This window comes from Bacteroides sp. 1001302B_160321_D4, from assembly GCF_015667765.1.
GTDB lineage: Bacteria > Bacteroidota > Bacteroidia > Bacteroidales > Bacteroidaceae > Bacteroides > Bacteroides xylanisolvens.
On sequence record NZ_JADPLO010000047.1, the window covers coordinates 1 to 55,173 of the forward strand.

At 44.3% G+C, this 55,173-nt stretch carries 34 protein-coding genes; 7 read left to right on the forward strand and 27 right to left on the reverse strand.

Annotated elements, in window-relative coordinates; translation table 11 throughout:
* Window positions 1-350 precede the first annotated feature (350 nt).
* The 5 genes from KFO40_RS17330 (at window position 351) to KFO40_RS17350 (ending at window position 9,753) form a co-directional block, all read left to right on the forward strand.
* Complete coding sequence (locus KFO40_RS17330) at window positions 351-1,166, forward strand: family 16 glycosylhydrolase (RefSeq protein WP_004298557.1); 816 nt, start codon at window positions 351-353, stop codon at window positions 1,164-1,166.
* A 20-nt stretch (window positions 1,167-1,186) separates the two neighbouring features.
* On the forward strand, window positions 1,187-4,375 hold the full coding sequence (locus KFO40_RS17335) for a SusC/RagA family TonB-linked outer membrane protein (RefSeq protein WP_004298558.1): 3,189 nt from the start codon (window positions 1,187-1,189) through the stop codon (window positions 4,373-4,375).
* Window positions 4,376-4,386: 11 nt separating this feature from the next.
* Window positions 4,387-6,063 carry a SusD/RagB family nutrient-binding outer membrane lipoprotein gene (locus KFO40_RS17340; protein WP_211146633.1) on the forward strand — a complete coding sequence of 559 codons (1,677 nt, stop codon included), beginning with the start codon at window positions 4,387-4,389 and terminating at the stop codon, window positions 6,061-6,063.
* A 20-nt stretch (window positions 6,064-6,083) separates the two neighbouring features.
* A complete protein-coding gene (locus KFO40_RS17345; protein WP_055234504.1) occupies window positions 6,084-7,346 on the forward strand; it encodes a hypothetical protein in 1,263 nt (420 codons plus the stop codon).
* Between the two features lie 112 nt (window positions 7,347-7,458).
* On the forward strand, window positions 7,459-9,753 hold the full coding sequence (locus KFO40_RS17350) for a glycoside hydrolase family 3 N-terminal domain-containing protein (protein WP_211146634.1): 2,295 nt from the start codon (window positions 7,459-7,461) through the stop codon (window positions 9,751-9,753).
* 254 nt (window positions 9,754-10,007) lie between these two features.
* Here KFO40_RS17350 and cysK read toward each other — a convergent pair whose 3' ends face one another.
* The 16 genes from cysK to KFO40_RS17430 all read right to left on the reverse strand — a co-directional run bounded on the left by cysK (window position 10,008) and on the right by KFO40_RS17430 (window position 31,975).
* Window positions 10,008-10,955 (reverse strand): cysteine synthase A, encoded by a 948-nt coding sequence (gene cysK / locus KFO40_RS17355; RefSeq protein ID WP_074635788.1) that lies wholly within the window; start codon window positions 10,953-10,955, stop codon window positions 10,008-10,010.
* A gap of 127 nt (window positions 10,956-11,082) precedes the next feature.
* Window positions 11,083-11,883: an alpha/beta hydrolase gene (locus KFO40_RS17360; RefSeq protein ID WP_211146635.1), complete on the reverse strand. Its 801-nt coding sequence runs from the start codon at window positions 11,881-11,883 to the stop codon at window positions 11,083-11,085.
* Window positions 11,884-11,902: 19 nt separating this feature from the next.
* Window positions 11,903-12,409 (reverse strand): hypothetical protein, encoded by a 507-nt coding sequence (locus KFO40_RS17365; RefSeq protein ID WP_008641340.1) that lies wholly within the window; start codon window positions 12,407-12,409, stop codon window positions 11,903-11,905.
* 27 nt (window positions 12,410-12,436) lie between these two features.
* The gene (locus tag KFO40_RS17370) at window positions 12,437-13,909 is read right to left on the reverse strand and encodes a class I SAM-dependent DNA methyltransferase (protein WP_008641342.1); all 1,473 of its coding nucleotides are present in this window, start codon (window positions 13,907-13,909) and stop codon (window positions 12,437-12,439) included.
* 7 nt (window positions 13,910-13,916) lie between these two features.
* The gene (locus KFO40_RS17375; RefSeq protein ID WP_032841890.1) at window positions 13,917-14,480 is read right to left on the reverse strand and encodes a restriction endonuclease subunit S; all 564 of its coding nucleotides are present in this window, start codon (window positions 14,478-14,480) and stop codon (window positions 13,917-13,919) included.
* A 464-nt stretch (window positions 14,481-14,944) separates the two neighbouring features.
* The gene (locus tag KFO40_RS17380; RefSeq protein WP_008641345.1) at window positions 14,945-15,838 is read right to left on the reverse strand and encodes a heparin lyase I family protein; all 894 of its coding nucleotides are present in this window, start codon (window positions 15,836-15,838) and stop codon (window positions 14,945-14,947) included.
* Window positions 15,839-15,844: 6 nt separating this feature from the next.
* Window positions 15,845-16,834 (reverse strand): alpha/beta hydrolase, encoded by a 990-nt coding sequence (locus tag KFO40_RS17385; RefSeq protein ID WP_008641346.1) that lies wholly within the window; start codon window positions 16,832-16,834, stop codon window positions 15,845-15,847.
* Between the two features lie 48 nt (window positions 16,835-16,882).
* Window positions 16,883-18,085, reverse strand: coding sequence for an alginate lyase family protein (locus KFO40_RS17390; protein WP_008641348.1), 1,203 nt, complete (start codon window positions 18,083-18,085; stop codon window positions 16,883-16,885).
* A 120-nt stretch (window positions 18,086-18,205) separates the two neighbouring features.
* Window positions 18,206-18,958: an SDR family NAD(P)-dependent oxidoreductase gene (locus KFO40_RS17395; RefSeq protein ID WP_008641349.1), complete on the reverse strand. Its 753-nt coding sequence runs from the start codon at window positions 18,956-18,958 to the stop codon at window positions 18,206-18,208.
* 24 nt (window positions 18,959-18,982) lie between these two features.
* Complete coding sequence (locus tag KFO40_RS17400) at window positions 18,983-20,449, reverse strand: MFS transporter (RefSeq protein WP_008641350.1); 1,467 nt, start codon at window positions 20,447-20,449, stop codon at window positions 18,983-18,985.
* A 4-nt stretch (window positions 20,450-20,453) separates the two neighbouring features.
* Window positions 20,454-20,798 carry a cupin domain-containing protein gene (locus KFO40_RS17405; protein ID WP_008641351.1) on the reverse strand — a complete coding sequence of 115 codons (345 nt, stop codon included), beginning with the start codon at window positions 20,796-20,798 and terminating at the stop codon, window positions 20,454-20,456.
* Window positions 20,799-21,034: 236 nt separating this feature from the next.
* Window positions 21,035-23,242, reverse strand: coding sequence for a heparinase II/III family protein (locus tag KFO40_RS17410; RefSeq protein WP_008641352.1), 2,208 nt, complete (start codon window positions 23,240-23,242; stop codon window positions 21,035-21,037).
* Window positions 23,243-23,288: 46 nt separating this feature from the next.
* Complete coding sequence (locus KFO40_RS17415) at window positions 23,289-25,553, reverse strand: chondroitinase-B domain-containing protein (RefSeq protein ID WP_008641353.1); 2,265 nt, start codon at window positions 25,551-25,553, stop codon at window positions 23,289-23,291.
* A 3-nt stretch (window positions 25,554-25,556) separates the two neighbouring features.
* Window positions 25,557-27,239, reverse strand: coding sequence for an IPT/TIG domain-containing protein (locus KFO40_RS17420; RefSeq protein WP_008641354.1), 1,683 nt, complete (start codon window positions 27,237-27,239; stop codon window positions 25,557-25,559).
* Between the two features lie 20 nt (window positions 27,240-27,259).
* Window positions 27,260-28,780, reverse strand: coding sequence for a RagB/SusD family nutrient uptake outer membrane protein (locus KFO40_RS17425; RefSeq protein WP_008641355.1), 1,521 nt, complete (start codon window positions 28,778-28,780; stop codon window positions 27,260-27,262).
* A 12-nt stretch (window positions 28,781-28,792) separates the two neighbouring features.
* Window positions 28,793-31,975, reverse strand: coding sequence for a SusC/RagA family TonB-linked outer membrane protein (locus tag KFO40_RS17430; RefSeq protein ID WP_008641356.1), 3,183 nt, complete (start codon window positions 31,973-31,975; stop codon window positions 28,793-28,795).
* Window positions 31,976-32,216: 241 nt separating this feature from the next.
* On the opposite strand from KFO40_RS17430, the gene KFO40_RS17435 reads away from it, so the two are divergent.
* Window positions 32,217-32,936, forward strand: a complete 720-nt coding sequence (locus KFO40_RS17435; protein ID WP_008641360.1) for a FadR/GntR family transcriptional regulator — start codon at window positions 32,217-32,219, stop codon at window positions 32,934-32,936.
* 896 nt (window positions 32,937-33,832) lie between these two features.
* Here KFO40_RS17435 and KFO40_RS17440 read toward each other — a convergent pair.
* The 7 genes from KFO40_RS17440 to KFO40_RS17470 form a co-directional block, all read right to left on the reverse strand.
* Entirely contained in the window at window positions 33,833-36,337 is a 2,505-nt protein-coding gene (locus KFO40_RS17440) for a glycoside hydrolase family 31 protein (RefSeq protein ID WP_211146642.1), read from the reverse strand.
* 76 nt (window positions 36,338-36,413) lie between these two features.
* Window positions 36,414-38,195, reverse strand: a complete 1,782-nt coding sequence (locus KFO40_RS17445; RefSeq protein ID WP_211146636.1) for a glycoside hydrolase family 66 protein — start codon at window positions 38,193-38,195, stop codon at window positions 36,414-36,416.
* A 14-nt stretch (window positions 38,196-38,209) separates the two neighbouring features.
* Window positions 38,210-39,724, reverse strand: coding sequence for a SusF/SusE family outer membrane protein (locus KFO40_RS17450; protein WP_211146643.1), 1,515 nt, complete (start codon window positions 39,722-39,724; stop codon window positions 38,210-38,212).
* 36 nt (window positions 39,725-39,760) lie between these two features.
* Complete coding sequence (locus KFO40_RS17455; protein ID WP_410489906.1) at window positions 39,761-41,224, reverse strand: RagB/SusD family nutrient uptake outer membrane protein; 1,464 nt, start codon at window positions 41,222-41,224, stop codon at window positions 39,761-39,763.
* A 42-nt stretch (window positions 41,225-41,266) separates the two neighbouring features.
* Window positions 41,267-44,266 carry a SusC/RagA family TonB-linked outer membrane protein gene (locus KFO40_RS17460; protein WP_149942620.1) on the reverse strand — a complete coding sequence of 1,000 codons (3,000 nt, stop codon included), beginning with the start codon at window positions 44,264-44,266 and terminating at the stop codon, window positions 41,267-41,269.
* A gap of 212 nt (window positions 44,267-44,478) precedes the next feature.
* Complete coding sequence (locus KFO40_RS17465) at window positions 44,479-46,128, reverse strand: DUF6377 domain-containing protein (protein ID WP_211146638.1); 1,650 nt, start codon at window positions 46,126-46,128, stop codon at window positions 44,479-44,481.
* Window positions 46,129-46,316: 188 nt separating this feature from the next.
* The gene (locus KFO40_RS17470) at window positions 46,317-47,345 is read right to left on the reverse strand and encodes a Fic family protein (protein WP_004302765.1); all 1,029 of its coding nucleotides are present in this window, start codon (window positions 47,343-47,345) and stop codon (window positions 46,317-46,319) included.
* A gap of 391 nt (window positions 47,346-47,736) precedes the next feature.
* Between KFO40_RS17470 and KFO40_RS17475 the strand changes: the two genes are divergently transcribed.
* Entirely contained in the window at window positions 47,737-48,180 is a 444-nt protein-coding gene (locus KFO40_RS17475; protein ID WP_008775310.1) for a VOC family protein, read from the forward strand.
* 169 nt (window positions 48,181-48,349) lie between these two features.
* Here the strand turns inward: KFO40_RS17475 and KFO40_RS17480 are convergent, their stop codons facing one another.
* From KFO40_RS17480 to KFO40_RS17495, 4 genes are read right to left on the reverse strand one after another with little or no spacing between them, the layout of a single operon-like run.
* Window positions 48,350-50,554, reverse strand: a complete 2,205-nt coding sequence (locus tag KFO40_RS17480) for a glycoside hydrolase family 2 protein (protein ID WP_211146639.1) — start codon at window positions 50,552-50,554, stop codon at window positions 48,350-48,352.
* Window positions 50,555-50,559: 5 nt separating this feature from the next.
* Window positions 50,560-52,227, reverse strand: coding sequence for an arylsulfatase (locus KFO40_RS17485; protein WP_211146640.1), 1,668 nt, complete (start codon window positions 52,225-52,227; stop codon window positions 50,560-50,562).
* Window positions 52,224-53,411: a family 43 glycosylhydrolase gene (locus tag KFO40_RS17490; protein ID WP_004307753.1), complete on the reverse strand. Its 1,188-nt coding sequence runs from the start codon at window positions 53,409-53,411 to the stop codon at window positions 52,224-52,226. The genes KFO40_RS17485 and KFO40_RS17490 overlap by 4 nt, the downstream gene beginning before the upstream one ends.
* 47 nt (window positions 53,412-53,458) lie before the next feature.
* Window positions 53,459-55,012 (reverse strand): sulfatase, encoded by a 1,554-nt coding sequence (locus KFO40_RS17495; RefSeq protein ID WP_211146641.1) that lies wholly within the window; start codon window positions 55,010-55,012, stop codon window positions 53,459-53,461.
* Window positions 55,013-55,173 lie beyond the last annotated feature (161 nt).

Below are 55,173 nucleotides of genomic sequence, written 5' to 3' on the forward strand. Positions count from 1 at the left end.
AAAAACACACCAGCCACAAGCCCTGAAAGGGCGGAACCGTATACAATTATGCCCTTTCAGGGCGCAAATTCAGATTGTCGTTTTTACGTAGGGCGTTGCCCTACGCTATATAATTAAGCCCTTTCAGGGCACTCCGCAAAATTATCATTTACCTCATTCTTGTACAGCAACAATCTTCGAAAAAGAATGGGTAAGATAACATCCGTTCGATAAAAATCAGCAGATTTGTCAGCAATCAAACCTAATATGTCAGCAATCTGACCATCGTTTTAGCCGGATATTAGCATCTTTGCACCAAGCTCTACAAGTATAAAGCACATATTACGTTTAACCTTTAAAATGCTAAAACGATGAAAAAAGTAGCACTATTCCTATTTTTATCCGTTTGCTTCGCGCAACAATCCTGCTCGTCGGATTCTGTTGGAACGGAACCGGAAGAAAATCCACAAGACATTCTTTTTAAAGACGATTTCAACTTTTTCGACGAAAAAGTATGGACGAAAGAAACTCATGAACCCGGTTGGACCAATCAAGAGCTACAGGCATACGATGCCGCTCATGTATCGGTAGGAAAAGACGGGGATAAATCGGTTCTGATTCTTACCGCCGAACGCAAAGGGAATAAAATCTATTCAGGCAGGATCAATTCAAAAGGGAAAAAGAGTTTCAAGTATCGCAAGATAGAAGCAAGCATCAAGCTTCCCAAGACTAACGGCGGACTATGGCCTGCTTTCTGGATGATGGGAGACAACGACAAACAGTGGCCGGCATGCGGGGAGATTGATATTATGGAAATGGGAGAACAGAGCGGAATGGCTGCGGGCGATTCGGAAAAACAAGTGAACACCGCCATTCACTATGGCCCCAGCGCAGCGGCTCACGAACAGCAATACTACAAAGCCAATGTTGCCAACAGCCTACAAGACGGCAATTATCACACCTACTCCCTGGATTGGGATGAAAACAACCTGACAATATCCATTGACAACGTCAAGTTTCATACGTTCGACATTAGCTCGAACACATACTTTCATGACAACTTCTACATCCTGTTCAACCTCGCCGTGGGAGGTGCGTTTACAGGAATTACCGATATTAATAAACTGACGGGCCTGAAAGACGGTCAGAAAGTGAATATGTACATCGACTGGGTGAAAATATTATAGGAATCTTAAATATACATGCTATGAATATGGAAAAATGTAAGTATCTACTGTTTTGCGGAACACTCGCCCTTTGGATGGCGGGAAGTTTCCAGCAAGTGTATGCAGCAACGGAACCAAGTTCCCAAGCTATTCAACAACAAAGCAACAAGGTAACCGGAAAAGTGAGCGATGCCACAGGTCCCATCATTGGGGCTTCCGTAGTGGAGAAAGGAACTGCCAACGGAACGATTACCGATCTGGATGGAAATTTCAGTTTGAATGTAAAAGCGGGAGCTACGCTCGTTGTCAGCTACGTGGGTTATAAATCCGAAGAAGTAAAAGCGGGAAGAGGTCCTTTGAACATCACCTTGAAAGAGGATGCCAAAGCATTGGATGAAGTGGTAGTTACCGCCCTTGGCATCAAGAGAGAGCGCAAAGCGTTGGGCTACGGCATTGATGAAGTGAAAGGTGAAGCCTTGACCAAAGCGAAAGAGACGAATCTCATCAACTCCATGGCAGGACGTGTGCCAGGCTTGGTAGTCAGCCAGACCGCCGGTGGTCCTTCCGGTTCTACGCGCGTTATTCTGCGAGGCAGTACCGAAATGACCGGCAATAACCAGCCTCTTTATGTAGTGGACGGTGTACCTTTGGACAACACTAATTTCGGCAGTGCCGGCACAAACGGAGGCTTCGACTTGGGCGACGGTATTTCGAGCATCAATGCCGATGACGTAGAAAACATGTCGGTATTGAAAGGCCCTGCGGCATCTGCACTTTATGGTAGCCGTGCCAGCCACGGTGTTATCTTGATTACAACCAAGCGAGCCAACAAGGATAAAATCAGCGTGGAATATAACGGAACGCTGACTTTCGACACCCAACTTGCCAAATGGGATGAAGTGCAACAGATATATGGTATGGGAAGCAACGGTACTTATAGCTATGATGCCATATCCAACACAAACAAAAGTTGGGGCCCCAAAGCGGACGGTTCAAACATGTTGAAGTATTTCGACGGCGTAGAACGCCCTTTCCTCATTGTCCCCGACAATACGTCCAACTTCTTCCGCACAGGTATCACCGCCACCAACTCCGCCATCATAGGTGTGAACAGCGGAAAAACCGGAATTCGCTTTACCTATACGGATATGCGCAATAAAGACATTGTTCCCCAGACGCACATGAGCCGTGACATTTTCAACCTGCGCGCCAATACGTCTGCAGGAAAGGTAGACTTGGATTTCAGTGTCAACTATACACGGGAAGACGTGAAGAACCGTCCGGCTCTGGGCGACAGCAAGTCCAATATCGGTAAAAACCTGATGACCCTTGCCACCACCTACGACCAGGAATGGTTGCAAACCTATCAGACTGCCGACGGCGAATATTCCAACTGGAACGGCATGGATCCCTACAACGTGAATCCGTACTGGGATATCTATAAGAACTTCAACAAATCCAAGAAAGACTTGTTCCGCATGAACGGCAAGGCCGTATGGAACATCGACCCACATCTGAAACTTCAGGCAACGCTGGGTGCCGAACTCAACTGGTTCACGTTCGATGATTACAAAGCACCTACCACTCCCGGATTCGAAGCCGGAAGACTTCAAAACAGTGCTTTCCGCAACCGCATGTACAACTTTGAAGCGTTGGCTCTCTACAACAACCATTGGGGTGATTTCGATTTCAATGCTACATTAGGCGGCAATGTATATAAGGTGAACAACCAGACCACCGTTACCACCGCTCAAGACATGAAGATACGCGATGTCCCTTCATTGACGAGCTTCAACGAGATCAGTGTAGTGCCCGGCAGTTACCGCAAGCAGATTAATTCGGTTTACGGAGCAGTGAACGTGGGATGGAAACACATGCTTTACCTCGATGCTACGTTGCGTGGCGACCAATCGTCTACCCTACCCACTGGCAACAACATGTATGTGTATCCTTCTTTCTCCGGTAGCTTTGTATTCTCCGAGCTGACAAAACTGGGCGACCTCCTGCCTTACGGAAAGGTGCGTATGTCATGGGCCCAAGTAGGTAGCGATACCGATCCTTATCAATTGGGACTCGTCTATACGAAATCCAAATATGCTTATCCCGGATATACCATCGGATATATCGATAACGGAACCATCCCCAACAAAGACTTGAAACCAACCAAAACAAACTCCGTGGAAATGGGATTGGAATTGAAATTCCTGAAGAACCGTATCGGACTGGATTTCACCTACTATTCTCAAATCAGTAAAAACCAGATTATGGGAATGGCAAGTTCCTGGACAACCGGTTATAACTATCGCTTGATTAATGCCGGCAAGATAGAAAACAAAGGTATTGAGATTGCCCTTAGCACACGACCGATTCAAACACGCGATTTTTCCTGGGACATTAATCTGAACTTCTCCAAAAACAGCAACAAGGTAAAAGAACTGGATGGCGAATCGGATATGTTTGAACTGGAAAAAGCATCTTGGCTCGACGTTCAGGTAGCCGCTAAGGTAGGCGAGAACTTTGGTTCTATTGTAGGCCCGGACTTCCAACGGAACGAAAAGGGAGATATTCTGATTGACCCGCAAACCGGTCTGCCGCAATATGATAAGAGCAACCACGTATTGGGTAATGCCTCTTGGGACTGGACAGGTGGATTGCTCACCAACTTTACCTACAAAAATCTTTCGCTGGTAGCGGTATTTGATGTGAAAGTAGGCGCCGACCTCTATTCTATGTCTGCCCGTGCTGCTTACGAATCGGGTAAAAGTCCGGAAACACTGGCAGGACGTGACGCCTGGTATCGCTCGGAAGAAGAAAGATTGGCAGCCGGCATTGCGAAAGGAGCCGATAACTGGAAGCCGACAGGCGGATTCGTTGCTCCGGGTGTCATCGACAACGGTGATGGAACATATCGTCCCAACGACATCTACATCAATCCGGAAGACTACTGGATGAGCGTTTGCCGTAATGCACCTTCTATGTTTATTTACGACAACTCATACGTGAAATGCCGTGAGCTGACGTTGAGTTATAATGTACCCAAATCCTGGCTGAAGAATGTAGTAAGCGGACTGACCGTTTCGTTCGTTGCCCGCAATCCGTTCATCGTATGGAAGAATATCCCGAATATCGACCCGGATTCCAACTACAACAATACCACCGGTATGGGACTTGAATACGGTTCGTTGCCTTCACGCAGAAGCTATGGTTTTAATGTAAATGTGAAATTCTAAAAAGATATATCATGAGACAATCTAAATACATCACAATCATCACGATGGCATGTGCCCTGTTTTTCGCTTCTTGCAGCGATGAATACATGGAAAACATGAATACCGACCCTTCCAAGGCCGCTACCATCGACCCGAATGCGCAGCTCACCACTGCCCAACTGCAAACGTACGGAGACCTTAGTATGATGGAAATCTACCGTAACTACCATTATGCATTCACCCAACAACTGATGGGATGTTGGAACACCACCAACTACGGCGGACGCCATACGCTAGACAATAATGAAATGAGCCGTATCTGGACATCGTTCTACACTCAATCCTTGAAGAATATCATTGATGCTCAATATCGCACAGCCGAAGATGCAGAGAAAGTGAACATCAACTCTGTACTCCGCATTTATCGGGTTTATCTTATGTCTATCATCACCGACACTTACGGAGACGCTCCTTTCAGTGAAGCCGGACTGGGATTCCTCGAAGGAAAGTTCAATCCGAAGTATGACAAACAGGAAGATATTTACAACGCTTTCTTTCTGGAGCTGGAAGATGCCGTCAATAAAATCGATCCGACCAAAGATAAAGTGACAGGTGACCTCATCTATGCCGGTGATGTAACTAAATGGCAACAACTGGCAAACTCGCTTCGCCTACGTTTTGCCATGCGAATCTCCAATGTCAATCCTACAAAGGCACAAACGGAATTTGAAAATGCTTTGGTTGCCAATGGGGGTGTGATAACGGACGCCTCAAGCGATGCGCTCATCAAATACATGACAATCGCATTTAGTTTCGGACAAGAAGCTTACTCTGATTATCGCGGAAATTCATTGTCACAGTTATTGTTCGGCAACGACCCCGCTAATAATCCAAGCTACCTCTGCTCCACTTTCTTTAATCAGCTACGCCAATCCGGTGACCCTCGTACATTCAAAATTTCCCGTTGTTATTATGACGGGCTGATGAGTGCCACCAGTCCCGACAATCGTGTCGACATCACCCAGGAGATGATTGAAAAAGGGATTGATTTCAGTCCGCGCGACCCGGGTGCCTACTCGTGGGAGCCATGGCCTACAGGATACGACAGCGATATTTGTAAGGAATTAGCCGTTAACAACCCTTCTGTTACAGCAACCATGGCTCGTGAAGTGGAACCCAAACTTGCCAATAATTTCCTAAAAAGCGACAATCCGGGCGTAGTGATGACCTCTGCAGAAGTGAAGTTCCTGATGGCAGAAGCTACCGTGAAAAAATGGAATGTCGGCAGTGTGTCGGCAGAAGATCTTTACAAGCAAGGAGTGCGTGCAGCTATGGATTTCCTGACAGACAACTACGGTTGCACGGCTACTACTGATGCAGAGTTTGATGCATTCATTCAAGGTAGAGGGACGTTCGGACATACGGACAATCAGAAACTTGAAGCTATCAATACACAGGCCTGGATTCTTCACTTCACCAATCCTGCCGAATGTTGGGCAAACGTGCGTCGTTCCGGTTATCCGAAGTTGAAATCACCGGCAGAATATGGGTTCGGACAATACCTCACCGGTGGAACGGAAATTCCGGTACGTCTCTGCTATCCTGTATTGGAATCTTCCTATAATAAGAAAAGCTACAATGAAGCCATCGAGCGCATGGGAGGAACAGACAATTGGCACAGCCTTCTGTGGTGGGATACTGAAAACTAACTATTAAACAATCATCCATTATGAAAAAGATATATATTGCACTATTTGCCCTACTCGCTGTAGGCTCCACATTTACTGCATGCACCGAGGAAGAACCGTTCGCTACGGTGACGGAAAATGATGATCCGCATATCCTTGACCCGGTATTTCCTGACAGGACGAACGGCCAATTGGCTACATTCGCCAACATCAGCCGGGATGCGAACTTATCCATCGCGCTGACCGTGACTCCGAAAGATTACACCACAGTAACCTGGTTCATTGATGGGCAGGAAGTGGAATCGGGTACCGACTCCGACAAAGAAATCAACCGTAGTCTGAAAGCCGGTACGTATAATTTGAAAATAGAAGTGGAAACTGTGAAAGGGAAGAAGACTTCCCGTGAAGGATTGGTGGTGGTCAATCCGTTGGCTGATGACCCTCAATCTAAAGAAGTAGCCTTTGAGAGAATTGTATCTCCCGGTAAGACTGCCCGTTTATATGGCAGTAATTTACAGAACGTAACAGCCATCCTCTTGGGAGGAAACACAATCACCGATCCTACTTATGTTGAATCGGAAGACGAGAACTATCTGGAATACATCGTTCCGACAGGCGTAAGCGAAGGCGATTACCGCATCGTTCTGCAAGATGCCGACGGCAATCAATATGGAGCCGACATGGTGAAAGTAACCAATGCTTCCCTTGTCATTTCGGGTGCCAACCGGGCTACTGCCAACGTGGACTGGACCATTTCCGGTATCAATCTTGAAAACATCGCTTCTCTAACTATCGGCGGACAGACGGTGTCTCAATTCAGCAATCAATCTTCTACGGAAGTTACGCTGACTTGTCCGGATTTGTCTGATGGAAGCTATACGCTGACAGGCAAAACCCGTAGCGGAGAGGCTGTGCAGTTCTTAAACGACAATGTTACAACTACCGAACAGACTGTGACCGTATCTACCGAAATAACACTTTGGTCGGGACACCATTACGTTTCGTGGGATAAGCCGGACGGTGATCCCAACAAAACTTTTGGTTTGATTCCAATGGATGTATTTGCCGGTATCACAGCCGGATCAACACTAAAAGTTGTCTACTCCATAGAACCTACTGCCGAATATCATCAGATGCGACTTGCTACCGGCAATTGGTCGTACTTCACAGACCCGATAAACTTCTCGGAAAACGGTGAATACGCACTGACACTGACCCAAGACATGCTGAATATGATTCAAGCCGAAAACGGATTCATCTGTGTAGGTCATGGCTATTATGTAGATTTGGTAACCGTGAAATAATGTTCCTAAGTAAGTTTAAAAATCATTCACACCATAAGTATCTGTCATTCTTCGGGTTAAAGTCCTCTGAATGACAGATTACATAAACGATGCTACTTAAAAACAAATCATAATGAAACTAAGAAATATTATATTAATGACCGCATCTATCGCAATGACTGCCTGTTCCAAACAGGCAGTTCCCACTGCCATTCCTGAAGACGCAAAAATAGAACAACAAGTAGAAGAGCTTCTATCAGAGATGGACCTTGACGCCAAGATAGGGCAAATGACCGAGCTTGCTATTGATGTATTAGGAGAGACAATAAATGGAGAATTCCAATTGGACGAGGCAAAACTCCACAAAGCGATTGCTGAATACAAGGTAGGTTCGTTTCTCAATGCTCCCGGCCCGGTAGCACAAAGCCCTGAAAAGTGGAACGAGATTATCGGTCGAATACAAGAACTGTCGATGACGGAGATTGGTATTCCATGTATCTACGGCCTGGATCAAAATCATGGTACTACCTATACATTGGGCGGCACGCTCTTCCCTCAAAATATCAATATGGGTGCTGCCTTCAATCCAGATTTGACCTACGAAGCGGCACGTGTAACGGCTTATGAAACAAGGGCTAGCAATTGTCCCTGGACATACTCCCCCACTGTCGATATGGCACGTGATCCCCGTTGGCCGCGTGTATGGGAAAATTATGGAGAAGACTGTTTAGTCAATGCCATTATGGGCAGCACTGCTGTCCGAGGCTTCCAAGGAGATGATCCTAACCATATTCCCGCCGACCGAATCGCCACCTCCGTGAAGCATTACATGGGATACAGCATGCCACGTACCGGTAAAGACCGCACACCGGCTTATATATCGGTTTCCGAACTGCGTGAAAAATGTTTTGCACCGTTCAAGGCTTGTGTGGAAGCAGGTGCACTGACTATAATGGTCAACAGTGGTTCCATCAACGGAAAGCCTGTGCACGCCGACCGCGAACTCCTCACACAATGGCTGAAAGAAGACTTGGGATGGGACGGAATGTTAATCACCGACTGGGCGGACATCAACAATCTTTATACCCGCGAACATGTGGCGGCAAACAAGAAAGAAGCCATCGAAATGGCAATCAATGCAGGTATAGACATGGCTATGGAACCGTATGATCTCAATTATTGTACACTACTAAAAGAGTTAGTGCAAGAGAAGAAAATACCCATGAGCCGCATCGACGATGCCGTCCGCAGGGTGCTTAGACTTAAATTCCGTCTGGGTCTGTTCGATCATCCGAACACTTTATTGAAAGATTATCCTCTCTTCGGCAGCAAGGAGCATGCACTTATCGCACTTCATGCAGCCGAAGAATCGGAAGTATTGCTAAAAAATAAAGATAATATTCTTCCGCTTCCTCAAGGGAAAAAGCTACTGGTAACCGGTCCGAACGCCAACTCTATGCGTTGCTTGAACGGCGGTTGGAGCTATTCGTGGCAAGGACATCTGACCGACAGATTTGCCGACAAATATAACACCATTTACGAAGCAATCTGCAACAAATTCGGAGCCGATCATGTCCGTCTGGAACAGGGCGTGACCTACAAACCCGAAGGTGCTTACATGGAAGAAAATGAACCGGAAATTGAGAAAGCTGTGGCCGCCGCCCGCAACGTGGATATTATTATCGCCTGCATCGGTGAAAATTCATATTGCGAAACACCCGGTAATCTTTCCGAACTTGCCATCTCCGCCAACCAAAGCAAACTGGTAAAGGCACTTGCCGCTACGAGAAAACCGATCATCCTGATACTCAATGAGGGTCGTCCCCGCATTATCAACGAGTTGGAGCCATTGGCTGATGCTGTTATTGACATTCTATTACCCGGAAACTATGGTGGCGATGCATTAGCGAACATTCTGGCAGGAGACGTGAACCCCAGTGCCAAGATGCCTTACACATATCCGCGACACGAAGCAGCACTGACTACCTACGATTATCGGGTGAGTGAAGAGATGGACAAAATGGAAGGAGCTTATGACTACAATGCAGTAGTCTCCGTTCAATGGCCTTTCGGATACGGATTGAGCTACACCACTTTCGAATACAGCAACTTCCAAACGGACAAATCTTCGTTTACCACAGGAGATGATTTGCACTTTTCCATAGATGTAACTAATACCGGTAAATATGCCGGAAAAGAAGTTGTCATGCTATTCAGCAGTGATCTTGTGGCTTCGCTTACTCCCGAAAACCGCCGGTTACGAGCCTTCAAAAAGGTGGAACTGCAACCAGGCGAAACCCGAACTGTCACTCTATCCATCAAAGGCAGCGACTTGGCTTTTGTCAATTCCGATGGGCAATGGATACTGGAACAAGGGGATTTCCGTATGCAATGCGGAAATCAAGTATTGACTATTACTTATAAGTAGGCATTTATAAGTAGGTATTTATAAATAAATGCGCATTATTAATGTATACACTCCCGACAATAACTCTATGAGACACTGCGTTACTTTGTGGTGAACTCAAATTATCATCTAACCGGTTGAACAGCCGTTTGAGACTGTTCAACCAAATTTAAACAACCGCTCCTCTTGGTCCAAACGACCGTATGTCTACAACAAAAAGACAATCGTTTGAGCCCAAAGGAGCGGTTGTTTTTATCTGAAGGAAAGCGGCATTATTACAAAGGATATTCCTCAAAAGCATACAAAATGGTAGATAAATAACGTTCACCTGTATCGGGTAATAATGCAACAATCATTTTCCCTGCATTTTCCGGTCGCTTCGCCAGTTCCGTAGCAGCATATACGGCTGCGCCTGAAGATATGCCTACCAACAAACCTTCCTGTTTGGCTAATTCACGACTCGTACGAATGGCATCGTCATTCTGCACCTGAATAATCTCATCTACGATAGAAGCCTTGTACGTTTTAGGAACAAACCCTGCACCGATTCCCTGAATCTTATGCGGACCTGGTTTTCCTCCCGAGAGTACCGGAGAATCAAAAGGTTCTACTGCCACGATCTTTATACTCGGATCACGCATCTTCAGCGCTTCCCCTACACCGCTAACTGTCCCGCCAGTACCTACTCCGGCCACGAAGATATCGACTTTCCCCTCGGTATCTCTCCATATTTCCAGACCAGTAGTTCGTAAATGCATGGCGGGGTTAGCAGGATTCTCAAATTGTTGTAAAATGACAGCTCCCGGAGTGACAGCCTTCAGTTCTTCAGCTTTGGCAATGGCTCCTTTCATACCATCTGCACCAGGAGTCAATACTAATTCCGCCCCTAAAGCTTTCAGAAGATTACGTCGTTCGATGCTCATGGTATCGGGCATCGTCAAAATTAACTTATAGCCTTTAGCAGCTGAAACAAAAGCCAATCCCACGCCGGTATTCCCGCTGGTCGGTTCAATGATAGTCGCTCCGGGATGCAAAATTCCTTTCGTTTCTGCATCCTCAATCATAGCCAATGCTATGCGGTCCTTCACGCTTCCTGCCGGATTGAAAGATTCAATCTTTACAATCAGACGAGCTTTCAGGTCGTTACTTGTATTATAGTTACTAAGTTCCAATAACGGAGTATTACCTATCAAATCCGTCAATTTTCTTGCTATCTTTTCCATATATATCTGTTTTAAATTTCTCTTATTTTAATATATGACAAAAATAGTGCGGATTCTGTTTAGGGTAAATACCATATATGTGGTAAATTCATACCACATATATCTGACTTCTTGCCAGAACAATATATCATTTGAATCTCTTCACATAATCTGCAATCAGACAACATGCCGGACCGAGTACCTGACCATGATCGAATCCTTGCATTTCATACAAAGTCACCTTCTTGTTACCTATACTTTTCAAGACAGCTTCCAGCAACGCATTTTCTTCATATCTTGCCGCCATCTCCAGATGCTTGTCCCCCGTAATCAACACGAGAGGAGCAGTTTCCTTGCGGGCCTTATTTACCGGAGCATACTCATCAACCACCGGAATACCGTCAGGCAAACCTCGTTCCTTGCGAATAGTGAAATGTGTCACCGTCTGACCACTCACCGGAAGATAAGCAGCTACACTATCGGCATTTGCTCCGTATGCTGCCATGTACTTTTTATCCATTGCCAGAATCAATGAAAGATAACCTCCCGCAGAATGACCGGAAACAAAAATATGATCCCTACGACCACCATACTTTTCAATATTCTTGAAAACCCATGCCACAGCTTCAGCCGCATCTTCGATGTAAGCCGGATTCTTTGCTTTCGGACTCAAACGGTAATTCACCGTCACTACTGCAAACCCTTGTTCTCTCAATTCTTTTGGGACAAATTTATTTCCGCCTTCCATACCACCACCGTGAAACCAGACAATAGTTGAGAAATCCTTCTTGTTTTCAGGGTAATAAATATCCAGTTTACAACGCTCCTGACGATAGGTGTCCGTTTCGGAACCAGAGACATAAGATATATCTTTATCGGTGCGATAAACATTTTGTGCTTGAGCAATGCAAGTAACAAGCAAAAAGAGAAGAGAAAAAATCTTTTTCATGGTTTTATTTATTTTATATTCATCTATTAGTACTATTCTTAAAAATTACTTTAGAGTTAATGATGTCATGTTCATCAATATATAATTCAGGATTCTCACCCGAGCTTTCCACCAAAGCTTCAATTGTGATACACTCATCCGGCAACCACTGTTTAAAATGTAACATATTATCTCTCAACTCTACCATATTATTGTCCGTAGCTGATAATTGAATCATCTTTTTTACATTTTTCGTATATAATGGAAGTCCGCCCCCTTTAGCCACTAAAGAAGATTGGGCACCTTCACCAATAATATTTCTATTTCCCGTATTCTCTAACGTATAACATATTCTCCAAAGATTTTCAACCGGTATCGTATCTTCATACTGTACAAAGACAGTAATTCCAGGTATTTTAGGTTTTTGCGTCAGCAATGTACTCTCTGTACAGCAGATTGTCACTCTGACTTTTTCCTTCGAGAAATATGAAAGCAAAGTAACTACTCCTCCTAAAATTGTGACTATTGTAACTATAACTTCTATCATACACCTGTGTCTTTTTTTTCATAATTACTATTCTTTAGTCAGCTCCCTCAATCGCCATGCACAATCTTTAAATTGCTTATCAATACACTTTAACCGCTCTTCCAATTCATCTATTCTTTGTAAAGCAACTTTTACATCAATCTCCTTTCTCTCAATCTTATCCTCTACATACTTAATTACTTTCAAATCGTACTTGTTATGCCGTATCTCATCCTGCGTAGCGATATAGAACGAACAACCTTTTTTTTCTCTCCCCATCTCTTCTCCGGCAAGAAACTTTTTATATGTATTCGAAAGCTGTTCCAGCATTTTATCAGAAAGTTTACAAAGTCCTTTATTCGAAATATACCCCTTCCGTGCGTCAACAAATAAAGTTTGCGTCCTCATTCTTTCCTTTCTGAATACAAGAATTGCCGTAGAGATAGCCGCTCCATAAAATAGATTCGGCGGCAATTCAATAACTGCCTCAAGTAAATTATGTTCAATAATCTGCTCTCGTATCTTACTTTCAGTATTTCGGAACAAAACGCCTACCGGTACTACTACAACAGCTTGTCCGTCATTCCGCAAACTTGCCAAAATATGACTTATATACGCCCATGTAACCTGACTTTTAGGAGGAATGCCATATTTAAAGCGTTTGTAAAAATCACTATAAGCCTCTTCGGCTGCCCACTTATCCGCAAATGGAGGCACAGAGACAACAATATCAAACTTTCTTAGCCCTCCATGATCCAACAATTTAGGATTACTAAGACTATCTCCCCAAAGAAAAGTCGCACCCTTGAAGCCATTCAGCATCAGATTCATTTTTGTCAATGCATACAAATTCCAATTCACTTCTTGCCCATAGAGCTCAGTACCTCTGATCCCCATTTTTTTACCGACCTCAACCAACAGAGTACCACTACCGGATGCCGGATCGCACAAACAAGCATTTTTTCTATCGCCATCTATTAGTTTCGTGATCAAACTAACTACCTCTGTAGGAGTAAGCACATTATTTATCTTTTTACCTGCTTCTTCAGCAAATATATATAACAACTGATTATATAAATCACCAACGTCTATCAACTGCCCGGTAGCATTAGTCAGCCTGATTTCTTGAAAAAGCAAAAGAAGCTCACGCAACTTGATCGATCTCGCGTTCATATCTCCTAATATATTACTTTCGAAATCAATAGCTTTATTGATTTCATAACCTTCAGTAACCAAAGCGTTCACCTGCTCCAGTTCATAAAGAGCCATATTTATCAATCTGCCAAGTTCCGGTGAATCAAGTTCTTTACATAGATAATCGAAAGAACTGCGCTCGGACACTAACAAACGTAAAGCAGGGCTATTATCATCTTGTTGAAAAGAATTATTTGATTTATAGTACTCACTTGCAGATTTCAAAAATAGCAGAGCCAATACATAATCCCTGCACTGATCGGCAGAAATCGTTCCACCCAAAATTTGCCGTGCTTTACTTACGATATAATATGCTTTCTCTTTCATAATACAATCATTTTAAAGAATCCATCAATAACTGATCTTGCAAACTCTGTTTAAGTATATCAATTTCACTACGAATACATTCACCTTCTTTTCTCAACCGATCCATTTCTACAACAAGCCTTTGTACTTCTATAGATGGTATATCAAGCTGTATTTCCCCCATTACCGATTGAGGAATCACCTGAATACCTGTACCTACTGCTGCATTCTTCAACATACCAAGAATGGACGATGTATTTAAAAAACAACAAAGGAATTCCGGTAATATGTTACTAATGACGGGACGTATGATAATAAAAGATGAAGATGCTATAGTACTTCGTTCTGTCCCTTCATACTGTATGCAATAATTGGAGCCTCCTTTAGCCGCAAACAACAAATCTCCGTTTTTCAACCAATGCTTATCATTTATTCCTGTATTTATTACCGTAGCTATTTGAGTATAATCAAGTTTATTCTCCGAATTAACATCCTTTACCTGCAAATACCTGACCTCACCTTGTGAATCAGTTTTCATGTATATGCCGGATTGCATTATAGCTATATCCTTTAATGTTACTTTCTTATTCATTACCTTACCATTTCAAATAAAGACTCTACTTAAACAATCTGCCATGAATATCAGTAATACTATTTCTTGGCTATTACCTCAATTTTATAGATTGACCGCACAAATATATAGCTTTTTCTGATATTACCAAGCAATAGAAAGAAAATAAATCATAATCGACAAAACATATCTTACCTCCTCCATCTTTTCAGGTTTCGTCAAGTAGAAATCCTACTAAATACAAATCACGCAACTTGATATAAAATCAGAAGAACATAAATTACCTGCTTTTGACAAAACATACATCAATACCCCATTCAAATATCCCACCGTCTTCCCCTAGCATATTTAGTTTTAATATGCCTATAATAAACGACAATCTCCCACCCGAAAATATACCTCAAAGTATATTCCGGACAGGAGACCACCATAATAGACAAAACGAACTGTTTGTCCTTTTCTAAGGTTTTCTTTAAAATCCCTCTCTAAAGTTTCTTGATAGAGAAATCGGCAAAACGAATTTCTTCGTCACGCAACTGGTCTTGCCAGGTCCTATCTTCACCCAAATAGCGGTAGATACCCCATTTGGGACGAAGTCCCGTACAATCCGTACGCCACATATCCATCTTTTCAGAACTAAATTCCAAGAGAACTTTTCCGTCTTTTATGCGTGTGATGACTACTTCATACGAACCGTTCTCACCGAAACAGGCTTTTTCTTCTACTTCCACCCAGTTGCCGAGGAAGCCAGCAAGGTCTGTACTGGCAAGGGTAGTAGTGCTTCCGCCACGTTTGTCATAACGTACGCGCAGTTGTTGACCGCCTTTACTGCCGCTGTTGGAATAAGCAGTCAGGGTAATGAGTGGAGAACCGACGTCTGCCGTGCCCGATGAATTATCAATACCCTTCAACTGGTGGAGATGGGAGAATTTGGCTGTCGTCTGGAATCCTGTCGGCAAACAGAATTTCCAGCGAAACACCATAGTCTCTCCCTTTTGTCCGACAAGGCTTTTCGGAGACTTATTATCCGTCTTTATCTCATTACGCTGGCGGTCGGTGATGTTTGTCAGTCCGCGGTCATCATCTATCTCGGCATGAATAAAGAAAGCAAATACGTACTTATTTAGCTGGTTGTCATGCACCTGCTGAATATGTTGGAAGTGCTCTGTCTTATGTTCGCGCGAGGAGTCGGGAGCTTCGTGGTTATAGCCCGAACGTTTAATCAAGTCATACGTTTTTGCGCTATTACCGTCAGCGGTTAATGTGCCATCCACCGGTTGTTCCGGTTTCAGTTGTTCTTTCTCATCTATCACTTCCGACGAACTGTTGGAGCAGGCGATAAAGGCGAAAAGAGCTAAGAATAAAATTCCTTTTCTCATTTGGATTTATTTAATATGGTTAGTCAGGAAATCTACCGACTTGAAGAAAATCTCTTCCATCTTGTCCGAAGTCTTCGAACTTACGTTATGGTCATAGTATTCATACTTCAACAAGTCGCAGACTCCCCCTCTTTTCTTTAAAGCCGATGCGAACATTTCGCTCTGTTCACACTCTACCGTAACATCACACGTGCCACATACCAGCATGGAAGCAGGAACGTCCTTCTTTGGAATCAGATTTATGGGAGAGGCTTCACGAAGCACTTTCGGCTCTCTGTCACAGAAGTATGCAATACGCTGAGGGTCTTTTGTTTTCATGGTGATGGCAGCCTTTTCCAAGTTATATATTCCGGAATAGCCTACGAAAGCCTTTGTACCGGGAACAGTCATCGCAGCTACTGCTGCCAAGTGCGCACCGGCAGAAGTACCCAGGAAACCGAAGCAATCAGGGTTAATGTTCAGTTCTGCGGCATGCTCCTGTACATACTTCACTGCGTCCAGAATATCCTGGATAGAGACTTTCACCGTTGCATCGGATTGAGGTGCCAATGTATAAGAGACACGTACGCCTGTTATGCCTTTCTGTTTCGCCAAGTATTGGGATAAAGACCGGGACGAGCCGTTATTACCGCGCGCCCATCCACCACCGTGGATATAAACGACAAACGGGGCAGGCTTCTCTGTCTCAGCAAAGTCTACCGTGAGTATCAATTCGTAATCCTTATGTTTCTTGTAGACGATGTCCTTTGTAGTCACTCCTTTATAATCCTTGCTTTTCAAGCGGTCTGCCTGATAGGTATAGGGAACCATCACATCGGGAATGGTGTTCACATCAATAAACTTCGCATATTTCTTTGCATACAACAAGGCATAAGAACCGTCGTCGTTCCGCGTCATCTTCATGCCATAGCGGTTGGAGAACTGCTGTGGTTGAGATTCCTGCGCAAGGCAGAGAAGCGGCAGCATACACAAACAAAAAATCAGTTTCAGTTTCATGTTATCACTTTATATTAGGTACAGATAATCTTATTTCTTCTTCAAATTTTATTTCTTCTTTAAAACCAGATAAGGTATTGTTTCCACATCGGACGTACTGTATTTCAAACCGATGCGCTTTGCCGTATCGACATACTTCTGATTACCCAATGCCGTTCCCGCTTCATAAAGAAGAATGGCGGCACGGGACTGGTCGAAAGGTTTAATCTGTTTAAATTTCCAGTCTTCGGGATTCAGATAAAACGGATACAGATAATCTACCGCCTGCGAAGCCACTTTTCCGTTGGAAGCAGGGGTACTCCATAGATTGATGCCTATCTGGCTGGTAATTTGGTTGGCTTCCATTAAGGCTTCCAGAGCGAAAGTGGAATAATGCAGGGAGAGAGTCCGTTTCAGTTCCTGGGGTAACGAGCCGTCGTCGGCAATCTGTGCACCCATCTTGGGGAGAATACTTTGTTCCGCCACTTCACGGATACGGTCGGTACGGTCCAAGTAAGCCAGTACCATCAAGTGGATGGCTTCGTACCACAAGCCATGATTGTTGGCGGCATGAGATTCCCTTTGCCCTTGCGTGCTGTTCTCCATCCAGTAACAGAAGGCGGTAGCCCAATCATCGAGTTTTTTCTTATCCGAGGGAGTCCAGCTTTTCGAGCCTTCTATCAGTTTGGCAACACCCAACGCACGGCTGAAACGGCGCGAGTCTATGAAGCCCGAACCTCTCATTTTCTTCATACCCGGCACGGCTTGGGCATAAGTCATATTCGGGTTCATACCCAGTTTCGGGTCTGTGAACCATGTCCGCAAGTGGTTGGCGCATGCTTTGGCGTAGACTTCTTTTCCTGTGATATAATAGAGTACTCCCAGGCAGTAAGCGGCATCACCGAAACGGTTGGCATTCTCACGTTCGGGGTATTCGTAGACTTCGGGATTTCGTTCACCGTCTTTCCGGATATAGGGAAGTCCGTCTATTTTTGTAGAATCAGGCCACCAATAGGGAGATAAGGTCATATAATCCCTGGGATCTTTACTGGGGGGAAGTTTTTTCTTGGCAGTCACCGATAGAGGAGTCATCTTTATATATTTCTCTGCCACCTTTTCCTGAAGTTCAATGTATCGGGTGACTTCCTTCTCACCTTTCTGATAGTCGTTTTTTAGCTGTTCAAGCAAAGTCGCATTAAACGGGCCTAAGGGGGCGGCATTCAGTATCCCCCAACAGAGGCATACAGCCCATATAGCAAAGATTCGTCTCATAAATATTTTCTTTAAAGTAGGTAAGTATGTCATTCGGAGCGAAGCGGAGAACCTGCTTCTGGTATCTGCCAAGGGGCAGGTTCTTCACTACGTTCGGAATGACGGTATCAGCTTTCTTCTTTAAGAGAAGAAACAGCCACCGTTAATGTCAATGTTCGTACCTGTCAGGTAAGAAGATTCGGAGCAAGCGAGGAAGCAAACCAGGTCGGCAACTTCATCGGCAGTTCCTTCACGACGCAATGCGTAGGAAGCCTTCATACGTTCGCGGTTTTCCGGCGTATTGAAACGGTCGTGGAAAGAAGTGGCAATCGTGCCTGGACAGATAGCGTTGCAACGGATTCCCTGAGGGCCGAGTTCCTTCGCCATGGAACGGGTAAATGTCATTACCGCACCTTTCGCGGTTGCATACATGGAAGCTCCATTGCCACCGCCGTCGCGGGCAGCCAATGAAGAGAAGTTGACGATAGAACCGCCTGCCGGCATCATCGGAACCACTTCACGGGTACAGAGGAATACGGAACGCATATTGACATCCATCAGGAAGTCATACCAGTCTTCGTCCTGTTCGGTGATTTTCTTACGGCCTACAATGCCGCCTACTACATTCACCAATACATCTACCTTGTCGCCGAATGCCTTGTTACACTCTGCAAAAAGATTCTTTACCGCAGCAGCCTTTGTCATATCACCCTGAACTGCGATTGCTTCGCCACCGACATTTTTAATCAGTGCCAATGTTTCCTGTGCATCGGCTTCATTGTCGAAATAGTTCAGGCAAACTTTTGCACCTTCTGCTGCCAATTTCACTGATATTGCACGACCAAGGTCGCGTGCGCCACCTGTTACGATAGCTACTTTTCCTTCTAATTTCATAATTGTCTTGTTTTTAAAATACGTTTATTTTTTTATTTGTTTAATCTCTCCTACTGTCAGGAAGATGGAACACAGCGATAGCGGCACCAAAGCTCCCAACAGACTGAATAATAATATCCAATTCGTAATATAACTGGCAAAAAGGATTGCCAGGATAGTACCTAATACGGCCGAAGCACCGCCCAGTCCTGCCAGCGAGCCGACAGATTTGCCGCTGTGCAGGTCGCTCGGGATAGTCTGCAAGTTCGTCATAAAGAACTGGAATCCACCCAGTACCAATGCCATGAAAACGATAGCGACCGGAGCCGTAGTAGACATGATAGCTGCCAAGATAGACGGGATGATGATAATCCCACCAAGCAGCATTGCCGCCTTACGGGCATAGTTCACCGTATGTCCCCGGTTTATCAGCCAACCGGAATACCAGCCGCCGGCAATACTTCCCAATGCCGCACCTACATACGGAACCCAAGCGGAGAATGCCACCTCTTTGATATTCAAGTGGAACACATCTGCCAGATATAACGGCAGGAATGTCACGAACATCCACCAGATAGGGTCGAGGAAGAACCGTCCCAAAATGACAGACCAGTTCTTTTTCACCCGGAGCAGTTCGCCCCAGCTTTTTCCTTTATCCTCGGTTTTCAGCTCCTGTTCGGGCTGACCGCTCAAGATATAGGTACGTTCTTCTTCTGTAATCCAGGGATGCTTCTTCGGCCCTTCCTTATTGATAATCAACCAGGGAATCAACCAAATCAGTCCTAATCCGCCGACTACAATAAAAGTCAGTTTCCAGCCGAAAGCAATGAAGAGCATCAGGATAATAATCGGTGCAAGGATTGAACCGATGGATGCTGCCGCCCCGAACAAACCCTGTGCGAAAGCGCGTTCCTTCTGCGGGAACCATTCGGCGTTGCTTTTCGTCGTACCGGGCCACGGACCGGCTTCCCCCAATCCGAGCATCATCCGGAAGAAGGTCAGCGAGAAGATTCCCCGTGAAAGGGATGCTAATGCATCTGCCGCCCCCCAGACGAGCACGCTCCAGAAGAAACCTTTCCGGCATCCAATCTTGTCGTACAGTTTCCCGGAGACAAGCTGGCTGATACCGTATGCTATCATAAAGAAGATAGTTATCAGACCAAGAATATCTTTCGCTTTCTGCGAAGCATCCGGGTCGTTGCGGTCTATCAAGCCGAGGTCGATAGCGATACCTTCGCGATTGGTTACGAACGTAACGCCGTTCTTCTCCTTCATCTGTACGTTGGCTACGCTGACAGAATCCCGGTTGCCATTAGCGGCTGTCAGGATATACTGCTCTCCTGCCAGGACGGCATGATTACCTTTATCTGCCGACGCATCCGCTTCGGAAACCAAGTGATAGTCGATATTAGCCACCCACATATAGTTGAGCGTACCTCTATCCAAATAGTTGATGATGGTTATCAGCATAATTAACCCGATAACCATCCATCGGAGTCCTTTTACCTTCATACGTTTACAGGTTTAAGAAGTCTGCACGCACAGGGCTGAACGTATCAATCAGGATACCGGCTTCGAGGCAAACACAACCATGCAGCTCGTCGGGCGCTACATAGTAGCCGTCTCCGGCAGAAAGGATTTCTTTCTTATCGCCAATGGTTAGTTCAAACTTGCCACTTACTACGTAAGTCGCCTGGCTGTGGTAGTGCTCATGCATACTCCCTACTGCACCTTTGTCAAATTTCACTTTGACCATCATCAACTGACCGTCATACGCCATAATCTGGCGATTTACACCCGGAGCAGGATTTTCCCACTTCAAATCTTTCTCAAACTGATAAGTTTCACTACATGTTTTCATATTTCTGTCTATTAATGGTTTATTATATTCTCGATTCATTTATAACTCATCTTTCATTAGTTATCTCATCCCATATTAACATCCTGTAATCAAGTTGTTAATTCACTGTATTTCAGAAGTTAATTCACCGTTCGTCAAGTGTTAACTGTTAAGTTGTCAAGTGTTAACAGTTGAGCCGATAAGTATTAATACTTGAGAAGACAGGTATTAATACCTGAGAAACGGAAAACTAATCATCATTTCATAAATACTCCGCAACGACCGTTCCAAGCATACATAGTGCCTTCGACCGTCAGGCGGTGCCCTTTCTCTTTGTCGGCATCGGTATTGCTCAAGCAAAGCATTACGGAATGCCCGCCTTTATAGGTTGCTTTCACCACTGTATAGGAAGCCGTATCCATCACGACTTTCACCTCTTCGCAAGATGAGGTCAGGTTACTGGAAGTTTCCATTACCACATCATATTCTCCATGCGTTTCGATGGAAGTGGCGAATGTATGGTTCTTCCGTGCTTTTTCCCTTATCAGGAAAGCGGTTTCGTTTCTCAAGTTGAAATCAGGGTCATTGGCACCCAGACGAAGCATCTTCATCTCTGTTTGCGCAGTAGTAGCTATACTAATAGTATAGAAACGATCCTTATTAACAAAGGTGAAGCTTGATGTATTTCGGCTCTTGTTCTGTCCCCAGGCTTCCAGCCAAAGATGCTGATAGCCGTCTTTCGTGCCAAGAGTTTTCAGTTCGTTAGTTGCTTTGGCGTAAGGGAAGTTCAGGGAAACGAAGTGCCCGTTATACCAGATAGGGTAATCGTATTGGTGCTCTTTGTCCGCATTTGCTTGCAGCACATCCAAGATTAACGGGAATTGCAGGAAAGGGGTAGTCACGTAAGCCAGTGTACGTTTCATCTCTATTCCGGGATAGGCATTGGTGTCTTTCGCCACCATTACCTGAAAATGTCCGCCGTTGAAATCATGGTAAATAATATCTGAATGATAACGGGAAGAGACTTTTATATCTCCGGCAAAGTGGGATGTTTCGTCCACGACCAATGTATTGTGCGCAATAGTCTGTTTGGCAAACGATTGGTTTTCACGGGTATAATGACCTTTGTACTTGGCTTCGATATTCAAGAAGCGGGAAGCACCGTAGTCGGGCAGAATCTCGTTCCCATTGTCGTAATAAGCCATTGTCAGTTTATCAAAATGTCCATGGCTCAAGCCGTGTGAGGTAGCTTTCAGTGTCAAGGCGCTGTTCAGATTAGAATCTGTGGAGCGGATTACGGCTACACCGCCTTCATCCCCCTTGCGCCCGTCACGAAATACACTGCTACGATAGATAATCGGAGCAGCTTCTCCGCGGGCAATATCACGGGCTACTTTAAAACCGCCGCTAGTAGGGAGATAAGTATGCTGGTACTTATTTGCAACGGACAGCAGTGATTTGTCCGAAGGATTAACATTATACAATATGTCTACCGCATATACCAGTTCCTGTGCGGAAAGCCCTTTCAGCAAGGCATCATTAATATGGAAGAATTCGCCTTCATAAGAAAGTTGTATCAATGTGGAGAGGGCTTTTGAAAGAATGCTATCCCGGTAATTGAAGATTTTCAAGTCCGGCAGTTTATTCTCGATGCATTGGGCGAAGATGACGAAAGGCCAGATGGCATAACGTTGATAGTAGGCTCCTTCCGTGAAGTAACCGTCGGGAGAGAACAGGTAATCCATCTGGCGGATAAAGCCGCCCCGTTTGCCTGTTCCGTCAGAACCGTAAAGTGCCTTCTTTACGTAATCTTCACGATTCATCGCAAAGCCAATCATACCGACGGCGGCCGTAGCCCATGTAGCATGGTTGTGCATTTTATTGAATGTCTTGTTATTTGCATGGTTGTCTCCCATACCGTCCATGATGAAGTCCGCCATCGGAACGAAAAGATTCTTCTCGATAGTGGCACGCTGTTTGGATGAGAGTGTGTTATAGATACAGTCATAAGCAACCGCTGTATGCACCAGCCATACACTTTCATTCAGTGTCTGCCAAAACAGACGTCCCGGGACGGGGGAAAGTTGCAGGGGGTGGAACCCTAAAGTAGGGTATAGTTTTGCATAGGCTTCCAACATATCGCCCACGTAGGCGGCATATTTCTTATCCCCTGTCAACTGATAGGCAACTCCACAATGGAACATGGCATAGTAATTGGATTTATGCTGTTCGTGTACCACACCGCCACCGCCATCTACGGGAACCGGTACGGAAACAGGAGAGTTTACTGCTGCATCGGCTGCGGCCAACACTTCCGAAAGAGATTTGTCGAATGCGGGTACTGTCCCCTTTCCTGCCCTCATCTCGTTCACTTCTTCCTGTGTGAAAAGAAGGGACGGATGTTGGGCAAATGAAAAGAGGTATCCACCTAAAACCATGAATATGCAAATAATAAGTTTTCTCATCTTACATCATTTTCTATTTCAATAATAGTATCGTATGACAACTGTTCTACTTCTTTTTCAAGCCGATAGAGAGTTTTTCCAGTTCGCTACCCTCAACCGGAGTATAATCGTATGCTTCGGCATTGATATATGCGGGACGGAAATTGTACATCTTTCCCTGTATTGCCTGGGAAGTGGTAGTCATCATTCTACCGGAATTCCACAGATTACAGTTTGCAATGCGTACTTTCTCCCAGGTCGCCTCATCCAGGCGGATAGTTGCCCCGCCGCGTCCGCTATTATCAAAATTGCAGTTCTCTACTGTCAGTACTTGCGGGCCAATCAGGCGCATGACACTTCCACGTTCTTTGTTGCAACAGTCTACAAAGGTACAATGTCTGATAGTAATATAAGGGCCTGCCGTACTTTCATCGCTTCCGCCACGATAAATATTAATAGGTAAACCCAACAGACGGTAGAAGGAACAGTTTTCAATCAACATGTCGTCGGCATTATAGCGACCTATATCATCTTTCTCTGCCGCATAGTTGATAGCATCTCCTGATAAATCGCGGAAAAGACAGTTGCGGATGGTAACGCTTTCGGCAAAAGTAGCTTTTGTTCCTTTAATGGCAAAGAATCCGCCTTCTCCGAAGTTCTGGAATTCGCAGCCGTCTACTATCAGTGTATAAGGTTGTATCATATCAAAGGCAGTAGAAATTCCTGCTTTAGCCAAAGCCTTTCCGGGCTCTAATACGCCATCGAATGTTATATTCTCAATGACCATTTTGCCGCCATCGGCAATAGTTACCATATTATCCGGCTTATCTCCGTTGAAACGGACAAGCGGCTTGTTGGCTGCATCGGCTGCACGGATAGTCAACGGTTTGTCAATGAACATAGCACGTTGGATAGGATATGTGCCTTTCGCCAAAATAATGACGCCACCCGGTTCTGCCGAATGAATGACTTCGGACAAGTTCGTTCCCGGAGACACATTGTATTCCTTATGAACATTCGCTGCTGGGTGTGCCACTTGGTTCTTAAACCAGGAAGCGCCTTTATCCTTACGTATCGCAGCATCGTCGGGCAACTGGGGAGCTTTTACTTTTTCCGTAGTAAATCCCGGAGCCGAGTAGTTCTTTGCCAATTGCACTTTGTTATCTTTGAACTGGATACCCGCTACGTCGTCAACGGCTATATAAGGCTGGTCGAGTCCTTTATTGATGATGATATTATCCGTGAATGAGACTTTTTCCGGTGCAAGAGTACGTTCCATATCCTTGCCTGTACCAAATTCTATATTCGTGCAATCTACGAATGTGTTACGGTACATCTTGACATCAACAACTTGACAATATCTATTAGGTAACGAATTGGGTACGGCATCCATAACTCCCAAAGCTGAGAAGAAACGGGTACCTGCCAAGCCGACCAATACATTATCGTAAATCTGATGTCCGGCATTGACGACACGGATACCGCCGGTATTGCGACGTCCGTTACCGATAAACAAATTATCATTCACAGTATTACGGTCACCATGACGCAGTGCTACCACTCCTTCACATTCCAACAGCGTATTGTTGCGGATGATGTTATCACTGGATTTAATAGAAATTACTTCCACTTCACCGGAGCAACGTTCGAACAAGTTATTCTCAATCACCGTATTTGAAGAACTGTAAGCTTGCTGGGAAGTTCCTACACGCATTGTTTCGGCACCGTTCGAGCCATACACGGGTCTTTCTCCAAAGTAGTTATGGTCAATCCGGTGATGATTTTCCAGACAACGTTCGTCGTTGAGGATGACAATCAATGTCACCCCCAAGTTAAGTTTTCCTGTCAACGAACAATGGTCTACTCTGTTGTGACGACCATAAAGCAATATATAGCTGTAAGCCTGGTCCCGGCGAGACGGATTGAATTTGTCTATCACACAATTCGTCAGACGACAGTGATTAGCCAGTTCTTGTCCGTTACGGAATTCTATTACGGAACCTTTGGGAGCGTATCCGTCAGTGAAATGCAATCCGCTGACAGATAGCCACTCGCCCGCTATCCGCAAGGTGGAACCACCTTCTACCTTTACCTTTCCGGGGTTCAGGGCTTCTATGGTAATAGGAGATTTCTCCGTTCCTTTGCCTATCCATTTCAACTGCATGTCCTTGTATTGACCGTCCTTGATGTAAATCCGGTCACCCGGTTGTGCAGTCTTCAAGCAGGAAGCTACTTCGGGGAGCGTTACGTCGTATCTTTTTGCAAAAGAGACTGACGGTAGCCCGATAAGCAGGAGAGCTATAATTGCCTTATGTATATTTCGTATCATCATTAATTATTGAACTTTTGAGTAATCGTAATCTTGTTTCTGCCAGTACATATCAAAGGTAATAGAACTTGCGGAAGGGTCTTTTTCCGTACCTTCTTTCATCTTGAAATCAGCACTCTTGATATACATCAGCCCTATGCGCTTCACATCCCTAACCGGATTCTTATCAGCTGCTTTATTGTCATATCCTTTCACATTGTAATAGAATACCAGGAACACAGCATCAATTGTCACATTAGTTTTCTCCACACCTGCTTCAAATTTATCTTTTGCCCAAGCATCAGTAGTAGGTGCAGCACTCACTGACGGCTTAATGCCGGCGCATGTTTTCTTTTCCACATCAAGCGGGAAAGTTATTTCATCAATCTTTTTGATATTGCCAGCTTTCACATTATTGACCAGCTCCGCACAATCCGGGTTAGTCTCCGGATCCAAATATGCAAATGATAATGCAGGGGTGCCATAATAGCTGCTCCCCCCCGTAATGGAAGCCTTACCGGAAGTTTTAAAATTCTTCAACTGCCCGTTAGAGTTCGCCGGACTATTGATAGCTAAATTGAATTTAGAAGATGAGCCGGAAATGAAAAAATAAGGATTTACAGAATTATAGTCTGTTTCGGACACAACCGGAATATTCGCTGTCTTACAAGTATTCTTTCCTGCAGCAGCAATAATATCCACTTCCTGGCTCCATACATCATTAGAATAAACCCGTCCTGTTTCCGGTGAGAAGAATGCAGAAGTCTCTCCAGCCTGTGCATGAATAGTCCTGTTCTCCCAATAATATACAAAAGCCACCCTTACAATAAATTCATCCGTTAATGTCGGTGTCTCACGACCGTCAAAATAAGAAATCTTTAACGGTACCATATTATCACCGTTCTTAAAGCTATCAGATGTAGGTACAACAAACTTTAATTCAGTTTCAGTCTGCAACGTAATAGTACACTCAATATCACCTAACAGCACTTTATCAATCTTATTTAGATATGCTCCCTCCAGCACTACCATATCTCCCACGTTGGCTGGTTCAAATACAGTAGTTGTAACCTCAGGCTGATAACGTTTCACCGTTAACTTGGGTGCGGACGAACTTGACGTCTCCACTTCTTTTGTTCCATCAAAATATTTAAATGTTACAATAGCCTTGTCACTTTCCACATAAGGAACCTTTACTACTATCTCATTCTCACTTTGTGAGATGATCTCTGCCTCATTTCCTTCTGTCCCGCCTTCGGCAGTGAAAAGAACAGCACTCACCACATTCATGGAACTACCGGAGAGCAACAAATTATTGCCCATTTCAACTTCCGAGGGCATTCCGGCCTGTGAAACGACAGGAGCCGGATATTCAAGGGTAAAATCTCCTTCGGACACACCCTCACCTATCGAATTTACCAATACAATTTTACCACTGCGTGCCTGATTTGTCACTTTCAAAGACAAACGCCGGTTGGACACTTTCTGTAGGATAACGGCTTTTCCACCACCGATAGTAGCACTTACCACATCATCCAAATATTCTCCGGTAACAACAATCTCACTACCTATGCTTCCACTCTCGGGCGAGAAAGAAAGGATTTCCGGTGAACTAACCGCCACATCCTTCATCGACGTAGAATCACAACCACACAAAAAGAATAAACAAACAAACAATGATGCCAGACTCCATTCTCTATATTGTTTCATATTCGTAAGCATTTAAAAGATTAATAACCCGTATTCTGTGCTATCTCTGGATTAATGTCAATCACACTCACCGGAATAGGCAGAAATGTTTGCCAATCTTCTATATCATTCACCGTATAAGAATATTCCGTATAAAGAAGCTCGCTGTTCAAGTAGTTGTTTACTGTCTGAGTAGCGATCCCCCAACGAAGAAGATCAAACCAACGCTGGTTCTCAAAAGCCAGTTCAAGCCTGCGCTCATTACGTACAGCCTTTCTAAAATCATAAAGACTTGGCAGGTCGGTCAGTGTATATGTAGAAACACCGGCACGTTCACAAACCATATTCAAATACTTCAGATTGTCTGCAGAAGGCCCCGAGATTTCATTTGTCAATTCAGCATAAAGCAAAGCAATATCAGCCACACGAATCACAGGCCAGTCACTCTCGCCATCATACTGTGTAGTTACAGGATTTACATACTTCTTACAGTAACGGCAATTACCTTCCGTCACCCACGTCTGAGTAGTTGTATTGAAATATTTCTGGGCGATATTCACATCCAGACGTTTATCAGCCCCCGCACCTCTTTGCTCGTAAGCTGCAATAATATTGTCAGTAGGAGTATTATAACCGGAAGAAGTACCGATAATCACATTTGCACCATTATTGACCGGAGCAAACATATTGCCGAACGGCGAACCGATACCGGCATTTCCCGAAAGGTAACGAACCGCAAAGATTATCTCCTTATTCATCTCATTGCCAATATCAAAAACCTTATCATAAGCCACAAGATCACTACCCGATTGCGGATTTCCCACAGATTCACTTTCGAGTACTTCCTTACACAGTCGGGCGGCACGGGCATATTTCTCGTCACCCGCCTGGTAGTGCGTAGCATATACTTTGGCAAGCAACGCTTTTGCCGAATTCAGGTCAGCACGTCCCAAGTCACCGTCCGCCATCTTGCCGGGCAACAGTTCATTATTGACAATATTCTCCAAGTCTCCCTCAATAAGCGCATATACTTCATCCACCGTAGAGCGTTGCATATCACGGGCCACTTCAGAAGGAACCTTGGAAGTAACAATAAATACCGGCCCCCATAAACGGACCAGATTGAAATACTCCAATGAACGAAGAAAAAGTACTTCTCCCTCATATTGGTTCCGCAATGTCTCGTCCGTCACTACATCAAGGTAAGAAATAACATTGTTTACCCGTGCAATTGTGGCATAACAGGCATTCCAATACGTTTTCACCCATTCGTTTTCCGGTACGATAGTACCCTGGTCGAGCTGTTCCACCAGTCGTGTAGTATTCGAAGAAGAACCTGCAGCATACATACGTCCGTTATCCGAGCGCAATTCTGTCATGGCCCACTCGTAATACATCACATCATGCAGGGAATTATAACAACCCAGCACCAGATTATTTACCGACGAAGCATCCTTCACATACTTATCCGCCGCCACTTCCGAATAAGGATATTGATCCAAATCACAAGCGGAAAATACCATGACGATTAACAATAATCCTATATAATTTATTTTTTTCATCGTTTTCCTCCATTAAAAATTAATATCAAAACCGGCAGAAATGGTAGAAGTCAACGGGAACCCACCACGCTGATACCCCGAAATCATTGCACTGGAATAATTACCGGATGTCATACGCGACTCCGGATTAATGCCTTTGTAGCCACTTCCCCAAATATAGAGCAAGTTACTGCCCGACACATAAAAACGTACACCTGATAACTTAATCTTACGGGCAGCAGTTGCCGGCAAGGTATATCCCACTGTAAAGTTACGCAGACAAGCATAAGAAGCATTTTGCAAAGGATAATCAGTAAGCATGAGGTCATGTCCCGTTTTCACATTCTGATAAGGCGTTTTTCCGTCACCCGGATGTTCTGCGCTTACCCAACGGTTCTTTGTGTACTTCTTGTTCCACTTCTTTGTTTCATTATAATATACATCACCATTAAGCACTGTGATGCCCTGTACACCCTGAATAAGGAATGAGATGTCGAAATCTTTAATTTGGAAAGTATTGGTGATGCCCCATGTGAAATCCGGGTAAGGAGTGCCCAACGCAACCCGGTCTTCAGGAGTCAAAGAGCCGTCATTATTGGTATCGACAATGCGTATTCCCCCCGGTGCATCGTCTGAAAAATGAGGATTAGCTGCAATCTCTTCCGCACTATTCCATACACCACACGTCTTGTATCCATAGAATTGAATCAACGGCTCACCCACTTTAGCAAGATAACCCTCATTTCTTTCACCTAAAGAAATCATTTGTTGTTCACCGCCTAACTCCAATAATTTATTACGCGAAAGTGAGAAATTTATATTAGTATCCCATGAAAACTTACGGCTTTTCATATTATGCGTATCAAGCTGGATTTCCAAACCTGAGTTACGGACTTTTCCTATATTATTCCAATAGTGTGTGTAACCGGTAAACGATTGCGTCGGTTGTTCGAACAATAACGCACGTGTCACTGAATAGTAAGCATCTATCGCCAGATTGATACAGTTGTTGAAAAGTCCCAAATCCAGACCATAGTTAAACTCATCAGTCTGCTCCCATGTAATATTAGAATTAGCCAGCGAAGAAGAGATATTCGCAGAACCATTAACCAATGAACCCGTACCTTTGCCGGTCACGTAATTCGCACTGTTCAATACCTCGAGGGCTGCATTATAACTGATACGGTTATTTCCTGTCACACCATACGATGCACGAAGTTTCAAGTTAGAAATAGCCTTGATACCCTTCATGAATTTCTCTTCACTCACGCGCCAACCCAGTGATACGGAAGGGAACCAGGCATTACGGTTTCCTTTGGAAAAGAGCGATGAACGGTCCAGACGTAGAGAGGTAGACAACAAATAGCGCCCCAGATAACTATAATTGACACGTCCCAGATAAGATTCCAATACAACATCCGGATATCTGAAAGTTCCCGTACCCGCTGTATTTCCATTACCCTCACTAGCCAACTCGTAAACAGTGGCAGCATTCAAAGTATGGATGTCATCCGTAGCAAATCCCGTCGCAGCCATAGCCACCCGCTGATTCCGTGTCTTTTCTACAGTATATCCCAATAAAGCGTCAAGACTATGGTCTTTATTCTTTCCAAAGTCCAAATGGTAACTCAAGGTATTCTCACTCAACAAATCAATATAAAGTGCACTGGAATAAGTAGCACGGCTTGCTTCCTTGTCTTTCGTAGCGTCCTTATTTGCATAATAATAAGAAGGGGCAAAACGAACATTCAAGCCGTTGGATGTCTTAAACTGTAATCCTTTACAAAGATCAAGCGTGAGATACATGCTGGCCAATCCTTGCATAGTCTCGCTCCAACGGAAAGTATTAGTCATTACGCTCGCCGGATTATTATTGGCAGAGCTAAATGGAGACGATTTTTCCAATACCCGGTTACCGTCGGCATCCAACAACGGATTTCCATCGGCATCCACGGCAGTCGGTGTCATAATATTGTTAAAATGGCTACCTCTTGCAAATCCGGTATATCCGGTCAGGTCTGTGCTATATGCATTGTGATAAACCGGTAAAAAAGAGGGAGTACGATAGAAATCAATAAAGTTATTTTTCGGACGTTCCGTCTTGCTATATGTACCGGATATATTAACACCCACCGTAGCTATCTTTGAGAGTTTGGTATCCACTTTAGTACGGAAATTCAGTTTGTCCAGTGAATTGTTGAGCATCACCCCCTGGTCTTTAGTATAGGCCGCTGAAATAAAATATTTCGTCTCTTTGCGTCCGCCCGAAACACTCATCTGCACATTCGTGATACCTGCCATATCACGCAAGCCCTCTTTCTGCCAGTCGGTAGTCCCCATCTGGCTTTCCAAATAAGCAGCCCCGCGAGCAGCACTCGGTACTTTCGGACCACCTAAGGCAGCTTCTTCTTCCAATAAGCCCAACCATTCGGAAGAAGTCATCATATCATGCAACTGATAAGCGTATTTAAATCCCTGATAGAACTTAAAAGAATATTTCGGTTTGTCCGGCGTACCGCTCTTTGTCGTCACCATAATCACTCCATTGGCAGCACGTGAACCATAAATAGCAGCCGAAGCCGCATCTTTCAAAATTTCAATAGACTTCACATCCGCAGCATTGATAGACGACAAACCACCGGATACGGGAAATCCATCTATGATAACCAACGGTTCACTATCTGCGGAAATGGAACCCGTACCGCGTACCCGGATAGAAGGAGTCACACCCACTTCTGATGTCTCATTAGAAACCGTCAATCCAGTCATAGCACCTTGCAAGGCAGTAGTGACATCACTCACCGGAGCATTAATCAGCTTCTCACCTTCCAACTTTGAAATCGAACCTGTCAAATGAGATTTCGCCTGTGTACCGTAACCGATTACCACAACATCATCCAACATCTTCGAATCTTCTTCCAACGTCACATTCACAACTGTACGTTTGCCAACCGCTTCCGCCTTATCAACGTAACCGATATACGAATAAACCAAAATTGTCTTGGAATTAGGAACCTTAATGGAGTATTTACCTTCAGCGTCCGTCACAGTACCGGTAGGAACGGCAGCGTCTTTCACTGTCACCGAAGCTCCAATTAACGGACCCTGTTCATCTATCACCTTACCAGTAACTACATGCTGGGAGTAAACGTTCAATGTCCCTACCAACAACAGGAACATCATCACGACTTTTTTAAAAATACAGGAGTTGTTCATAGATTAGTGTTTTAATTTCTGTGACAAACGTAACGATTAAAATTGGTAAACCAAAATTTTGGTCTACCAATTAATATTTATTAATAATTAGATATAAGCCGCTTATAAATAACACGTTACGCGTACCTCTATATAAAAGGACAGGAGAATATTTTTACTAGAAAGCTTTACTTTGAAAGATAATATTTGTACTTTTACAGCCGAAACGGAAAAGGTCATCTTTTTAAAATATTTATATCTTATGAAAGACGAAATCAATTCGCAACCAGTTAAGCATGTAATAGAACACATAAAAAAACAAATATCAGAACGTCAGATTTTACCGGGAGAGCGTCTCCCTTCTGAGCGTAAATTATCCGAACTTTTGAAAGTCAGTCGGTCACATGTTCGCGAGGCATTGCAGAAACTGGAATTATACGGTATTGTAAAAACATATCCTCAGAGTGGAACAGTGGTATCCGAATTCTCCAAAGACCAGTTGGATACTATGATTACCGATGCATTGAAAATCAGCAGATATGATTTCTCAAGCTTGGTTTATGTACGTGTACTTCTGGAAATAGAGGTCTGCAAATTATGCGCAGTAAACCGCACAGAAGAGGATTTGAAGAATATCGAAAACACGCTTGTCGAACTGGAAGAAAAGTTTGATACAGACCTTCGTGTCGAAAAAGATTTTGCCTTTCACCAGGCCATTGCGCAAGGCGGACATAATCCGGTTATCAGTTCACTCCTGCTTATTATTACTCCCGATATTTTAAAATATTATCAAAAATACAAAGTTTGTGCTGTTCCTCAAAAAACGGTTCATGCAGAACATAGGGAAATGTTACAGAAGATAAAAGATAGGGACAAAGAAGGAATGAAAGAACTGGTGCTCCGCCACTTGGCCAATCTGATTGATTTTGCTAAAATGTCCGCGAAAGGCGATATCCCGGAATTCGAATACGGACATATCTAAGATACGTAAAAGAATAGATTTAATTAGCTGTATGCGAGAAACTATCCAGTCTCTTGTATACAGCTAATCCTATTTAATAAGCAATGTTCTATTTTTAATATTATACAAGGAAATGGCCAATTAGAAAATAACGAACCGGAAAATAAACTGCATAAATAAACGCATGAGCATACAAAAGGATGCCTAATATTGCATAAAAGCAAACAGGATATGCATCTTTCTCTATTCAGAAACCGCTCATTGCTTTAAAACCAACGAAGTGTTCCTCGGTGTGCATCGACTTGTTCCTCACCGAGGAAGCTATCGTTCCCCGGTGAAGAAGATAAAAATGGACTATTAAGAAACATTTTTATCTCTAGTTTACCATAATATATCGGAAAGGAAAAAATAATAAAATGATTAGTTATTCGGGCATCTGCTCTCCAAATAACAAAAATAATCAAAAATCTATCGCAGCTTGATTGGCATATTTTCGAAACAGCCGAAATAGAGAATCGCGTAATTACAAATGCAGGACATTTTCCTGCTTTTCTTTACCAAACTGCAATTCACGTCCTTCTTCCAATGATTAAATATTCCTTTTTTAAGAATCATCGTTTTTTAAGAGGCTACTGATTCCTTCAGAAGGCTCTTTCAACTTTTATCCTTCAATAGCTCTTTTGTCTTATCCGCCAAAAACAGGGGGATATTAATCAAATTACCATCTTGTTTCAAATTCAGCATTGAATAGCGAATCAGGTAAGCGGGTTGGAAAAGCTTCTCATAATGAATCACACTTTTGATATCAGAAATGTGATAACTTACACATTTCTGATATGAGTTTCGTGCGAATCTACACATTATCCATATAAAACGAAAGAAAAACTCTGAATATTAGCTTGCCAACAGCTCCCTGTTTATTTAAAAGTAATCATCAACTGTTCATCAACACCTTTATCAGGTATTCTCACACTACAGACACCTGTTTCCTTATCCCAACTCCACGCTACAGTTTCAGTGTTATTCTCCAGATTTTCTTCCAAACGTTCCGGTTTAGTTTGCTTTATCTTCTTTCCTTTGACAGTTATCTCTTTCGGAGCTTTCGCAGAATAAATACGGAACAACAGATTTCTCGGACCGGGAACAGTGTATCCTTTTCCTTCACGGGCAGAGACGGTCAGTTCATATCCATTTGCCAGAGTGCTGCAAATAATCGGTGTTTTGACAAATTCATCACGCTGATATCCTAAGTCTTCTCCTTCATCTTCGTAAAGAGTAAAGGCTGCTTGTGCACCTTCCTGGGCGGGAAAGATTTCAAAAGTAAGTGGATATACCGGTTTCTCATGGGTGTAGTTCATCACCGGCATGGTAGGGATGATGGAACCTTGCTTCACAAACATGGGAACAGAGGACAAGGGAGCATCAACGGTAGTCCATTGCTCTCCGGTGTAGACCGTCTGCTTGTTGTTGTAGTCTATCCATGTGCCTTCGGGAAGATACACGTTCTTTGTGCGAGCACCTTTCTTCACCACAGGAGCTACCAACAATTCACGACCGAACAGGAATTGGGCATCCGTGGAGAAAGTTTCCATATCCATTGGATATTCCAGAAACAGAGGCCGCATGATAGGCAATCCTGTATCATACGCTTCGCGGGCGTAAGTATAGATATACGGTAACAAACGATATTTCAGTTCGATAGCCGCTTTCGCGTTCTTTTCCGCTTCCGGCCCGAAAAGCCACGGTTCCACCGGGTTATCTCCCTCATGGTGGATACGGCTCAAAGGATTAAATGCTCCGAATTGAATCCAACGGGTATAGAGTTCGGCCATAGCCGGATAATCCTCAATATCCCCACAGTAACCGGTAATATCACAGGAAGAAAATGGGATTAATCCCAAACCTGCGGAAAGCATTACAGGAATCTGATTGGCTAATTGTCCCCAACCTTGCAATACGTCGTCTCCGTTTCCGCTATCACCCGTCCAGCCGAACGTATAACGTTGCAATCCGGCATAAGCAGCACGAGTCATTTGAAAAACACGACGGTCCGGATTCCTCTTTTCAAATTGCTCCTTCACCACTTTGTCCCAGGTCAGGCCATAGACGTTATGGATTTCATCGTGCATACCCAAATGGTGCTTCATCACCAGGCGTTCCGTCTGCTCTTCGTTACTCCAGGCAGGTTCGCCCATATCTGTCCAGAAGCCGGAGATACCATCATCAATAGGTTTCTGCTGATAAGCCCCCCACCAGTCGGCTACGGCAGGCAGGGTGAAGTCCACCACTCCGCAGTTCCCACCCCACGGCCAGGGCATATCGTAGCTTTTGCCGTTCGTATTGTCCTTTACAAAATAGCCTAAGCGGTCAGCTTCTTCCCATTGTTTTTTATTGGCTTGTGCAATTACCGGGTCTTGAGATACGACTACCTTAAAACCCATCTCCTTCAAATCCGAAAGCATCTTTTTGGGGTTTTCATAGTTTCCTTTGCGCCATTCGAAATCCTGCAAGTATTCTGTCCAGCCGATATCCTGATAGATAATATCACAAGGGATTCCCCGTTTCCGGTAGCCTTCGGCTATTTCACGGCTTAACTTTTCACTTGTCAACAGACCGCGGCATTGGGCAAAACCCAACGCCCATTTCGGCGGCATGATAGGTTTTCCGGTCAGTCCGACATATTGGCTGATGATTTCTTTATAGTCTTTACCGAAGATAAAGTAATATACCATTTCCCCGTTCGGCGCTTCAAAACTGTAATAATCACGGCTTTCCGTTCCGAATTTGAATTCTGTCTTATAGGTGTTATCAAGAAAAATACCATACCGATAATTGCTCATAAAGAAAGGAATACTCTTGTAAAGAGGATCTTCTACCACACTATAACAAGGTTTGTCACTATTCCACATCTTATAAGACTCGCCACGACGATCCATCTTTCCCGCTTTCTCACCAAGTCCGAAGAAGTGCTCGTCACGACGAAGCACTTTATATTCCACCTTCTTCGTTCCTTCACTGACATGGCCTTTATCGGCATAATCGCTAAACAAGAGTTTCTGATATTTATCGAATATCTGAAGACTCATCGGAGATTTATTCACCCGGATACGCAACTTCGGAGTAAATATCTCATAACAGGCCGTTTGTTCATCCACATGAATAGTTCCTACCTCTTCCAGCTCTTCATTAATCACTGCAAACGAAGCATTTCTTCGCTGCAATTGCCCGTCGGGTGAGAACCAGATTTTCACGACGGAAGAGCTACAAAGTTGCAATTGCAACGCGGCACTGTCCGTCAGGTGAAAAGTCACCTGACGTCCCTGCTGTGTAAAAGAGGAGCATGTACGTGTCGTTTTTTCCGCCCAAACCCATGTTGGAAACACCAAGCACAACACCCACACCCATAATCTATATCTAATCATCATACCTATCATTTTAAGTCATTCTGCTACAGCCGCTTTATTGGACTATACTCATTTTATTCAGCTGCAATCTCTTTTATTCAGCCACAATCATTGTCCAATATTTCAAGGAAGGCAATGTAAAAGAGACAATTCCGTTCTCCTGTGTAAAGGCCAATTCCTGCAAGGCTCCTCCGTGTGCATCCGGCGACGCTACCCATAACTTATTCACCTTTGCCGACAGATTCATTTGCAAAGCCGCTTTTGTAATCAAAGCCGGTTCCGGCATCGTACCGTCCACATCTCTCCAACTAAGGCTGTTCGCTTGCGAGAAATTAAGAAGATGTATCACTTGCTTGCCACCTACCTGCTTGGCATAAGTAGTAACTGATCCCTGTTGAGGAGGCCAACTATTCAATCTCATTTCGCCATTGGTACAATTCATGGAAACACTATTCTCCGTACCACCGTCACGAAGCAGATTTTGATAAGAAGTCAGGAAATCATAATAACGAACCATCGCTGTTTTCAATTCTTCGCTCATTGTCAGGTTCTCATTCGGAAAGTACTCTTTGCACAACATGTGATCGCCTCCCAACTCAAGGTGCGAACCACCCAAAGCAAACATGACAGCATCCGTCAGCAGAATACCCGGCGTATTAAATTCTCCCCGGTTATCCGCTTTATTATAATTCATATAAGCTGCAAAAACCGTATTCAACTGATAATTGCCATAGACTCCATTTTCATAAAGAATGGCTTTCAGATTGGTAAAATCAGCCTCATCCGCCCACACCTCATTATAGAAGAAATCAACTTTACCAGTCTCCCCAATCTGACGGGCACCGTAACGGCTGACCGCATTCATCACCAAACTCTTGTCCGGATGAGCCTGCTTCGTCGCTTCAATAAAAGAAGCATATCCCTCACGCAGATTGACCGGAATACCGTTGTAATTGTAAAGCGTGCTGCGTCGTCCCAACTGGTCTATCTGATAGCCGTCGAAGGCAAAGTTCGCATATACATCATCATTCCTTTCGTTCAAATATTTCTGCCATTCCTTATTAGAAGGATCTACCAGATAGATATTACTTTTCCATCCGCCCGGCAGATCATGACTGTCTTTAGTAGTGTGAGAAGCATCCTTAAACAAATACCATTCCTCCTTCACCCCGTCCGTAGCAGCATCCTTCAACGCTCCGAAACAAAGATTGTAAAACATAGACTTCATGCCGAAACGATGCTGCGCTTCAATGTAATTCTTCACAGAACTTGTATAAACCTCCCGGTTAGCGATGTCCATATATACTTCGTCCAACTGCGTGCGTGTACCGCCCAACGGCCAGTGATGTTTATTATGCCAGTCCTGAAACTGTACCCAATTGATGTGATGACGATTCAGATACGCCATCTCTTCCTGTGTCTTTTCAGCCGTCTTCTCCCGACTGAAATCAGCAACAAAACCATAACGCGGAAAACGTGCCGGATCACTGGATACATCTACCGCAATCGTACCGACAATCACATCCGTACCATTCTCCTGACGGTACAGTTCCGCCATATATCCTTTGAAATCAGTAGTAGGCGGTTGCCATGTCCAACTGGTACCATTTACCACCGACTCTTCTCCGACAACCTCCCCTAAAAGACGATAACGAACTTTAGTTCCGGCAGGCAACGCATCTTCTGCTGTAAATACCACTTTCTCCCCCGGTTTATAGAAAGCCTTATCCGTAGACAGGTCCACACTTAAATCCGATGTTACCGGAGTCACTTCGGTGACACTGCCCGAAGCTCCTCCATTCTCCTGGTTCGACCCATGATCGTCACTGCAAGCCATACACAGGAAAGCAGCCACCAAATATATTATTTTCTTCATCTTGAATTCTTGTTTTATTGTTTCACAATCGAAATCGTCTCTTTCAACTGGTCAATCGTAATCCGATAAGAACCGGCTTCCTGAATATTCCACTTGTTATCCAAACTACCCAAATCTGCATCCGGATACATACTGCTCAACTCCGCATCCGACTTGGTAACGAACAATGCCGTCTCTACTTCCCCCGTCGGAGCCTTGTTGCTCTTATCCGCCATAAACCAATCCCCGTTCCAGTCTGACTGTTTATCGCAGGATATCTTCATCTCACCTGTTTTCAGTGTGCCGCTCCAGGTAAAGATGTAAGGACTGTCGGCACTCTTCGTCATCGGAGTAGCATTGCCTAAATCCCATCCGTTTGGAGTTGCCTCACCCACCAGATACAGCCCTTCGTAAGGAGTGAACGGACGCATCAGCATCTTTTCTTTTCCTTTGCCTGTATAGAACCATACTTTATAAGGTTTGCCACATTCGGCTTCCTTCATCTGCCATTTATTATCGTCACCTCCAAGCACTACGGATGTCGAAGTGTACGGAGCATTAGCCATGGTAGGATGGAAGAAAGCATCCGCCTGACCGAAGTCTGCCACGGAAGCGAATTTAAATTCTCCGTCTGCCTTCCAGGGAATCACGGCTCCATAATGGAACAGATCCATTTGGGCAGCATCTTTAGACAGTGCTTCAAATCCCCAGCCACCGTTGCCAGTAAACGAACCGACAATGAAAAATTCCTCATATCTCCAGCCAATATCTTCTGTTTCGGTAAGTGTTAACGTCAAGTCGAGCAGGTTTGCTTTTACGATATAAGTTGCTTCTTTATCGATTGTAAACGGCTCGTCCGGTTGGTCACCCGATGTACGATAAATTAGTTTGAGTTCTTCTCCGGCAGTAGCGTCACGGTTGTACGACGGCAGGAATTCTCCTAAGGTCGTTATAAACTTGAGCGATCCGACGTTCAGTTTTCCTGTCCATGTAAACTGTCCATTATCCGTACGCTCCATTGCCGTTGCGTCATCGGCGCTCCATCCATTCGGGGCAGCATCGCCAATCAGGTAAAGCGTGGTAGTAACCGGCTGGTAGGTAGTCACTGTAAAGGCAGTCGTCGCAATCTGCTTCTGATCTTCCATTCCGGCAACGACGGCTGTGATACGTGCTTCCAACTCCGCTTTCACGGCATAACCGATACCGAACTGCGTATTTAGGAATTGGTTGAATTCTTCCACTTTCTTAGTCCATTGATACGTTCCCGTACCCAAATCTACCGAATAAGGATTCGCAAAGTCCGTTCCGGCTTTCGCCAGTTCCAGCGTATAAGAGATACGGTTACCGCTTCCATAATTCGTTCCGGTAGTCCATGAAAGCGCCAGCGCCTCCTGACTATGGTTCTTTTCGTTCAACACCAACTCCTGCTGATTCACCGAAAGGGTGAGGGTATCATGTCCTTTATCTGTCTCCATATAATCCTCGGCACAAGCAACCATCGTTCCACCGATGAAAAGAGAGCATAACAACTGATATATATATTTCTTCATCATATTATTTGTCTAAATGAATGATTATAAAACGGATTAATAACCGGGATTTTGAGTCATCAAGTGATTGGAGTCCATCTCCGTCTGCGGAATAGGCAACAGGAGACGTTCTTTGGTCACATTATTCTTACCGATGGATTTCAGGAATGTCAATGCATAATTTCCATTATCCACACGGATCATATCAAACCAGCGATGTCCCTCAAAAGCAAGTTCCATCCGACGTTCGTGAATAATCTTTTCTCTCATTTCGGTCTGCGTCAGAGTGGTCGGCAACCCTGTCAGTCCGGCACGCTTACGAACGATATTCAATGGTTCGGCAGCCTGATCCGGATGTCCCTGCTCATTCAAGGCTTCCGCTTTCTTCAGTAAGACATCCGCATAACGGTATACTACAAAATTGTTGGGGTTGGTATTATACTCCGGAGAGACAGTTTTCGACACAAGGAACTTACGTACGTTATAACCCGTATTCGACCAGGAACGTTTGTATTCCATACCGTCAAAAGCAGGACAGCCCTGATACAACACAGTGATGTCTTTCCGTAAATCACCGTCCTCGTATTGCTTGACAAACTCTTCCGTAGGCAGATTCCATCCATAAGCACCGGCTACCATACCCGAATTACGAGGCCCCATGAAGGTAGACAGCCAGGATGCTTGATTATCGCCGCCCCAGAAGTCATATTCCGTACTACCGGAGTATTGCACTTCGAAGAGAGATTCCGCACCATTATTGATCGTCGCATTAAAGTTATCAGCATAATTGCATTGAGTCAGATCATATCCCATTGCAGCAATGTTATTGCACAAGGTCACTACTTCATTATAATAGTCGCGATGGTTGGGAGCCAGTGTCAGGTAAATATCCGCCAGCATCGCCATTGCAGCCTCTTTGCAGGCACGTCCCCTGTCAGCATCTCCATAACTGCTTTTCGGAGGAAGCATATTCACTGCATTTTTGCAGTCGGAAAGAATTTGAGCATATACCTCATCTACCGTATTACGGGCAATATCCGCAGATTCTCCCGGTTCAAACGGCTCCAAGCGCAAAGGCACCCCTCCGTACAAACGAACCAGAATATAATAATAATGTGCACGCAGGAAATAAGCTTCACCCATGCAACGGGTCTTTATCTCATTGGAGACAGATGCTGAAGGCAAATTGGAAAGCACGATGTTGCAACGTCCGATCCCTACCCACGGAGAACGCCATACATACAAGGCAAAGCCGTTATCGCTTTGGGCAATGAAATTGGAAGCCTGAACAGTTTCCAAACCGTCAGTACCTCCTCCGGCTCCTACTTCACTGTTGCCTGCGATGATGTCGAGGCTCCAAATACGTTGGTTGTACATATTCGACGATTGCAAGGTCTTATAGCAGGCAGTAGTCAGTGCCACAGCAATCTTGTTCGTCACTTCCGACTCGGGATCGACGCCATATTTAGGATATTTATCCAAGAAATCGTTGCACGATGTCAATGCCAGCACGGCAGACATAAATACCAAAGTTATTATCTTTTTCATATTCTTTCTCCTGATTTAAAAGTTAAAGTTCAAGCCCATACTGAAGGTACGTGAAATCGGGTAACGGCTGCTGTCGATGCCATTAATATCCACTTCCGGGTCGAAACCGGAATATCCGGTGATAGTTGCCACATTCTCGCAAGAGAAAGAGATGCGGGCATTTTCCAGTTGAATCTTTTGCATCCACTTTTTAGGCAGTGTATACGAAAGCGTGATATTCTTCAGACGGAGATAGGAACCGTTTTCCACAAACCTGTCGGATACACGGCAGTTCTGGTTCGGGTCCCCCCAAATGGCACGGGGCATAGAGTTGCTGGTTCCTTCACCCGTCCAGCGGTTCAATACGGCTGTGGTCTGGTTGTAAGCGGCTGCCATTCCTTCGTTGTCAACATTGTTGGCGTTATAAATCTTGTTTCCCGATACGCCTTGCAGGAAAACGGAGAGTTCCCATCCCTTATAAGAGAAATTATTGCTTAAAGAGAAGAACCAGTTCGGATTCGGGTTACCGATAACGGTACGGTCTTCATCGTTGATGACTCCATCGTTATTCAAATCCCTGAAACGGATATCCCCCGGAGCTGCTCCCGGTTGGGTGGCGTGGCGGTTTACTTCCTCCCAGTTTTGGAAAAGTCCGTCGGTCACGTATCCGTAGAATACATTGATCGGATAACCGGCTCTAAGCATAGTCACGTATGAGTTACCCATCTGATTGATAAACATCGGAGTTTCGCTGTTCAGGTCCAGAATTTCATTCTTGTTATAGGTAGCCGTTAAAGCAGATTCCCAAGAGAAAAGACCTTTCAGGTTGATGGTGCGCAGGGTCATTTCCACTCCTTTGTTACGCATTTTGCCGGCATTGGTAAAGGTTTCAGTAGTATCTTCAAAACCGGAGGTGATAGGGATGGAAGCTTTCACCAACATGTCTGCCGTCTTTTTGATGTAGGCATCCAGCGAAAGGTTGACACGTGAATTGAACAGGCTCATATCCACACCGAAGTTGGTTTGGCGTACCTCTTCCCAATGAATATTCGGATTGGAAAGGGTGGTAGATACCAAAGCGGTGGAGTTGTTGTTGCCGAAAGGATAAACTCCCGTATTATAGGAAGCCACAAAGCCGTAGTTACCGATTTCCTGATTACCGGTCACACCGTATCCGATACGCAATTTGAGGTCATTCACCGGAGAATTGTCTTTCGGAAACCATTCTTCCTGCGAAATACGCCATGCCAGAGAAACGGAAGGGAATGTTCCCCAACGGTTGTTCTTACCGAAGCGGGAGGAACCGTCACGGCGCACAGTGGCTGTAAGCAGGTATTTATCTTCGTAAGAATAGTTGAGACGTGCCATCAGAGAAAGCAGTGCCCAGTCGCTCTGGCTGCCACCGATACTGTACATCTTCTCGCCGTTGTCCATTTCATGGATATTATCAAACATGAAGATATTCTTTTGAGCATTCAGGTAATCATAGTTGTTCCACTGGGCGGAAGAACCTGCCATCACACCTACACGATGTTTTTGGGCGAAAGTATGGTCGAATACAAAATAATTATCCCACAGGTAGGTAAATGATTTGTTGTCACTCTTATAGCGGGAAGATTCTTCTACCGGATTCGGTTTCCAGTCGTAAGCCGGAGTAAAGTTGTCGACAAACCAGAATTTGGCATCATAACCAAAGGTACTTTTCAACTTCAACCATTTGGTAAAGGCAATCTCTCCGGTGATGTTTGCCAGAAAGTTATATCCTTTCGTCTCGTTCGTCATCATATACAGCGTACCGATCGGGTTGCGGATACTTCCATACCATTGCGCTTCCTGTCCGGGACCGCTCCAGCTACCGTCTTCATTCTTCACCGGCTGGGTGGGGAGTGCTTTCATCGCATCTCCGATGCTATAGCTTCCTCCTTCTTTCACGTCCGTACTGAATGTCAGGTTAGTAGTGAACTTCAACCATTTATTGACCTGAGCATCACTATTTGCCTGAAAGTTGAAACGACGGTAATTAACGCTTTCTACGATACCGGACTGATCGAGGAAACCGCCGGATACATAGTAATGTGCCTTTTCCGTACCACCGGAATAGCTAACCGAATAGCTTTGTTTCACTCCCGTACGTAACATCTCATCCAGCCAGTTCGTTCCTGTTCCCAATAAAGAAGGGTCTGCCCAATAAGGGTTTGTATTATCATCATTATTAGACAGCATATCATTGCTCAAGGCGGCATATTGCGCAGCATTCAGCATATCGGGCACTTTAGTAGCGTTCTGAATAGCCCAGTTTGCGTTTACCGTTACTTTTCCGGCACCTTCGGCACCACGTTTGCTGGTAATCATCACCACACCGTTGGCACCACGCGAACCATAGATAGCTGTTGCCGAAGCATCTTTCAATACGTCTACCCGTTCCACATCAGCCATATTCAAGGAAGACAATCCCAAGTCGGTAGGAATTCCGTCAATGACAATCAGCGGGTTACTGTTATTGATCGTACCCAAACCGCGGATTTTAATGGTGACATTATCACCCGGCTTACCGGCATCGATAATCTGCACGCCGGATACTTTTCCCTGCATTGCCTGACCGATATTAGCTACCGGAGAATCTTTGATGTCCTTCACTCCGACGGAAGATACGGCACCAGTCAAATCGCTCTTTTTCATCGTTCCGTAACCTACTACAACAACTTCGTCCAATACTTCCGTATCTTCCTGCAAGGTTACTTTCAACGAGTTTTTCCCGTTCACCGGAACAGTCTGCGTTTTATAGCCGACAAAAGAGATAGTCAGCGTGCTGTTAGCCGGAACGCTTAATGAGAAATTACCGTCTACATCGGTTATCGTACCATTCGTTGTACGTCCTTCCACCACACTGGCACCGATCACCGGTTCACCTGTGGCATCTACTACATGTCCTTTTATTGAAATCTGTTGTGCGAATGCACTAAGAGATAGGAACAAGCCCCACATTATTAATAAGAGGCGGCGTTCAAAGCCTTTCGACTTCATACTCTGTTTCATGTACATTAATTTAAAGTTAATATTAGGGTTACTTTTGTTTTCGTTTTCTGTGTCATTGCTGAAATGACCGTGAAACAAAAGTATCCACATTTCATACTGCTTCTTAAAGCAGATAGCAAAAATATAGTGATTTATACAGTGTATCACAGCATAAACCACTAAATATAAGAACGTTATAAAATAGAAGTCAGACTAAAAAAGTAGTGATTTTCTTATTCTTCCATCTTCCCTATTTGCATTACTTTAGTCTCAAATTCATCTCTTTCTCCCAAAGCTTTGTTACGGACACGGGTCCGGTAATTATAAATGGTAGTCACGGAATAACGGAGGAATTGCGCTATCTTGGTACTGTCCGTAATCCCCAGCCGGATAAGGGCAAAGATACGGAGTTCGGTGTTCAACAGTTCTCCCGGTTTGGGTTGCATGGGTTCTGTGAGCAGCGCATTAAATTCCTCCACAAAATTGGGGAAGAGTTGCAGGAAAGTCATGTCGAAATTTGCATAAAACTCTTTCAGTTCTTCGTCAAGGAATTGAGAAGATTTAATGGCTTTATATAGTTCTTCCACTCTTCCGGCAGCGGCAATTTTATTTAGGGAACGACGGTATAAATCCATCTTGTCGAGATAAGTGGAGCATTGGTCCATATATCGGCCGATATATTCCTCCTTGATATAGTTGGCTTCCGAAAGCGTATGGTTCATCTCTTTCAGTTGCGAGTTGGAGTCGTGAAGTTCTTCGTTCAGTTCTTGCAACAACGTATTGGTATCGACCACTTCGCGACGTGCGGCAGCAACCTTTTTCATCTGCTTGTAAACGAAGAAAATGGCAACCAACAAAAATACGGAAAGCAAACTGATACAAATCAATGATACTTTCATCTCCTGCTGCTGCCGTTTGGTTTTCAATTGGTAAGCCTGGTCAATGATAGGAAAGACTTGCGAGATTTCTAACGTACGAAGGCGGGCATTACAGAGAGTGGCATCCTCTAAGGAGCATTTCAGGTAATTGTAGGCACGGTCAATATCCCCTTCATCGTAGACAAGAGAAGCGAGTTTGCGCAAAGATACATATTCCTTTACTGCCGATTTCAGGTCGGCAATAGCCGAAAGGGCCAGGTAATGTTTTTGCCCCTGCTTGTCGCCTTTCAACCGGTAACCCTCGGAGAGAGTATAAGTAAGCATTGCTTTTGAATGGTCATCCAAAGAAGGTTTGTTGTAATATTCCATCAGCATACGGATGGCTTCATCGTATTGAGCATGTACGATACACTTATCCGCCATCACCAATACGTGCCCCAAAGAGTCGGAAGCGTTGACCTGCAGAAGAGAGTCACGATACAGATCCGTCATTCGATAATACTCTTTCTTGACTTTCTCCGTAACGGCATAATCTCCCATCAATCCGTAAATAGTGCGATACAGATGATAATAGTAACCATAGAGATAATCGGGCAACGTTTTCTTATCAATCTGCCCCAATAGTTCCAACGCTTCTTTATACATTCCGGTAGTTCCCATCACTTCCGCCATATTCATGGCAGCATCATCCAGATAATCCAGTTTATCCATGCGATGCGCCAGTTCCTCTTTCCGTTGAGCATAGACAAAAGACGAATCCAGATTATAAGCCCGGTATTCATCGAAAAGACGTCCGCAAAAACCATATCGTTGTTCATCGGAAGTAGCCTCCGCCAACAATTTCTTCAGGTCAGCGATACGCGCCTCCTTTTCCGCTCCATAAGTCTGACGGTTTTTAATGATACCATCAATCTCACGAAGTAACGCATCGGTACTCTTATTATCTTTTGCATAAAGCAGACCGGAAAGGACAATTGTCACAAAAATCAGAATCACTTTTTTCATAGTGCCGTATGTATTATAGTTGCAAAGATAAAAGTCTTTCAGAAACTTCCGGCTTTCAGGAGAAAATTACTGCAGACGGAATGAACAATCTTGTATTAAAACAGGAAGCATTACAAATTTATTATGAACATAATTATTATATTTATAATAATGTTATCGTTGGAACAACCATCAATATACAGATAAATTCAAAAGTATGTATTCACAGCAAATTCAAACTGTTCTATAAATATTTTCTTAAATGGATATATATTATTTTGTTCATAGAAAACTAACATAGCTTTCTTATAGTCGATAGAATCAACTGAACGAAATGATAAAGGACAATAACCGTTGGCTATAAGTATTGCATTACTTGTTATACGGGCAGTACGTTTATTACCATCAGCAAATGGCTGAATGTAAGATAACAGAACTAAAGCTAGGAAAGCTTTATCAAAGATACTCTGCTTATTATTAATTAATTGACAAGTGTCTTCCATAGCTTCTCTTATTTGATATTCATTATCAAGTGGACGATAATTCGTACCCGTAATACCAACACGCCGAGAACGAATATGACGCTCAACTCCCAGTTCTTTAATAAGGATACTATGAATGTCTTCAATCTTTCTTATTGATAAATACTGAAGATAATCAGGATTATCTAAAATAAAATCAAGAGCTTCCTTGTGATTTAGTAGCATAATGGCTTCTTCTTTAGTTTTACCTTTTGCTTCTTCTTTTTCCAGCAAAAGTCTTTCCGTTTCAAGAAGATTATATGTGTTCCCTTCAATTTGAGAAGACTTCCAACTAAGATCCACACCTAACCTTTCCATTTCTTTCCGGTACTCTCCGTCTGTCATTTCTAATACATTTCTTCTAAACGTTTCTTGAAGAGCCGTTAAATGTTTCCGTTCGTCCATCGTGAAAGGGTCAACATTAGGCAATATATCAGGAATAAGACTGAAATTGAAAGCTTGTTGAATTTCACGCTCATCAACTTCTTTCCGAAAGTATGATTCTAAGTCGAAATAACTTGTAACAAACGTTTGTGGTGTTAGTTTATAACATGTGGCAGGTCCTTGCCCTATGACTTCAATACTTCCAGCGGAAATCATGGCAGCTAATAAACGCTTGAATGTGGCGACACTTACTTTAGTATTCACTCCCTCCATTAATTCTGACCTAGAAGATAGAGGATGAAAACGAAGATATTGTTGAATTTCTTCTTCCATTGCTATTTAGTTGATTATATCGGCTCAAAAATACATAATATTATTAATATATCGGCTCAAAATGAGCCAATAATTACAGTGTATAGGACTCTTTTGAGCCGATATGAAAATCTTCAGCTACCTGTTAGTAGTCTCATATTGTTTCTGCATTGCTTTGATCTATTCTTCAGAATTCTTATTTATCACAGCAATTTTATCCTGTAATTCTTTATTCTGGATTTCAGATAATCTCATCTGTTCAGTATGGATCTTCTGACTGTCCTCTGTGGTGAAATAGTTCATTTCTGCACTCTAATGAGGTAAATACAGTTTTTTGAAACACTATCCAATAGAATGATTATATTTGCATTTTGATATAAGAAACAAATTACAAACTATTAATCAGTAAACCATGAGATTCAGCAACGTAAGATTATTAGTGAAAGACTTCGCCAAATGCTTCAAGTTCTACACCGAACAACTCGGATTAGAGCCATCCTGGGGAGATGAAAATAGCGGATATGCCAATTTTAAAGTAGCTGACGGGATAAAAGGCTTCACCCTTTTTGTATCCGACTGGATGGCACCTGCGGTAGGCAATGCAGATAAGCAACAGCCCGTTGCGATGCGTGAGAAATTAATGGTTTCATTCAGTGTAGATAACCTCGACGAAACTTTTGCCGATCTAAAAGCAAAAGGCGTGACGTTTATCACCGAACCTACGGATATGCCCGATTGGGGGATGCGTACCCTATACCTGCGCGATCCCGAAGAAAACTTGATAGAACTCTTTACCCCTCTAGCACCGGAGCAATGTAGCCAGGAGCTCCTCGAAGAAGATAAGAAATTTCAATAAGAAAGTTTGTTATAAAGAAATGTGCCCATACGAGTGAGCCGGAAAAATGATAGTTAATGAGCCCTATAGTGACATCGCTATGGGGCTCATACATTAACTTGATATTGCAGATATTCACTTGCTTTTCAACTTTATAGCAAGAAACTCACAAAGTAGAATATGAATCTGATTAATAAGCCCTCAACCCATAATCAAACCTCATCTTCTTGCTATCTTTCACTTCAATTCTCAACAAATTACTTCCTTTTCGCAAGTAACGGCTGTAATCGCTGATATTGTATTGATTATATTGCCTGGTCTGCTTTGCCTCCTGCGCAAAGACTTCCACTCCATTCAGCCATACTTTGGCTTCTCCGGCAACATTCAGCCATAAAGACAGATGATTGAAATCCTTATCCACCTTAAAAATAGCTTCTGATACTACCGTAGAACGAGGGGGACACTCGAAAGGCAAAGAAGTCATTTTCAGCTCCTGACCGTTCAGACTGACAAGGCGGGTATTCTTGCTTCCGTTCTGACTGTCTGCAATCAAAGTAACAGCTTTCGCAGGGGTGATTTCATACAAACGGTTGTGCATCAGGTGTAACAAGCCTTCTGGTATTTTAGTTACTTTCCGGTCGTAAGTAATCAGGCCGTTCACTTCTCCTTCCACATCAGTGGTTTGTGTATAGACTGCCGCACTCAATCCTTGGGCAATCAGCGTTTCCAAATCATATACCAGACGGCCGTAACTATCAATCAGAGCCATTGCTCCGTCTATATTCTTATACCCCCAGTTCCTCATATTCGGATTCCAGATATGTTCCTTGATCGCCCAGCCATAGCCGCCGAATTCTCCCAGTACGGAAATGCGGTTGCCGTTGTTCTCCGGCAGAATCATGGAAGTGACAGGATAATTATGTACGTCGTACATATCGCCTACGCCTCTGTCCGTCCAGCCGGTCACTCCGTTTATCAGGCGTGTATCGTCGTATTTTATCACTTTATTTACGATTTCCACCGTGTTATGCTGTCCCCATCCTTCATTGAAAACCACCCAGGTAGTGATACAGGGATAGAAACGGAGACGGTCGATCATCTCGAACATTTCTTTTTGCCATTGGCGGGTGTGTTCTTCGGGGGCGTTCCAATCAGTAGTAGCCAACGGATTGACGTGTTCCTCCTTCTTCCTTGACGTAGCAAAACCGGAAACCATGTCTTGCCACATCATCAATCCCAGGGAATCAGCGTAATAATAATATTGCTCCGGTTCTACTTTGATATGTTTACGGATCATATTGAATCCCATCTTTTTCAATTGCACCATGTCCCACAACATCGCTTCCTCGGAAGGAGGAGTCAACAATCCGTCGGGCCACCAGCCTTGATCCAATGGACCGTATTGGAAGATGGGTTGGTTATTCAGGCAAATACGGTTATATCCGCACTCATCTTTACGGACATCTACTTTTCTCAAGGCAAAGTAACTCTTTACCCGGTCTAAAACACGTCCTCCATTGGATAAGACAATATTCAAATGATACAGTTTCGGAGATTCGGGAGACCATAAGACAGCGTTTGGAACGTCTATCTCCATCACATCACGCAACTTCTGTTCCACCGTCTTGATTACTTTGCCATCATCCAACACTTCTATTTTCACTTCTTCATTGCCTTTGGCTCCGATTATATCGAAAGCCAGCTTCACGGATTTTCTTTCAATATCAGTGGAAGGAAGTACCTGACGGATATAGGTTTTATTCACCGCTTCCAGCCACACAGTTTGCCAAATGCCCGATACAGGCGTGTACCAAATACCTTCCTGATTAAGTTGTTGTTTCCCTCGGGAAATAGATTCCGTATCCGTCGGGTCGGTGACGGCTACTTCAATGCTTTGAGGGCCACTCTTCTTCAGGTATTTAGTAATATCGAACGAGAACGGGTTGTTTCCTCCTTTATGCGTACCGACCAACCGGTTATTCACCCATACTTGACATTCATAATCCACTGCTCCGAAATGCAGGATAGTAAATTTGTTCTTCCAGGAAGGATCTAAGGTGAACTCACGTTGATACCATAGTTTATCCGTAGGAAGAAATGTTTTCTGCACTCCGGACAGAGATGATTCAATCGCAAACGGGACCAAGATTTCCCCTTCAAAGGAAACATTCTTCCGAGGCGTGTTCTGATCCGTTACGGCATACTTCCACAATCCGTTCAGATTGATCCATTCTGCCCGTTGCAACTGTGGTCTAGGATAACTTTGCCACACATTTTCCGGCGTCACCTGTTCAGCCCATACTGTTTTAATTTTATCTCCTTTAGGCTCCCATGCATGGGTAAACACCTGCGACATGGCTCCTAAAGCCAGAGTTAGTAAGATTCTCTTATCCATAAGCATTAGCGGGTTTTATATTCTTTAAAATCTTTCCGTCGATTCTTATTGTAGGTATTCCACATTTTCTGGAAATACAAAACATCACTCTTGTCCGCCCATTCGAAATAGGCTGTTTCCAATTCTTTTGCCATTTCAGGATATTTACCGATCAGGTTGTGCTGTTCGGTACGGTCTTCCTTGATGTTGTACAATTCCCATTCATCTCCCTTGAAGTTGGCGGAAACCAGCTTCCAGTCACCTTTACGCACCATGCGGTTGCCTTCATGTTCCGCATAGATGTATCTTTCGGGCATCTTCTTTCCTTTCACAATCGGAAGGATAGACTGACCTGCCATAGGCAGAATCGCTCTTCCCTGATATTCTTTCGGATAAGTGGCTCCTGCCAGTTCCACACAAGTAGACATGATATCGGAGAATTGTGCAGGCTGATGATTCAGTCCGCCTTTGTTCTTCACATGATTACCCCAGGAAATGATACACGGAGTAGAAATACCTCCTTCGTGTGCATAATGTTTATACAGCGTGAACGGCGTGCAGCAGACATTTGCCCAGCCTGTACCGTAATGATGATAGGTTCCGGGCAAACCCATTTGGTCGAGTTCTTCTCCGGTATGGGTATGGTATTCGACTCCGGTCTGCTTGTCGAAACCAAATTCGTGCCATTCGGCACAAGCTCCGTTATCGGACATAAACATGATAAACGTATTGTCCAACTCACCGTTCTTCTTCAATTCATCTACTACCCGGCCGATGTTCGCGTCCATCACATCTACCATAGCGGCAAAAATAGACATACGGCGTGCAAGATCGGTCTGCTGATCTTTCGTCAATGAGTCCCATGCCGGTAGCGGATGCGTTTCATCTTCAAACAGACTTTCGGGAACTACACCACGCGGACTAAGTGCCGGTTTGCCTTGCATGAGTTTCAGGTCAACAATCCGTTTCCAGCGGGCGTCACGAATCTTGTCCCATCCCTGCATATAGAGAGACATATATTTATCGGTCACTTCTTTCGGTGCGTGCAAAGGGAAATGGGGAGCGTTATAAGCCAGATACAGGAACAACGGTTTCTTCTCCTGATGTGCCTGGTCGATAAAGTCAATCGCATAATCCGTTATCACATTGGTAGCGTAGAAAGTTCCTTCCTCATAGTGTCTGGGCGTACGGTCTTTCGGCAAACGGGTATATACCGCCGGATTCCAGAAAGAGTTGAATCCGCCCAACAAACCGTAATACTCTTGGAAACCACGAAGAATGGGATTCGACTTATTCCCCAGATGCCACTTTCCCGACATCGCCGTAAAATATCCGGCATCTTTCAGGACTTCTGCAATCGTGACGTTATCCGAATTGGAACGGAAACCGGAATATCCTTTCGGCCAGGCAGGATGACTGCCGTCCATGTGTCCCAATCCCGTCTGATGCGGATAAAGCCCCGTCAACAGGTTGGCACGCGACGGGCAACTACGGGCACTGTTGTACATCTGCGTCATACGGACGCCATTCTTTGCCAGTTTATCCAACACCGGTGTATGAATCTCACCACCGAAACAGCCAAGATCGGAGAAGCCCAAATCGTCTGCCAGTATGATAATAATATTCGGTTTGTCCTGCGCATACGTCATCGGGACCAGAGCCAGGCTGCCTGCTATCAATAAAGAAGTTTTCATTTGGTATTATAATTAAAGTTGGGTTTGAATTTACCATTCTCATAGATCATCGGAATTAATCCGGGACGGCACGTCACTTTATATTCCGCCGCCTGTGCCCCACGCGGATTGAAGAACATGGTAGCCCACCAGTTTCCATCCTTATCCTGGAAAAGGTTGTTGTGTCCTCCTCCCGTGATGGCATTGTAGCGTTCGCTATAGGGACCATACACATTATCGGCTGTCGAGATGATGCAGTCGTAACTATAACGTGTCTTCGGCGAGGTTACTCCCTTTTTCTCGATATAGGTATCTCCCTCCGACGTACGGTGCGACCATATAGCCTGTACAAGGTGATATTTGTTATCGTATTTGAAGATAAACGCTCCTTCAATATACGGTTCCGGATTATATTTTTTCTCTTTCAATGTTTTCAGTTCCTCGGCAAATCCGCTCATATCCGGTTTCATACGGGCGATATAATGGTTGTGCCCGACAAAGTAGACAGTGCCGTCCGTATCTTCGAACAAACTTCCGTCGATATTCGGGAAGATGGCTTTGTCTTTATTACCTTCGATATTCTCGTACGGTCCTTCCGGTTTTCCGGTCTTGCTCCGCAAAATGAAAGAACCTCTCCCACCTGCCGACTCATTCATGCAGGCAACGATAAACCAGTTCTTCGCGCTTTTGATATAATGCATTTCCGGAGCCCACACTGCATGGAAGCGGTTGTCCATCGGATCACCGTTGATGGATTTCTTCTGATATTTCTCTCCTGCTTTATATACTTTCGGCTTCTTTTGCCAGGTTCCGTCTTTTTCCATCGACCATATTTGTCCTCTGGCTTCCCAGGACTTCATATCTTTGGAACGCCACAAGTACAAACCGTCGTTCCAGTCCCAGCAATGCCTCTGTCCCGGAAAGTAACGGTCGGGGGTAGAGGTGGTTCCTGTGATATAATAATAACCGTCGGGACCCAGCGTAGCCCAAGTGTCCCTCATCCAATAATCAAATGCCGGCTTTACAGATGTCGGAACGCGTAGTTCCGGAGCGTTTGTATCTGCCGTTCCATATAACTGTGCTGATGCTGTAGAGATGGAAATAAATCCTGTAAACAAGATCAATCCTAATCGCAAAATCAATTTCATATATTTCTGTTTTATGTTTACGGATACAAAAATAGGCCGTTGCGGGGCAGACTTCATGGAATCATGTTTTTAATATCCGTAGGTATGTACAATCTTCTTATTTTTTAGTGTTCCGGGTGGAGATAATTAAATGGATTCTGTTTAAAATGGTAACGTCTTTGCGGGAGAGGCAGCGGGTCCTGCAAACGCAACTCCCATGCCAGTAAACGGGTCAGAAGTTCTGTTTGAATTTCGCTGTATTTCTTCTCGCCAAACAGATTATGAATCTCCGAAGGATCTTTCTTTAAATTATAGAGTTCTCCGTTGCCATAATGATTCATGACCAGTTTCCAGTCATCCTTTCTTATCATGCGTGAGGTACCGCTTTGCGTCCAGGTGTTCAGTTCGTCAAAGTGGGCTATTTTGCCGGGAGTCAATGCTCCTTCCTGTTCAAAAGTCAAGGAGGCATCCAGTCCGACATCGGCTCCTCCGAAGCCTTGTTGTACGACCATGCTAGAGAATTCTTCTTTAGGGTAAGCTTTTCCGGTCAGCATCGGCCACAAGCTACGACCCTGAACTCCTGCCGGTATTTCGGCACCGATGGCAGAGCAGAAGGTGGGGAAAAGGTCGGCTATCGATACGTGGCTATCCATAGGGGCAGACTGGTTCTTGATGTGGTATCCTGCCCATACCATCGGGATACGTGCGAGGCTTTCGGAAAGTCCGGCTCCTTTACGGATCAATCCGTATTCTCCCCAATAGTCACCGTGGTCGGAGAGTACGACAAAGAGGGTGTTTTCATATTGTCCGCTGGCTTTCAATGATTCGATCAGTCTCTTGATCTGATCGTCTATCAACCGGATCATTCCGATATAGTTGGCACGGATTCGAGGCAAGTCTTGTTCCAGGTTCGGGCAGGACGCGTCTTCCAGTTGCGCCAGAATACGGTATTTCTCTCCTTTCTTTGCCAAATCTTTGCGGGAGGTCTTTAAGACGGGAAGCTTATCGGGGGAGAACATGGAGTAATAGGGTTCACATACCTGATAAGGGTTGTGAGGTTCCGGAAAAGAGACCCATACGAAGAAAGGATTCTCTTTCTGCTGCTTAATCCATGCCAGCGCTTCGTTCACGATTTTGGTGGGATGCTGTTCTTCCAGCGAGATGGGAGATGGCTCCAGCCATTGCCCCCTGGCTTGCTGATTCAGGAAACGGGCAGTCTCTTTCTCTGCGGGAGTCGTCTTTTTGTGCTTTCCCCAGTGTCCGTATTCAGACCAGAAATCGAGGTCGGCAGGTTTCAGGTAAGCGTGATTCTTGCCGACCAATGCTGTTTTATATCCGTTTTCTTTCAATACGCCCACTAAGTCCTGTTTATAGGAGATATCGGGGATATTGTGATTCGTGCGTACGTGAGTGGCGGAAGGAAAACGCCCGGTGAACATGGAACAACGTGCCGGAGAGCTGGCCGGCATCACAGTGTATGCCTTATTGAACCATACATTCTCCTGCGCCAACCGGTCGACAAAAGGAGTCACTTCCAGCGGAAAACCTTCCCTGCCGCACAAATCGGCACGCTGCTGATCGGTCATAATAACCACAATATTCGGTTTGCCGGTTTGTGCCTGGGCTGATATTGTCAAACCTTGTATGGCAAGCCCTGTGATACAAAAGATTGCTTTCATTTTATTAATTTGCTATTTGACGATTAAAAAACTGTCTTGACTTATATCTCGGAATAGTAAATGATAATTTTGCGGAGTGCCCTGAAAGGGCTTAATTATATAGCGTAGGGCAACGCCCTACGTAAAAACGACAATCTGAATTTGCGCCCTGAAAGGGCATA

Bases quoted from the DNA above. Each gene is read 5' to 3' on its own strand.
- KFO40_RS17365 (WP_008641340.1), bottom strand. From the start codon at position 12,409: ATGATAGAAGTTATAGTTACAATAGTCACAATTTTAGGAGGAGTAGTT.
- KFO40_RS17475 (WP_008775310.1), top strand. From the start codon at position 47,737: ATGAGATTCAGCAACGTAAGATTATTAGTGAAAGACTTCGCCAAATGC.
- KFO40_RS17445 (WP_211146636.1), bottom strand. From the start codon at position 38,195: ATGAAGAAAATAATATATTTGGTGGCTGCTTTCCTGTGTATGGCTTGC.
- KFO40_RS17380 (WP_008641345.1), bottom strand. From the start codon at position 15,838: ATGAGAAAAGGAATTTTATTCTTAGCTCTTTTCGCCTTTATCGCCTGC.
- KFO40_RS17410 (WP_008641352.1), bottom strand. From the start codon at position 23,242: ATGAGAAAACTTATTATTTGCATATTCATGGTTTTAGGTGGATACCTC.
- cysK (WP_074635788.1), bottom strand. From the start codon at position 10,955: ATGGAAAAGATAGCAAGAAAATTGACGGATTTGATAGGTAATACTCCG.
- KFO40_RS17470 (WP_004302765.1), bottom strand. From the start codon at position 47,345: ATGGAAGAAGAAATTCAACAATATCTTCGTTTTCATCCTCTATCTTCT.
- KFO40_RS17375 (WP_032841890.1), bottom strand. From the start codon at position 14,480: ATGAATAAGAAAGTAACATTAAAGGATATAGCTATAATGCAATCCGGC.
- KFO40_RS17415 (WP_008641353.1), bottom strand. From the start codon at position 25,553: ATGATGATACGAAATATACATAAGGCAATTATAGCTCTCCTGCTTATC.
- KFO40_RS17370 (WP_008641342.1), bottom strand. From the start codon at position 13,909: ATGAAAGAGAAAGCATATTATATCGTAAGTAAAGCACGGCAAATTTTG.
- KFO40_RS17460 (WP_149942620.1), bottom strand. From the start codon at position 44,266: ATGAAACAGAGTATGAAGTCGAAAGGCTTTGAACGCCGCCTCTTATTA.
- KFO40_RS17340 (WP_211146633.1), top strand. From the start codon at position 4,387: ATGAGACAATCTAAATACATCACAATCATCACGATGGCATGTGCCCTG.
- KFO40_RS17360 (WP_211146635.1), bottom strand. From the start codon at position 11,883: ATGAAAAAGATTTTTTCTCTTCTCTTTTTGCTTGTTACTTGCATTGCT.
- KFO40_RS17435 (WP_008641360.1), top strand. From the start codon at position 32,217: ATGAAAGACGAAATCAATTCGCAACCAGTTAAGCATGTAATAGAACAC.
- KFO40_RS17485 (WP_211146640.1), bottom strand. From the start codon at position 52,227: ATGAAAACTTCTTTATTGATAGCAGGCAGCCTGGCTCTGGTCCCGATG.
- KFO40_RS17350 (WP_211146634.1), top strand. From the start codon at position 7,459: ATGAAACTAAGAAATATTATATTAATGACCGCATCTATCGCAATGACT.
- KFO40_RS17495 (WP_211146641.1), bottom strand. From the start codon at position 55,012: ATGAAAGCAATCTTTTGTATCACAGGGCTTGCCATACAAGGTTTGACA.
- KFO40_RS17400 (WP_008641350.1), bottom strand. From the start codon at position 20,449: ATGAAGGTAAAAGGACTCCGATGGATGGTTATCGGGTTAATTATGCTG.
- KFO40_RS17390 (WP_008641348.1), bottom strand. From the start codon at position 18,085: ATGAGACGAATCTTTGCTATATGGGCTGTATGCCTCTGTTGGGGGATA.
- KFO40_RS17455 (WP_410489906.1), bottom strand. From the start codon at position 41,224: ATGTCTGCCGTGCTGGCATTGACATCGTGCAACGATTTCTTGGATAAA.
- KFO40_RS17430 (WP_008641356.1), bottom strand. From the start codon at position 31,975: ATGAACAACTCCTGTATTTTTAAAAAAGTCGTGATGATGTTCCTGTTG.
- KFO40_RS17385 (WP_008641346.1), bottom strand. From the start codon at position 16,834: ATGAAACTGAAACTGATTTTTTGTTTGTGTATGCTGCCGCTTCTCTGC.
- KFO40_RS17490 (WP_004307753.1), bottom strand. From the start codon at position 53,411: ATGAAGTCTGCCCCGCAACGGCCTATTTTTGTATCCGTAAACATAAAA.
- KFO40_RS17395 (WP_008641349.1), bottom strand. From the start codon at position 18,958: ATGAAATTAGAAGGAAAAGTAGCTATCGTAACAGGTGGCGCACGCGAC.
- KFO40_RS17330 (WP_004298557.1), top strand. From the start codon at position 351: ATGAAAAAAGTAGCACTATTCCTATTTTTATCCGTTTGCTTCGCGCAA.
- KFO40_RS17420 (WP_008641354.1), bottom strand. From the start codon at position 27,239: ATGAAACAATATAGAGAATGGAGTCTGGCATCATTGTTTGTTTGTTTA.
- KFO40_RS17345 (WP_055234504.1), top strand. From the start codon at position 6,084: ATGAAAAAGATATATATTGCACTATTTGCCCTACTCGCTGTAGGCTCC.
- KFO40_RS17425 (WP_008641355.1), bottom strand. From the start codon at position 28,780: ATGAAAAAAATAAATTATATAGGATTATTGTTAATCGTCATGGTATTT.
- KFO40_RS17405 (WP_008641351.1), bottom strand. From the start codon at position 20,798: ATGAAAACATGTAGTGAAACTTATCAGTTTGAGAAAGATTTGAAGTGG.
- KFO40_RS17440 (WP_211146642.1), bottom strand. From the start codon at position 36,337: ATGATTAGATATAGATTATGGGTGTGGGTGTTGTGCTTGGTGTTTCCA.
- KFO40_RS17465 (WP_211146638.1), bottom strand. From the start codon at position 46,128: ATGAAAAAAGTGATTCTGATTTTTGTGACAATTGTCCTTTCCGGTCTG.
- KFO40_RS17450 (WP_211146643.1), bottom strand. From the start codon at position 39,724: ATGAAGAAATATATATATCAGTTGTTATGCTCTCTTTTCATCGGTGGA.
- KFO40_RS17480 (WP_211146639.1), bottom strand. From the start codon at position 50,554: ATGGATAAGAGAATCTTACTAACTCTGGCTTTAGGAGCCATGTCGCAG.
- KFO40_RS17335 (WP_004298558.1), top strand. From the start codon at position 1,187: ATGAATATGGAAAAATGTAAGTATCTACTGTTTTGCGGAACACTCGCC.